This is a genomic window from Bradyrhizobium sp. USDA3516 (genome assembly GCF_057651995.1).
This window is the reverse complement of record NZ_JBYGYN010000011.1, coordinates 282023-333476: the sequence shown is the minus strand read 5'-3', so window position 1 is coordinate 333476 and position 51454 is coordinate 282023. Positions and strand designations below refer to the sequence as shown.

Annotated in this window: 43 protein-coding genes (1 of these 43 only partly in view); 16 read left to right on the top strand and 27 right to left on the bottom strand. The window is 66.2% G+C overall.

The window, feature by feature from the left end:
- Positions 1-341: 341 nt before the first annotated feature.
- Positions 342-1271 (top strand): glycine reductase, encoded by a 930-nt coding sequence (locus AC24YW_RS30755; RefSeq protein WP_487486223.1) that lies wholly within the window; start codon positions 342-344, stop codon positions 1269-1271.
- A gap of 133 nt (positions 1272-1404) precedes the next feature.
- The gene (locus tag AC24YW_RS30750; protein ID WP_487486222.1) at positions 1405-2598 is read left to right on the top strand and encodes a CaiB/BaiF CoA transferase family protein; all 1194 of its coding nucleotides are present in this window, start codon (positions 1405-1407) and stop codon (positions 2596-2598) included.
- A 111-nt stretch (positions 2599-2709) separates the two neighbouring features.
- Here the strand turns inward: AC24YW_RS30750 and AC24YW_RS30745 are convergent, their stop codons facing one another.
- Positions 2710-3474, bottom strand: coding sequence for an SOS response-associated peptidase (locus tag AC24YW_RS30745; protein WP_487486221.1), 765 nt, complete (start codon positions 3472-3474; stop codon positions 2710-2712).
- Between the two features lie 63 nt (positions 3475-3537).
- Between AC24YW_RS30745 and AC24YW_RS30740 the strand changes: the two genes are divergently transcribed.
- The 4 genes from AC24YW_RS30740 to AC24YW_RS30725 all read left to right on the top strand — a co-directional run bounded on the left by AC24YW_RS30740 (position 3538) and on the right by AC24YW_RS30725 (position 5462).
- Complete coding sequence (locus AC24YW_RS30740; RefSeq protein WP_487486220.1) at positions 3538-4047, top strand: hypothetical protein; 510 nt, start codon at positions 3538-3540, stop codon at positions 4045-4047.
- Between the two features lie 9 nt (positions 4048-4056).
- The gene (locus AC24YW_RS30735) at positions 4057-4491 is read left to right on the top strand and encodes an NUDIX hydrolase (protein WP_487486219.1); all 435 of its coding nucleotides are present in this window, start codon (positions 4057-4059) and stop codon (positions 4489-4491) included.
- A 45-nt stretch (positions 4492-4536) separates the two neighbouring features.
- Entirely contained in the window at positions 4537-4914 is a 378-nt protein-coding gene (locus tag AC24YW_RS30730) for a TIGR02301 family protein (RefSeq protein WP_487486218.1), read from the top strand.
- A gap of 281 nt (positions 4915-5195) precedes the next feature.
- On the top strand, positions 5196-5462 hold the full coding sequence (locus AC24YW_RS30725; protein WP_025034564.1) for a hypothetical protein: 267 nt from the start codon (positions 5196-5198) through the stop codon (positions 5460-5462).
- Between the two features lie 173 nt (positions 5463-5635).
- Here AC24YW_RS30725 and AC24YW_RS30720 read toward each other — a convergent pair whose 3' ends face one another.
- Positions 5636-6505 (bottom strand): sulfurtransferase, encoded by an 870-nt coding sequence (locus AC24YW_RS30720; RefSeq protein ID WP_487486217.1) that lies wholly within the window; start codon positions 6503-6505, stop codon positions 5636-5638.
- 142 nt (positions 6506-6647) lie between these two features.
- Entirely contained in the window at positions 6648-7982 is a 1335-nt protein-coding gene (locus AC24YW_RS30715) for a dihydroorotase (RefSeq protein ID WP_487486216.1), read from the bottom strand.
- 97 nt (positions 7983-8079) lie between these two features.
- Between AC24YW_RS30715 and ygfZ the strand changes: the two genes are divergently transcribed.
- From ygfZ to AC24YW_RS30685, 6 genes are all read left to right on the top strand, one after another.
- Positions 8080-8955 (top strand): CAF17-like 4Fe-4S cluster assembly/insertion protein YgfZ, encoded by an 876-nt coding sequence (gene ygfZ / locus AC24YW_RS30710; RefSeq protein WP_487486215.1) that lies wholly within the window; start codon positions 8080-8082, stop codon positions 8953-8955.
- Positions 8952-9578, top strand: a complete 627-nt coding sequence (locus AC24YW_RS30705; protein ID WP_487486214.1) for a DNA-3-methyladenine glycosylase I — start codon at positions 8952-8954, stop codon at positions 9576-9578. The genes ygfZ and AC24YW_RS30705 overlap by 4 nt, the downstream gene beginning before the upstream one ends.
- On the top strand, positions 9575-10189 hold the full coding sequence (locus AC24YW_RS30700) for a YfbR-like 5'-deoxynucleotidase (protein WP_487486213.1): 615 nt from the start codon (positions 9575-9577) through the stop codon (positions 10187-10189). Before AC24YW_RS30705 ends, AC24YW_RS30700 begins: the two co-directional genes overlap by 4 nt.
- A gap of 162 nt (positions 10190-10351) precedes the next feature.
- The gene (locus tag AC24YW_RS30695; protein WP_487486212.1) at positions 10352-10858 is read left to right on the top strand and encodes a tyrosine phosphatase family protein; all 507 of its coding nucleotides are present in this window, start codon (positions 10352-10354) and stop codon (positions 10856-10858) included.
- Positions 10859-11021: 163 nt separating this feature from the next.
- On the top strand, positions 11022-11990 hold the full coding sequence (locus tag AC24YW_RS30690; protein ID WP_487486211.1) for an NUDIX hydrolase: 969 nt from the start codon (positions 11022-11024) through the stop codon (positions 11988-11990).
- A 130-nt stretch (positions 11991-12120) separates the two neighbouring features.
- Positions 12121-14838, top strand: a complete 2718-nt coding sequence (locus AC24YW_RS30685; RefSeq protein WP_487486210.1) for a DUF2339 domain-containing protein — start codon at positions 12121-12123, stop codon at positions 14836-14838.
- A 97-nt stretch (positions 14839-14935) separates the two neighbouring features.
- On the opposite strand, the gene AC24YW_RS30680 is transcribed toward AC24YW_RS30685, so the two are convergent.
- From AC24YW_RS30680 to AC24YW_RS30655, 6 genes are all read right to left on the bottom strand, one after another.
- Positions 14936-16624: a methyl-accepting chemotaxis protein gene (locus tag AC24YW_RS30680; RefSeq protein WP_487486209.1), complete on the bottom strand. Its 1689-nt coding sequence runs from the start codon at positions 16622-16624 to the stop codon at positions 14936-14938.
- Between the two features lie 263 nt (positions 16625-16887).
- Positions 16888-18624, bottom strand: a complete 1737-nt coding sequence (locus AC24YW_RS30675) for a methyl-accepting chemotaxis protein (RefSeq protein ID WP_487486208.1) — start codon at positions 18622-18624, stop codon at positions 16888-16890.
- A 190-nt stretch (positions 18625-18814) separates the two neighbouring features.
- Complete coding sequence (locus tag AC24YW_RS30670; RefSeq protein WP_157286918.1) at positions 18815-19060, bottom strand: DUF6894 family protein; 246 nt, start codon at positions 19058-19060, stop codon at positions 18815-18817.
- 163 nt (positions 19061-19223) lie between these two features.
- Positions 19224-19811 (bottom strand): hypothetical protein, encoded by a 588-nt coding sequence (locus AC24YW_RS30665; RefSeq protein WP_275512734.1) that lies wholly within the window; start codon positions 19809-19811, stop codon positions 19224-19226.
- A gap of 114 nt (positions 19812-19925) precedes the next feature.
- Complete coding sequence (gene acuI / locus AC24YW_RS30660) at positions 19926-20912, bottom strand: acrylyl-CoA reductase (NADPH) (protein WP_487486207.1); 987 nt, start codon at positions 20910-20912, stop codon at positions 19926-19928.
- 42 nt (positions 20913-20954) lie between these two features.
- Positions 20955-22208 carry an MFS transporter gene (locus AC24YW_RS30655; RefSeq protein WP_487486206.1) on the bottom strand — a complete coding sequence of 418 codons (1254 nt, stop codon included), beginning with the start codon at positions 22206-22208 and terminating at the stop codon, positions 20955-20957.
- Between the two features lie 346 nt (positions 22209-22554).
- Here AC24YW_RS30655 and nadA point away from each other — a divergent pair, with 346 nt between their 5' ends.
- Genes nadA through nadC form a run of 3 tightly spaced genes read left to right on the top strand, consistent with a single transcriptional unit; the run spans position 22555 to position 26166 of the window.
- Positions 22555-23661 (top strand): quinolinate synthase NadA, encoded by a 1107-nt coding sequence (gene nadA, locus AC24YW_RS30650; RefSeq protein ID WP_487486205.1) that lies wholly within the window; start codon positions 22555-22557, stop codon positions 23659-23661.
- An 11-nt stretch (positions 23662-23672) separates the two neighbouring features.
- Positions 23673-25277 carry an L-aspartate oxidase gene (locus tag AC24YW_RS30645; protein WP_487486204.1) on the top strand — a complete coding sequence of 535 codons (1605 nt, stop codon included), beginning with the start codon at positions 23673-23675 and terminating at the stop codon, positions 25275-25277.
- A 10-nt stretch (positions 25278-25287) separates the two neighbouring features.
- Positions 25288-26166, top strand: coding sequence for a carboxylating nicotinate-nucleotide diphosphorylase (gene nadC / locus AC24YW_RS30640; RefSeq protein ID WP_487486203.1), 879 nt, complete (start codon positions 25288-25290; stop codon positions 26164-26166).
- A gap of 159 nt (positions 26167-26325) precedes the next feature.
- Here the strand turns inward: nadC and AC24YW_RS30635 are convergent, their stop codons facing one another.
- Both AC24YW_RS30635 and ligA read right to left on the bottom strand, forming a co-directional pair.
- A complete protein-coding gene (locus tag AC24YW_RS30635; RefSeq protein WP_487486202.1) occupies positions 26326-27774 on the bottom strand; it encodes a cell wall hydrolase in 1449 nt (482 codons plus the stop codon).
- 295 nt (positions 27775-28069) lie between these two features.
- Entirely contained in the window at positions 28070-30223 is a 2154-nt protein-coding gene (gene ligA, locus AC24YW_RS30630) for an NAD-dependent DNA ligase LigA (protein WP_487486201.1), read from the bottom strand.
- A gap of 112 nt (positions 30224-30335) precedes the next feature.
- Here ligA and AC24YW_RS30625 point away from each other — a divergent pair, with 112 nt between their 5' ends.
- On the top strand, positions 30336-30623 hold the full coding sequence (locus AC24YW_RS30625; RefSeq protein ID WP_487486200.1) for a GIY-YIG nuclease family protein: 288 nt from the start codon (positions 30336-30338) through the stop codon (positions 30621-30623).
- A 94-nt stretch (positions 30624-30717) separates the two neighbouring features.
- Here AC24YW_RS30625 and recN read toward each other — a convergent pair whose 3' ends face one another.
- From recN to AC24YW_RS30545, 16 genes are all read right to left on the bottom strand, one after another.
- Entirely contained in the window at positions 30718-32391 is a 1674-nt protein-coding gene (recN, locus tag AC24YW_RS30620; protein WP_487486199.1) for a DNA repair protein RecN, read from the bottom strand.
- A gap of 13 nt (positions 32392-32404) precedes the next feature.
- On the bottom strand, positions 32405-33295 hold the full coding sequence (locus tag AC24YW_RS30615; RefSeq protein ID WP_487486198.1) for an outer membrane protein assembly factor BamD: 891 nt from the start codon (positions 33293-33295) through the stop codon (positions 32405-32407).
- 243 nt (positions 33296-33538) lie between these two features.
- Entirely contained in the window at positions 33539-34501 is a 963-nt protein-coding gene (lpxC, locus tag AC24YW_RS30610) for a UDP-3-O-acyl-N-acetylglucosamine deacetylase (protein WP_487486197.1), read from the bottom strand.
- A gap of 364 nt (positions 34502-34865) precedes the next feature.
- Positions 34866-36653 carry a cell division protein FtsZ gene (ftsZ, locus tag AC24YW_RS30605; RefSeq protein ID WP_487486196.1) on the bottom strand — a complete coding sequence of 596 codons (1788 nt, stop codon included), beginning with the start codon at positions 36651-36653 and terminating at the stop codon, positions 34866-34868.
- A gap of 87 nt (positions 36654-36740) precedes the next feature.
- Complete coding sequence (gene ftsA / locus AC24YW_RS30600; protein WP_487486195.1) at positions 36741-38063, bottom strand: cell division protein FtsA; 1323 nt, start codon at positions 38061-38063, stop codon at positions 36741-36743.
- A complete protein-coding gene (locus AC24YW_RS30595) occupies positions 38060-39088 on the bottom strand; it encodes a cell division protein FtsQ/DivIB (protein WP_487486194.1) in 1029 nt (342 codons plus the stop codon). The genes ftsA and AC24YW_RS30595 overlap by 4 nt, the downstream gene beginning before the upstream one ends.
- Before the next feature lie 349 nt (positions 39089-39437).
- Entirely contained in the window at positions 39438-40424 is a 987-nt protein-coding gene (locus AC24YW_RS30590) for a D-alanine--D-alanine ligase family protein (protein WP_487486238.1), read from the bottom strand.
- 150 nt (positions 40425-40574) lie between these two features.
- Positions 40575-41492 carry a UDP-N-acetylmuramate dehydrogenase gene (gene murB / locus AC24YW_RS30585; protein ID WP_487486193.1) on the bottom strand — a complete coding sequence of 306 codons (918 nt, stop codon included), beginning with the start codon at positions 41490-41492 and terminating at the stop codon, positions 40575-40577.
- 5 nt (positions 41493-41497) lie between these two features.
- Positions 41498-42901 carry a UDP-N-acetylmuramate--L-alanine ligase gene (murC, locus tag AC24YW_RS30580; RefSeq protein ID WP_487486192.1) on the bottom strand — a complete coding sequence of 468 codons (1404 nt, stop codon included), beginning with the start codon at positions 42899-42901 and terminating at the stop codon, positions 41498-41500.
- 137 nt (positions 42902-43038) lie between these two features.
- Positions 43039-44139: an undecaprenyldiphospho-muramoylpentapeptide beta-N-acetylglucosaminyltransferase gene (murG, locus tag AC24YW_RS30575; RefSeq protein ID WP_487486191.1), complete on the bottom strand. Its 1101-nt coding sequence runs from the start codon at positions 44137-44139 to the stop codon at positions 43039-43041.
- A gap of 147 nt (positions 44140-44286) precedes the next feature.
- The gene (gene ftsW, locus AC24YW_RS30570) at positions 44287-45438 is read right to left on the bottom strand and encodes a putative lipid II flippase FtsW (RefSeq protein WP_487486190.1); all 1152 of its coding nucleotides are present in this window, start codon (positions 45436-45438) and stop codon (positions 44287-44289) included.
- Between the two features lie 223 nt (positions 45439-45661).
- Positions 45662-47059 (bottom strand): UDP-N-acetylmuramoyl-L-alanine--D-glutamate ligase, encoded by a 1398-nt coding sequence (gene murD / locus AC24YW_RS30565; protein WP_487486189.1) that lies wholly within the window; start codon positions 47057-47059, stop codon positions 45662-45664.
- 7 nt (positions 47060-47066) lie between these two features.
- Positions 47067-48170 carry a phospho-N-acetylmuramoyl-pentapeptide-transferase gene (gene mraY / locus AC24YW_RS30560; RefSeq protein ID WP_225151456.1) on the bottom strand — a complete coding sequence of 368 codons (1104 nt, stop codon included), beginning with the start codon at positions 48168-48170 and terminating at the stop codon, positions 47067-47069.
- Between the two features lie 140 nt (positions 48171-48310).
- Positions 48311-49693, bottom strand: coding sequence for a UDP-N-acetylmuramoyl-tripeptide--D-alanyl-D-alanine ligase (locus tag AC24YW_RS30555; RefSeq protein ID WP_487486188.1), 1383 nt, complete (start codon positions 49691-49693; stop codon positions 48311-48313).
- Positions 49690-51162, bottom strand: coding sequence for a UDP-N-acetylmuramoyl-L-alanyl-D-glutamate--2,6-diaminopimelate ligase (locus tag AC24YW_RS30550; protein WP_487486187.1), 1473 nt, complete (start codon positions 51160-51162; stop codon positions 49690-49692). Before AC24YW_RS30550 ends, AC24YW_RS30555 begins: the two co-directional genes overlap by 4 nt.
- An 84-nt stretch (positions 51163-51246) precedes the next feature.
- A protein-coding gene (locus AC24YW_RS30545) for a peptidoglycan D,D-transpeptidase FtsI family protein (RefSeq protein ID WP_487486186.1) crosses the window boundary here: on the bottom strand, positions 51247-51454 show its 3' portion. Its footprint extends 1547 nt past the window's final position; only the last 208 of its 1755 coding nucleotides appear in the window; its start codon lies beyond the right edge, outside the window; the stop codon is at positions 51247-51249.

Genomic DNA, 51454 nt, shown 5'->3' with positions numbered 1-51454 from the left:
CCTCAATAAAACTCGGCTGCCCCGTCTGCTTCACTGCCATCGCTACCCTCCAAGGCTTTGCCCTAGGGAATCACAAATGGCGAATTACGCAACAGGCCCCTTGTGGGAGAAGGTGGCGCGAAGCGCCGGATGAGGGTTCTCTCCACTTGCAAGAGCGCTGGTGTAGAAACCCCTCACCCGTCTCGCCGCTTTGCGGCGAGCCACCCTCTCCCACAAGGCGAGAGGGGAAGACAGCCTACCCACACGACTGCAATTCTGTCCTGCGTGTCCCCTTGCCCCGTTGAGCAACGGCAAAACTATCTCTACTCTGGCCCCCAACCAAGAACCAGGAGACGCGCCTCATGTCCGCTCCGCGCGACGACGAATTCGGCTTTGCGCCCGATTACGACTCCCCCGTTCCCTACATGCAGCGCACCCGCGATTATTACGCTGCGATCGGCTACACCACGCCGTATCGCTGGGCGCATTACACGGAGGCACCGTTCCAGCCGCTGAAGAAGCCGCTGGCGAAATCGCGCGTCACCATCATTACGACGGCGGCCCCCTACGATCCCGCCAAGGGTGATCAGGGGCCCGGCGCGGCCTACAACGGCAGCGCAAAATTCTATCAGGTCTATGACGGCGACACGTCGAAAGAGCACGATCTGCGCATCTCGCACATCGGCTACGACCGCAAGCACACCTCGGCCACCGACAGCGGCACCTGGTTTCCGCTGCCGCAGCTATTGAAGGCAAGCGCCGCCGGCCGCATCGGCGAAGTGAGCCAGCGCTTCTTCGGCGCGCCGACCAATCGCAGCCATCGCGTCACGCTCGACACCGACGCGCCGGAGATCCTGGCACGCTGCCTCGCAGACAAGGTCGATGTCGCGGTGCTGGTGCCGAACTGCCCGGTCTGCCACCAGACCACCGCGCTGGTGGCGCGGCACCTGGAGCGGAACGGCATTGCCACCGTCATCATGGGCTGCGCCAAGGACATCATCGAGCACGCGGCCGTGCCGCGCTTCCTGTTCTCTGACTTCCCGCTCGGCAATTCCGCCGGCAAGCCGCACGACATCGCCTCGCAGGCGCAGACGCTCGAGCTCGCGCTGAAGCTGCTGGAGACCGCGAGCGGTCCGCAGACCACGATGCAGTCGCCGCTGCGCTGGAGCGAGGACGCCTCCTGGAAGCTCGATTACAACAACGTCGCGCAGCTCTCGCCCGAAGAGCTGGCCCGACGCCGCGCCGAGTTCGACAAGCAGAAGGAGATCGCGCGCGGCAACCGCGCCGCCTGACGTGCGATGAGATCCGGATGGATCTCATCGCACTTCAGATTGTTTCTTGCGCATGATCTTTCCGGAAAGCCGCTTCGCACTTTTCCGGATCATGCTTGACGTCCTCCAACAACAATAAGCGAGGGAGAGCGAGGTGACGCGACCGTTCGAGGGCGTGAAGATCCTGGATTTCACGCAAGTGCTGGCCGGCCCCTATGCGAGCTACCAGCTCGCGCTGCTCGGCGCGGACGTCATCAAGGTCGAGCGGCGGGAGGGCGAGGACATGCGCCGCACGCCGCTCAGCCGCGAATGGGCCGAGCGCGGTCTGGCGCCTGCATTCCAGGCGGTCAACGGCAACAAGCGCAGCCTGACGCTCGATCTGCAGAAGCCGGAGGCGATCGCGATCGTGAAGAAGCTCGCAGGCCGCGTCGACGTGGTCATGGAAAACTTTCGCCCCGGCGTGATGGACAAGCTCGGCATCGGCTATGAGGTGCTGTCCGCCATCAACCCGAAGCTTATCTATTGCGCGGTGTCGGGATTCGGCCAGACCGGCCCGGACCGCCTGCGCCCCGGCTATGACGGCAAGATGCAGGCGCTCTCGGGCATCATGGCGATCACCGGCCACCCCGAGACGGGGCCGACGCGTGCGGGCTTTGCCGTGTGCGATGTGCTCTCGGGCGCCACCGCTGCTTTTGGTGTATCGAGCGCGCTGTATCAACGCGACCGCACCGGCAAGGGACAGCTCATCGACGTCTCCATGTTGGAGGCGACGCTGGCGTTTCTCTCGGGCCAGATCGCAGATTGGTCGGTCGCCGGACATCGGCAGCAGCTGTCGGGCAATCAGGCGGTGAGCCGGCGGACCACGGCGAATTTGTTCAAGTGCGGCGACGGCCACATCCTGCTCGCCGTCAACAACGAGAAGCAGTACCGCGCATTGATGGCGGCGCTCGGCCGCGAGGACACGCTGAGCGACCCGCGCTTTGCCGACTGGTTCGCCCGCAATGAGAACGAGGGCGCGCTGCGCGCCATCATCGAGCAGGCGCTGGCGAAACGGCCGGCGCGCGAATGGGAGACGATTTTGGAGGACGCCGGCGCGCCCTGCGCCAGCATCTGGAAGGTCGAGGAGGTGATCGACCATCCCCAAATCAAGGCGCGCGGTGCGATCCAGCAGCTGGACACCGAATACGGCCGCCTGCGCTTTGCCGGCAGCGGCTTCAAGCTCGCCCATGGCGGCGGCCGGCTCGATCGCATGGCGCCGGAGCTCGGCGCGGATACGGATGCGGTGCTGGGCGAATTGGGATTCGATGCGGCGGAGATCGCGGGTTTGAGGGCCAGGGACGTCGTTTAGAATTCCGCTGCCGTAGGGTGGGCAAAGCGAAGCGTGCCCACCACCGGGTGTTGAAGAGAGAGATCGTCGGCACGGCGCGTTGCGCCTTTGCCCACCCTACGGCACTGCCGCCTAGAACAACGACCCCTGCCCGTCATCTGATGACGCTGCCGCAGTCTTCCGCACCGCTTTTTTCGGCTTCGCCGCCTCGGCTTCCGCCTCGATCTGATCCGCGCTGATCGGCAGCACGAGCTGCTCGTCGTCATTGGCGACGCGATTGACGCGGGTGGAGACCGGGTGCCAGGCAAATTCGCCGGCGCGCGGGGGCCTCATCAAGGGCAGGATCGCGTCGATCTCGTCGCCTTTGCTGTCGAGCCAGCGCTCGAAGTCGCGCGGGCTGATGGTGACGGGCACGCGGTCATGCAGCGCGGCGAGGTCCTCGCCCGCCGCAGCGGTGACGATCGCGACCGTGTCGAGTTCCTCGCCGTTCGGCCCGACCCAGGTCTCGAACAAAGCGGCAAAGCCGAGCGGCTCGCCGTCGGCCCGGTGGATGAAAAAGGGCTGCTTGCGGCCGGCTTCCGTCTTCCACTCGAAGTAACCATCGGCCGGGATCAGGCCGCGCCGGCGGCGAATCGCGTTCTTGAACGCAGGCTTCTCCAGCACCGTCTCGGAACGGGCGTTGATCAGGAGTGTGAACCCGCGGGGATCCTTGACCCAGCTCGGCAGCAGGCCCCAGCGCATCAGGCGGAAATGGCGCGCGCCGTTGTCGAGCAGCACCACCGGAATCGGTTGCGTCGGGGCGACATTGTACCGAGGCGGGAAATTCGGCTGCTCGACGTACCCGAACAGTTGCCGCAAAGCCGCGGGGGCCGAAGTTATGACGAAGCGTCCACACATCCTTGGAGGCCTATATAGGGTCCGTTCAGGTCCTTTTAACCCCGAACGTTAACACTGCGGCAGATGAGCTCAACGGCCACCCAACCCGCGCGGACGCATGTACAGACGGGCCCCGAGGCGGCCGCCTGGGCCGAACGGCTGCGCGTGGCCAACATCAATCCGCGAACCGGGCTTGCCACCGACTATCTCAACCATTTCAATGAAGCCGTGATGCTGCTCGAAATGGTGCCTGATATGCCGGAATGCGCCGAGGACTTCCTGACCTGGACGCCGCTGTCCTATGCCGAGCATTTCACGGCGTCGAATTTCAAGGCACGGGATTTGGCCATCGAGGCCTATGAGAAAGCCGATCCCAACGTGCGTGCCCAATTCGACCACTTGACGGACACCATGACCTCGATCCTGACCGCGGTCGGCTCGGCCATGCGTGAGGTCGAGAAGGACTCGACCCGCGTCCGCCTCGCCGAGCAGGCCGCCCTCTGGGTCAAGCCGCTGATCGCGGCCTGCGGCGGCATCATCAATGGCGGGGCGGAAGCCGACGTCGACACCATCATGGCGAACTCGACCCGATAGGTGACGCGATTGGCCGCAATCGTTCAGCCCGCCCATCCCCAGCTTGCGGTCAGCGCGGCGATCTTCCGCGACGGCAAGGTGCTGCTGGTGCGCCGCGCCCGCTCGCCCGCCAAGGGCTTCTATTCGCTGCCGGGCGGCCGGGTCGAGTTCGGCGAATCGCTGCATCAGGCCCTGAGCCGCGAGGTCGACGAGGAAACCGGCCTTCGGATCGAGATCATTGGCCTCGCCGGCTGGCGCGAGGTGCTGCCGGCCGCGGCCGGTGCCGGCCATTATCTGATCATGTCCTTTGCCGCGCGCTGGACCGCCCGGGAGCCGGCGCTGAACGACGAGCTCGACGATTACCGCTGGATCGCCCCTGGCGCCCTGGCAAGCCTCGCCGACCTCAAGCTGACCGGTGGGCTGGAGGACGTCATCCTGTCCGCTCATCGGCTGCTTGGGACCTGACGGCCCGCCTTGCGCCAGCCGTCCCGAGGGGGCATACAGCCGCCGATGTCGACGCGATTTCTGGCCATTTTTGCCCTGATTCTCGCCTGCGCCTCCTTGCCTGCGAGGGCCCAGGACGGGGCGGCGCCGTTTGACGGCGAACTGCAGCGGCTGGCCGAGATCCTCGGCGGGCTGCACTATCTGCGCGGCATCTGCGGGGCCAACGAGGGCAACAAATGGCGCAACGAGATGCAGGCGCTGATCGATGCCGAGACACCCTCCGGCGAGCGCCGCACCCGCATGATCGCCGGCTTCAACCGCGGCTATAATGGTTTTCAGCAGACCTATCGCAGCTGCACGCCGGCCGCGATGGTGGCGATCCGCCGCTACATCGAGGAAGGCTCGAAGATCTCGCGCGATCTCACGGCGCGCTACGCGAACTGAGTTCTCTCAACTTGTCATTCCGGGGCGCGACGAAGTCGCGAGCCCGGAATCATTCATCCACCGTCTCTGCGGCCTGATGGATTCCGGGTTCGCGCCTGTCGGCGCGCCCCGGAATGACGAGAGAGAGGATCGACGCGACGGCCCCATCGGGAAACCTGTCACCGACTTTGTTCACAGCCGTTAACCGTTCTTAAAGATGTGGCCTAGCGGTCGTTAACGCCCGTGCTACACCTCTCGCACAGCGCATCGCCGTGGACGCGCCCCAGCCCTGACCGAGTTGCATGAGCCAGCCGATTTCCTACGCCCCCGCCCGCGCGCCGCTGCCCGATCACGAGCAGAAACAGGCCGCACTGAGCTATCTCAACGAGGCCTGGGCCGAGGCGCGTCATGACGGCGTCGATGGCGATTGCCTGGCGCAGGCCAGCCTGTTTGCCGCCCTCGCGGAGCTCGTCGGGACCTATGGCGAGGACGCGGTGGCGAAGTTCGTCGAGGGCTTTCCCGGCCGCATTCGCAACGGCGAATTCTCGGTCGGGATCTCCAGGCAGTAAGTCGTCCCGAAAATGACCCCGCCACGGGGGCGGGGCCAGTTGACGGATGAATGACTCTGCGAAAGACGTCGCGAAGTCTGCCGCTCTTATCGCACGGAAGCCGTTGCCGGCGGACAAGCATTAGTCTTGCGATGACCGGGAGATGTTCCTGACAGAGCCGGGAATGCGCGCCCTCAGTCAGTCTCGATCGGCAGCGAGGGATCCCTCGCCCATTCGCCCATCGAAGCGTCGTAGAGCGTCAGCTTGCCGTAGCCGAGCTGCGTCAGCAGCAGGAGGTCGATCGTCGCCGAGATGCCGCCGCCGCAATAAAGAATTACATTCTTGTCGCGCGTGACGCCCTGGGCAGCGAACTTCGCTTCTGCATCCGCAAGATTCGCCAGCGTCTTGTCGGCATTCACGAGCGTGGCTGCGGGAACGTTGACGCTGCCGGGAACGCGGCCGGGCCGGCCATAGCGGCTCGGCTCGAGGCCGCGATGAAACTGCGGCCCGAGCGCGTTGACGATGACGGTTGCGCCATCACCGATCTTCGCAAGCACGGCCTCCTTGTCGACGAAGCAGCCTGCGCGCGGTGCCGCCTTGAAGGCCGTCACCGGATAGCCCTTCGGTGCGCCAGTCTCGACCGGCCGCCCCTCCTGCTGCCATTTGTCGAACCCGCCGTCGAGCACGTGGGCATCGACGCCGAGCGCGCGCAGCATCCACCAGAACCGTGTCGCCCACATCATGGTGCCGATGCTGTAGAGCACGATAGTCTTGCCCGCATCGAGGCCGTGGCGGCCGAAGGCGACCTCCAGCTGGGCCACGTCAGGCATCATGAAGAAGTGTTGCGAGGAGGTGTCGGAGAACTCGCCTTGCAGATCGAGGAAATCGGCGCCGGGGATGTGGCCGGCGGCGAACGTCTTGTCACCGGGCACCGCGCGATAGGGCACGGCGCCGCCTTCCGGCGCGGGCTCGAGATAGGTCGTGCAGTCGTAGAGGCGGAGATTGGGATCGCCGAGGCGAGCGGTGAGTTGCTCGGTGGTGATGAGGGCGGCGGGTTGGGACATCAGGCTGCACTCTCGTTCGAGAGGAAGTGTAGACCTCTCCTCTCGTCATTGCGAGCGAAGCGAAGCAATCCAGGCTGCCATCACGGAACGATTCTGGATTGCGTCGTCGCTTCGCTCCTCGCAATGACGAGGTTGCCGCCTCCTACGCCTTCAGCGTCTCCAGAAACCGCACAGGCTCGCCTTGCCCGGCCGTCACCAACTCGCCCTGCCACATCACGCGGCGGCCGCGGATGAAGGTGCCGACCGGCCAGCCGGTGACGCGAACGCCGTCATAGGGCGTCCAGCCGGCCTTGGAGGCCACCCATTTGTTGGTAATGGTCTCACTGCGCTTGAGATCGACGATGGTGAAGTCGGCGTCGTAGCCGGCGGCGATGCGGCCCTTGCAGGCCATGTTGTAGAGGCGCGCAGGGCCGGCACTGGTGAGGTCGACGAAGCGCGCCAGCGAGAGCCGACCCGCATTGACGTGATCGAGCATAACAGGCACCAGCGTCTGCACACCCGTCATGCCCGAAGGCGAAGCCGGATAGGTCTTCTGCTTCTCTTCCAGAGTATGCGGGGCGTGGTCGGAGCCGAGCACGTCGATGATGCCCTGCTCGATGCCGCGCCAGATGCCAGCACGATGATCGGCGCCGCGCACCGGCGGGTTCATCTGCGCCAGCGTGCCGAGCCGCTCGTAGCATTCCGGCGCGACCAGGGTGAGATGATGCGGCGTCGCCTCGCAGGAGGCGACATCCTTGTGGTCGCGCAGGAACTCGATCTCTTCCTTGGTCGAGATGTGCAGCACGTGGATGCGCTTGCCGGTCTCGTGCGCGAGCTTGACCAGGCGCTGCGTCGCCATCAGCGCCGCGGTCTCGTCGCGCCAGACCGGATGCGAGCGTGCATCGCCCTCGATGCGCAGCGATTTGCGCTCGTTGAGGCGGTATTCGTCCTCGGCGTGGAAGGCGGCCCGGCGGCGGATCACCTGGAAGATGCGGCGCAGGCTCTCGTCGTCCTCGACCAAGAGCGCACCGGTCGAGGAGCCGATGAACACCTTCACGCCGGCGCAGCCGGGCGCACGCTCCAGCACAGGCAGGTCCTGGACGTTCTCCCGGGTGCCGCCGATGAAGAACGCGAAATCGCAATGCATGCGGTGATGGGCCCGCTTCACCTTGTCGGTGAATTCGGCCTCCGTCACGGTCAGCGGCGAGGTGTTGGGCATCTCGAACACGGCGGTGACGCCGCCCATCACGGCGCTGCGCGAGCCGGTCTCGAGGTCTTCCTTGTGCGTCAGCCCGGGCTCGCGGAAATGCACCTGCGTGTCCATCACGCCGGGCAGGATGTGCAGGCCCTTGCAGTCGATCACCTCGGCGGCCGAGCCCTGCGACAGCGGACCGAGCTCGGCGATGCGACCGCCATTGATGCCGATATCGCGCACGCCCTCGCCGTCCTGGTTGACGACGGTGCCACCCTTCAGGATCACATCGAAACGCTGGGTCATGGGGCCTCTCTCATCCTCAAGGCGCAGGGCTCGAGGTCTTGTCGTTTGTGCGTTGCGGGCTTACGTTCCGGAGCAACATGTCGCAAGAGATTTTCGCATGAAATCGGCGTTTCTTCCGGACCGGGGCGTGATCAAGGTCGCGGGTGAGGATGCGCGCAACTTCCTCAACGGCCTCGTCACCACCGACGTGGACAGGCTGAAACCCGGGCTGGGGCGATTCGGCGCATTGCTGACGCCGCAGGGCAAGATCATCGTGGATTTCCTGATCACGGAAGCGTCCGCGGGTCACGGCGGCGGGTTCCTGATCGACTGCCCCAAGGTCCTGGCGGACACCCTCGCCACCAAGCTGAAATTCTACAAGCTGCGCGCTAAGGTCACCGTGGACAACCTCGACCTCGGCGTGCTGGCGGCCTGGGGCGGCGAGCCGGCGGCCCAGCCCGACCTTGCCTTTGCCGATCCGCGGGCTGAGGGGCTCGGCACCCGCATCCTGATCCCGGAGGATCTCAAGCAGAAGCTGTCCGATCTCATCGGCGCCGAGCTGGTCGATGCGGCCAGCTATGAGGCGCACCGCATCGCGCTCGGCGTGCCGCGCGGCGGGCTCGATTTCATGTACAGCGATGCGTTCCCGCATGAGACCAACATGGATCGCCTCGCCGGCGTCGATTTCGACAAGGGCTGCTATGTCGGCCAGGAGGTCGTCTCGCGCATGCAGCATCGCGGCACCGCGCGCACGCGCACCGTGAAGGTGCTGCTCGAGGACGCCTCGCCCGAGCCGGGCACGACCATCCTCGCCGGCGACAAGCCGGTCGGCACCATCGGCTCGACGGCCGGCGGCAAGGGCATCGCGCTGGTGCGCATCGACCGTGTCGCAGATGCGCTCGATGCCGGCCAGCCGCTCACCGCCGGAGGGCTGGCTTTGACGCTCGCTGAACCCGACGTCGTTCGCATTCCAGCCAAGCAGCCGATCGCATGAGCCGCGCGGCCCGCTTGCATCCCGATGGTCTGACCCGCTGCCCCTGGCCGGGCGAAGATCCGCTTTATGTCGCCTATCACGACACCGAATGGGGCGTGCCGGAATACGATGACCGCGCGCTGTACGAGAAGCTGATCCTCGACGGCTTCCAGGCCGGCCTGTCCTGGATCACGATCCTGCGCAAGCGCGACAATTTCCGCAAAGCCTTCGACGATTTCCAGCCGGAGAAGATCGCGCGCTACACGCCCAAGAAGGTTCACGCGCTGATGAACGATGCGGGCATCGTGCGCAACAAGGCCAAGATCGAAGGCGCGATCCTGAGCGCGAAATCGTATCTCGACATCATGGAGAAGGGCCCGGGCTTCTCGAAGCTACTGTGGGACTTCATGGACGGACGGCCAAAGGTCAACCAGTTCAAGACCACGGGAAGCGTGCCGGCCTCGACGCCGCTCTCCATGCAGATATCCAAGGAGCTGTCCTCGCGCGGCTTCAAATTCGTCGGCCCGACGATCGTCTATGCCTTCATGCAGGCGACCGGCATGGTCAACGACCACCTGGTCGACTGCCATTGTCATGCGACCTGCAGCAAGATCCGGCGCAAGCCGCGCCTCAAGGCCAAATGACGGCGAAGAAGGTAGCGCGCAACGAAGAGGTCCGCGCCTGGCAGCGCATGCTGTCGGGCCGGCGGCTCGACCTGCTCGATCCTTCCCCGCTCGACATCGAAATCGGCGACATCGCGCACGGGCTGGCGCGGGTGGCGCGCTGGAACGGGCAGACCCTCGGCGCGCACATCTTTTCGGTCGCACAGCATACGCTGCTGGTAGAGACCGTGCTGCGTCATGAGATGCCCCGCGTCGATCAGCGCGTCCGGCTCGCGGCCCTCCTGCACGATGCGCCGGAATATGTGATCGGCGACATGATCTCGCCGTTCAAGGCCGTACTCGACGGTCACTACAAGGCCGTCGAGAAGCGGCTGCTCGGCGCCATCCATATCCGCTTCGGCTTGCCGCCGGTCTTGCCCGATGACGTCACGCAGGCCATCAAGGCCGCCGATCGCGGCGCGGCCTATCTCGAGGCAACCGAGCTCGCCGGCTTCAGCGCGAGCGAAGCGCGGCGCCTGTTCGGCAAGGATCCGGATCTCTCCGACAGCGTCCGACGCGACTATCTGACGCCCTGGACCGCGGCGCGGGCCGAGAAGCAGTTTCTGGAGCGGTTTGGCGCCGTGTTTGCGTGAGTCTTGTAAGGTGGGCAAAGGCGCTCTTGCGCCGTGCCTACCATCACTTCGCGTTTGCGACAAAGGTGGTGGGCACGCTTCCGCCTTCGCTCGTCGAGCTACGGCGGACATGTCGCTTTGCCCACCCTACGGCCGCGGCTATAATCAAGAAAAAGGTTCGCCATGATCCACGTCTGTTCCCTCGCCGCGCTTCCCGAAACCGTCCGCCTCACCAAGGCCAGTCACGTGCTGACCGTGATGGCCAATGTCGAGCAGGTAGCGCGTCCGGTCTCGGTGCTCCCGGCCAATCATCTCAAGGTGTCGATGGACGACATCACCGAGGAAATGGACGGCTTCGTCGCGCCGTCGGAAACGCATATCGAGCAGGTGCTCAACTTCGTGCGCGGCTGGGACCGCAACGCCCCGCTGGTGGTGCATTGCTATGCCGGCATCAGCCGCTCCACCGCGAGCGCGTTCGCGGCCGTTTGCGCGCTCAATCCGAACCGCGACGAGATCGAGATCGCACGGAAGATCCGCGCGGCCTCGCCGATCGCCTCGCCGAACCGGCGCATCGTCAGCCTCGCCGATCATGCACTCGGACGCAACGGGCGCATGCTGCGCGCGCTCGACGAGATGGGCCCCGGCGCGATGATGGTGGAAGGCCGCCCCTTCGCGATCGAGCTCGAATGAAAGCTGGTCACCACAATGGAGGTGCGCCCCCTCTCCCGCGTGCGGGAGAGGGTTGGGGAGAAGGTATCTCCGCAATGGGATCCCCCAAGAGGCGAGAGCCCTCACCCGCGCCTTCGGCGCGACCTCTCCCGCAAGCGGGAGAGGTGAACGACACGGCAGCCGCATGAGCGACACGCAGCTGACGCCGATCGAGATTGGCCTCACCGCCGCCATCGTCGCGATCGAGAACCACGAGCCGCTGATCCTGACCGCACCCGGTGCTGACGGGCTTGCCGGGCTGCCGTTCGGTCCGTTCGACGCGGTGAGCCATCGCACGTTCGAGATCGGCCTGCGCGCCTGGGTCGAGCAACAAGCGGGGCTGCGGCTCGGCTATGTCGAGCAGCTCTACACGTTCGGGGACCGCGGCCGTCATGCCGAGGCCGGCGACACCGGCGCCCACATCGTGTCGATCGGCTATCTCGCGCTGACGCGCCCCGCGGGCGGCGAGCTCTCCGCAAACGCGGCCAGCTTCGCGCCCTGGTACCGCTTCTTCCCCTGGGAAGACTGGCGCGAGCAGCCGCCGGCGATCATCGCCCGCGACATCATCCCCGCACTGACCGAATGGGCCGAGGAGGAGACGCCGGAGACGATCCGCGCACTGCCGCGGAAGGATCGCGTACGGTTCTATTTCGGTCTCGACGGCGCACCTTGGGACGAGGAGCGCGTGCTCGATCGCTACGAGTTGCTCTACGAGGCAGGGCTGATCGAGGAGGCCCGCCGCGATGGCCGTCCTGCGGCATTGGCGCGCAAGACGCCTCCCCCGCTCGGGACCTCGATGCGGTTCGACCATCGCCGGATTCTCGCCACGGCGATCGCGCGGCTGCGCGCAAAGCTGAAGTATCGTCCTGTCGTCTTTGAACTTTTGCCGGCCGAGTTCACACTCACAGAACTGCAGCACACGGTGGAGGCGATCTCGGGCCGGCACCTCCACAAGCAAAATTTCCGCCGCCTGGTCGAAATGGAGGCCCTGGTCGAACCGACCGGGGTGATGTCGACACAGACGGGCGGACGGCCGGCAGCGCTCTACCGCTTCCGCCGCGAGGTGCTCCAGGAGCGGCCCGCGCCGGGCTTGCGCGTACGCTCCCGGCGCTAGAGCATGATCCGGACCCGAAGGGCCGCGTTAGCGCAAAGTGCGTAGCGGTCTTCCGGTAAGATCATGCTCGAGAAATTAAGATCCTGATATTTTGGGACCGGCCCCTGCCCGCCGGTTGCCTGGAGGCTTCATGTTCGACGGCCCTTTTGACGCCTTTGCGCTGATCATTGCCATCATCGCCTTCCTGATCGCGATCAAGGCGTCCAGCCAGGCGACCGAGTTGCGCCGCAAGCTGAATGCGCTCGAAGAGAAGCTTTACGCGCTGCGGCCAGTGCAGCCGCCGCCTATGCCCGCCTATGTGCAGGCCGAAGTACCCGCAACGCCCGCAGCCGAGCCGCCGCCGCTTGCGCCGGAAGCCGAAGCTGCGCCGCCTCCGCTCGTGACCGAAGAGGTTGCGCCGCCGCTCGAAGCCAGCAACGAGGCTACCGCACCTCCGCCACCGCCTCCGCTGCCCAATCCTGCCCCCGAGCCCGGCTTCGAGGAGCAGCTCGGTACCCGTTGGGTGGTTTGGATCGGCGGGCTGGCGCTCGCGCTCGGCGGCTTCTTCATGGTGCGCTATTCGATCGAGGCCGGCCTGCTCGGCCCCGGCGTGCGCGTGTTCCTCGGCGGCCTGTTCGCCGCTGCCCTGCTGGGCGCCGGCGAATGGACGCGGCGCAAGGAGAGCATTTCGAGCATCGCGGCGCTGCCGATCGCCAACATCCCCGCGATCCTCACCGCAGCCGGCACGGCGGTCGCGTTCGCGACCATCTACGCGGCCTACGCGCTCTACGGCTTCCTCGTGCCTGCGACGGCTTTCGTGCTGCTCGGCATCGTTGCGATGGGCACGCTGGCCGCAGCGCTGCTGCACGGGCCCGCGCTCGCCGGGCTCGGCGTCGTCGGCGCCTTCGTGACGCCGATCCTCGTCTCCTCGGGCAAGCCGGATTATTGGGCGCTCTACATCTATCTTGCCGTCGTGACGGCCGCGAGTTTCGGTCTTGCCCGCATCAGGCTATGGCGCTGGCTTGCGGTCACGACCATTGCCTTCGCGGTGCTCTGGATCTTCCCGGGTCTCGATACCGAACAGGTGCAGGTCGCGCCGCACGCCTTCCATGCCATCGCAGGCTTCGTGCTCGCTGCACTGCTCGTCGTCTGCGGCTTCATGTTCGGGCCAGCAAGCGAGGACGGCGAGATCGAGCCGATCTCGTCGGGCGCGCTCGGCGCCTATTTGTTCGGCGCGATGCTGGTCGTGCTGTCGAGCGCGCATGCGGATCTCGCGCTGATGGCGTTCACACTCCTGGTCGGCGGCACGCTGTTCGTCGCCTGGCGCGCACCGGCGGCGACCGGCGCGCTGGGCGCGGCCGCGGCGACCGTTTTCATCGTGTTTGCCGAATGGGCGGTGCGCGCCAACCCAGACATGCTGGTGCTGCCGGGCGGCCCGATGCCGGGCGTCGGCCCTGTCGCGACCGACAGCGCGGTGACGCTGCATCTGGTGACGGCCGCGATCTTCGCCGCCGGCTTCGGCGTCACGGGCTTTTTCGCGCAGGGCCGCTCGAACTCGGCGATCATTCCCGTGGTGTGGTCGGCGGCGGGCGTCGCGACGCCCATCGCCATCCTGGTTGCGCTCTATGCGCGCATTGCCCATCTCGACCGCTCGATCCCGTTCGCGATCCTCGCCGTGCTGCTCGCTGCGGCCTTTGGCGCTGCGACCGAAGCGCTGATGCGCCGCGAAGAGCGCCCCGGCGTTGCAACCTCGGTCGCGCTGTTCGCGACCGGTACGCTCGGCGCGCTGGCGCTGGCGCTGACCTTCGCCCTGGAGAAGGGCTGGCTCACTATCGCGTTCGCGCTGATGTCGCTCGGCACCGCCTGGATCTCGTTGCAACGGCCGATTCCGGTGCTGCGCCGGCTGGCTGCCATTTTCGCTGCGATCGTCACCGCGCGCATCGTCTATGATCCGCGCATTGTCGGCGACGCCGTCGGCACGACGCCGATCTTCAATTGGCTGTTGTGGGGCTATGGCCTGCCGGCCGCCTCGTTCTGGGGCGCGAGCATCTTCCTGCGCCGCCGCGCCGACGACGCGCCGCTGCGCGTGGTCGAGACCGCGGCGATCCTGTTCACCGCGCTGCTCGCCTTCATGGAGATCCGGCACTTTGCGACCGGCGGCCGCATGACCTCGCCGCCCTCGCTGCTCGAGTTCGCGCTGCAAGTCTGTGTCATGCTCGCCATGGCAATCGGCCTGGAGCGCCTGCGGCTGCGCAGCCACAGCATCGTGCACAATGTCGGCGCGGTCGTGCTGACGGCGATCGCCGGCTTTATCAGCGTGTTCGGCCTCCTGATTCTGGAGAACCCGCTTCTGCTGTCCGGTGTCAATGTCGGCGGCCTCGTGTTCAACCTGCTGCTGCTCGGCTATGCGCTGCCGGCCGTGCTGATGCTGCTGCTCTCCTACGCAGTGGCGGGACACCGCAGTGTCGCATATGCAAACACGATTGCGGGCGGCGCGCTGGTGTTCGCGCTGACCTATGTGACGCTGGAGATCCGCCGCTTCTATCACGGCCCGGTCCTGCTCTACGGCGGCACCACGAGTGCCGAGCAATACACCTATTCGATCGGCTGGCTCGCCTTCGGCGTCGCGCTGCTCGGCATCGGCATCCTGGTCAATTCGGAGCGGGCGCGGCTGGCCTCCGCCGCCGTGATCGCGCTGACGATCTTCAAGGCCTTCGCGGTCGACGTGTGGACGCTGACGGGCGTCTACCGCGCACTCTCGTTCATGTGCCTCGGCGTCGTGCTGGTCGCGATCGGCTGGCTCTACCAGCGTATCCTGTTCCGGCGGCAGATCGCACCGCCGCCGGCCGCGCCACAGACGGGCACGTAAAGCTCGAGAGCGTGATGAGATCAGATGTGATTGCTACAGCGGAGGTGCACTCCCTCTCCCGCTTGCGGGAGAGGGAACAACGATCGAGCGGATACCTCTACGCCGCGCGGACCGATTCCAGGAACTGCGCGACCTCGACCTTCAGGCGGGTGCTGTCGGTTGCCAGCGACTTCGCCGCCGACAGCACTTCGCTCGAGGCCGAGCCGGTCTCGATCGCGCCGCGCTGCACATTGGTGATGTTGGACGAGACCTCCTGCGTACCGAGCGAGGCCTGCTGAACGTTGCGCGAGATCTCCTGCGTGGCCGCGCCCTGCTCCTCGACGGCGGCGGCGATCGCGGCGGACACCTCCGACAGCCGCTCGATGGTGCCGCCGATCTCCTGGATGGCGCTGACGGATTCTTGCGTCGCCGCCTGGATGCCCGAGACCTGCGCCCCGATCTCGCCGGTCGCTTTCGCGGTCTGCTCGGCCAGTGCCTTGACCTCGGAGGCGACGACGGCAAAACCGCGGCCGGCTTCGCCAGCGCGCGCCGCCTCGATGGTCGCGTTCAGCGCGAGCAGGTTGGTCTGGCCCGCGATGGTGTTGATGAGCTCGACGACGTCGCCGATTCGGGCGGCCGCCTGCGACAGCGCGTTGACGCGCTCGTTGGTCCGCGCCGCCTGCTCGACCGCTTCCGCCGCCATCCGTGCCGAATCCTGCACGCGGCGGCTGATTTCGGTGATGGAGGACGACAGCTCCTCGGAAGCAGAGGCCACCGCCTGGACGTTGGTGGAAGCTTCTTCCGACGCCGCCGCAACGACGGTTGCGAGCTCCTGGCCGCGCTGCGCTGTGCCGCTCAGCGTTGCCGCGGACGCCTCGAGCTCGGTCGAGGCCGATGACACGGTCTCGACGACCTCGCCGATCATGACCTCGAAATTGCGGGTGATGGCATCGACGCGGCGGCCGCGCTCGATCTTGGCCTCGGCCTCGCGCGCCGCCGCTTCGTCGGCGGCCTTCTTGGCGATCAGCGCCTCCTTGAAGATCTGGAGCGCATCCGCCATCGAGCCGATCTCGGTCTTCTCGCCGCGATGCGGCACCTCGGCCGAAAGGTCGCCTTCGCCGAGCGACTGCATCGGACGGATGATCGAGGCAATGCCGCGAGAAACGTCGCGCACGAGGTAATAGGCGGCGACGATCGCGATCACGACAGCCGCGACGATGACGCCGACCAGCACGCGGAAGATCAACGCATAGCTGTCAGCGGCCTGCTTCGTCTCCAGCTCGGCGCCGCTGTTGTTGAGTTCGATGCCCTTCTGAAGCAGCGGATCGGCCGCCTGGGCCATCTTTGCCACCTTGGTCTGCAACATCTCGTTGGCGTCGGTCGGGAAGCGCCCAACGCTCTTGCGCGACAGCGCCATGACGTCCTGCACACCATTCAGGTACTCGGCCCACGCCTTGGACCATTGCTGGTAGAGCGCGCGCTCCTCGGCCGCATTGATGAGCGGTTCGTAGACCTTACGGGTCTTCTCGATGCGCTCGCGCAAATTGACGAGGCGCTTTTCGGCGGCCTCCTTGCCTTCGGCGGTGTCCTGCATCAGGTGCAGGCGCAGCGCGACGCGAAGCTCGTTGATGTCGGCGCGCATCGAGCCGAGGGCTCGCACGCTCGGCAACCAGCTCTCCGCGATCTCGACGGTGTGGGCGTTGATGTTCTGCATCGTGCCGATCGCCATCACGCCGACACCGGCGAGCGAGAGCACGAGGACCGACAGCACGGTCAGCAGCTTGAAGACGATCGACAACTTCGACATCACGACAATCCCGATGATTACCCGGCAACGCGCACATCACCTGCGCCGCAGGCGTCACGACGGACGACCCGGGCGAAGGTCAGTTCAACAATGCTGGCTGGTTCTTTTCCCGAAGGATTGCGCGCATAATCGCAAACAGGCGTTAACAGGAGGCTACGTAAAAATACGGCTCGTGCGCAGCGATCGTGGTTTTTCTGCAACTCTCTGTTGCAGCCGCACCGGTATCTCCCGTTACGATGCGGACGCTCGCGAAAAGGCACGTGTCAGGCCGCGCGCACGGTATCGAGGAACTTTCCGACTTCGAGCTTCAGCCGATTGCTGTCGCCGGACAGCGATTGCGCGGCCCCCAACACCTGCGAGGATGCCGAACCGGTCTCGCTCGCGCCGCGCTGCACGTCGGTGATGTTGGACGACACCTGATGGGTGCCCGTCGCCGCCTGCTGCACGTTGCGGGAGATCTCCTGCGTTGCGGCCCCCTGCTCTTCCACTGCGGCTGCGATGGTCGAGGAGATCTCCGACAGCTTCTCGATGGTGCGGCTGATGTCCTTGATCGCGCCGACCGAATGCTCGGTGGCGGCCTGGATGCTGGCGATCTGCTGGCCGATCTCGCCGGTCGCCTTCGCGGTCTGCTCGGCGAGCGCCTTGACTTCGGAGGCGACGACGGCAAAGCCGCGGCCCGCCTCGCCGGCGCGCGCGGCCTCGATGGTCGCATTGAGCGCCAAAAGATTGGTCTGGCCGGCAATGGTGTTGATCAACTCGACCACGTCGCCGATCCGCGCCGCCGCCGCGGAAAGCTCGCCGACACGATCGGTCGTGGTGCGGGCCTGGTTGACGGCATCGCCGGCGACGCGGGCGGATTCCTGCACCTGCCGGCTGATCTCGGTGATCGACGACGACAGCTCTTCGGTCGCCGACGCGACCGACTGCACGTTGGTGGACGCTTCTTCGGAAGCGGCAGCAACCATGGTGGTGAGCTCCTGGCCGCGCGCCGCGGTCGCGGTCAGCGTCGAGGCGGAAGCTTCCAGCTCGGTCGCGGCCGAGGACACGGTATCGACGATCTCACCGATCGCGGCTTCGAAGCTGTCAGCCAGCTTGTGCATCTCGGCCTTGCGCTGCGCAGCCGCAATCTGGTCCTGCCTGATCTTGGCTTCGGCGTCCTCGCGCGCCTTCTGCTCCGACACGACCTTGAACTTTTCAACGGCCGCCGCGACGCCGCCGACCTCGTCCTTGCGGCCGAGACCGGGCAGAACCACGGAGAAATCGCCGCCGGCGAGCTTGTCCATGGCGACCGTGAGCGCACGAATCGGCCGCGCGATGGTCAGGAACGACATCAGCCAGGAGCCGACGAGGACGAGCATGGCGAGTGCGGCGACCAGGATCGCAAGCTGCTCGCTCGATCTCATTTGTGCCGCGGCCGCGGCATTCTTCTCCTCGGATTTGTGCCTTGCGTAGTCGGCGATCTGGCCGATCAGCACGTCGAGCTCGCCGGCAATCGGTAGGGTCACCTCGCGTGCGATGCGAACGACGTCTTCATTGAGCTTCGCAGCGCGGGCCGCTCCGTCTGCACCGCTGGCGGCCAGGGCTTCGCCGCGCACGCCGGCGATCTGCTGCGCGGCCTTTTCGTAATTCGCAGCCAGCGATCTCAGTTTCTCCATCCGAGCGCGGTTCTCCGCCTCGTGAGAAAGCTTCAGCATTTCATCGACCAGCGCATTCGTCGATTTTTGCTGGTCGCCCAGGTTCTGGACGGCCTTCTGAATGTCAGCCGGGCTATTGGCAAGACGAAGGTCTCGTACCGCGAGCTGCATGCCGCGAACCGCGGCCTCGGCCTTGACCGCGTCGCGCGCGATCTGCTGCTGCGCAAGCGCGCTCTGGCTGCTCTCGCGAATGCCCGCATTGCCGAGCATCTGGCTTGCAATCATGGCCCCAACCAGGAGCACACCGAGCGCCGACGCAATCGCCAGCTTGGTCCCGATCCTCAGATTCTGAACAAGGCTCAACATGGGCATGCTTCCCCCGAAGGAACGCGCAGCCGAGTCATGGTCGGCTTCGCCATTGCCCAAAAAATGAGCTTCTCACATTCCGATTTGGTTAACGAAATCCCTCGCAGAAATACTGACTTTGCACGCTAAATGATTGAGCGCGAAAGGAAATGATCCCGTCATAGTTGTAAATTTCAGCTTCAAGTCGGTGCTAGGACGCTTTACATCCGATGGCCTCGCCGACGAGGCTGATTCGAAAGACCGGCTGCTTGTCCTCGTCGAGCAGCTCCATGCACCACTCGGCATTCGGCTTCAGGCTGCGCGCGATACCGCTGAGCAGATTGGCGCACACCTCGGTCATCTCGGTCCAGGCGGCTGCGCGATCCTCGAACTCGTAGGGCAGGTCGGCGGCGCCGGAATAACGGCCGGTGCTGATGCGGAAGAAATAGAGCGACATCGTTGAACCCTTGCGTGGGACCGCCCCCCGGCCGCGCCCAAACTGGGGCCGGAACAGCTACCAAGGCATGAAAGCCGCCGTCCGTATGACTACGGCGCGGCCGGCTTGGTGTTCGATGATGTCTTCGACGATCAATGGCGCGGGGTGTCCCGCGCAGGCGAGCTCACTGCGTGGAGCGGCGCAGCTCCAGCGGGGCTTCGTTCTTCGCCGGCTCGGACTTCACCGGCTCGAGCCGGCTGCCCTCGACACGCGGCGTCTCGACGCGCGCGGCAACCTCGGTGTTCGATGCGGCAACCGTGCCGGTGTGCTCCGGCTTGTGCAGCGAGCGCGGCCGCGCCGCAGCGCGCGCCATCAGCATCTGATTGCCGCCCTGGTGACGGAAGTCGCAATAGGCGAAGCCCATGCCCGACACCGAGCCGCGGAAGCTGCGATCGTCGGTTTTTTCGAGATTGAAGCAGGGCTCGAACGGGATGCCTTTGATCGAGGCGCAGACGTTCTGGCCGCGGATCTGGAGCGTATTGCCGGGCAGGCGGAGATGACGGACCGGGCCTGCGCCCGAGAACTGCACCGCACCGGCGGCGCCGAGATCGTCGAGGATGCGGCCTGCACCGCGGGTGCCGTCGAAACAGGTGAAGGCGAACACCTTGCCGGCCACGAATCGGCGCGCCTCGTCGGCGTTCATGCTTCCCGCGATGGCCGGCGCAAACGTCGCTGCCGCCGTGACAGCCCCCAACACAATACGCGCAAGCATGCTCTACTCCGAACCACCCCCCGCAGCGGGCGATGCCTTTATCTCTTTACCCGCTGCTTACCATACCAACCATGGCGACATTGAAGCAGCTTGGTTGGTAAAGTCTGAACGCCGTTAGACAATTTTTACCACGACGCGGCCGCGAACCTGGCCCGCCAAGATTTTCGCGCCCCAGCCCGGCACCTCGTCGAGCGAGATTTCCTCAGTGATTTCAGCCAGTTTTGTCCGATCTAAATCGGAGGCCAAGCGCTGCCAGGCGGCTTTCCTGGGCTCGATCGGGCACATCACCGAATCGATGCCGAGAAGGCACACTCCGCGCAAAATAAACGGCGCCACCGAGGACGGCAGGTCCATGCCGGCGGCCAGGCCGCAGGCCGCGATCGCGCCGCCATATTTCGTCATCGAGAGCAGGTTGGCGAGGGTGGTCGAGCCGACGCTGTCGACGCCGCCGGCCCAGCGCTCCTTGGCGAGGGGCTTTGCCGGCGCCGACAATTCGTTGCGGTCGATGATCTCGGCAGCCCCCAGCTGCTTGAGGTAGTCGGCCTCCGAGGTCCGGCCGGTCGAAGCGATGACGTGGTAGCCGAGCTTCGAGAGCACGGCGATCGCGACCGAGCCGACGCCGCCGGCAGCGCCCGTCACCACGACCGGGCCGCTCTTCGGCGAGATGCCATGCTTCTCCAGCGCCAGCACCGAGAGCATCGCCGTGAAGCCGGCGGTGCCGATCGCCATGGCGTCGCGCGCCGATAGCCCTTGCGGAAGAGCGACCAGCCAGTCGCCCTTCACCCGCGCCTTTTCGGCATAGGCGCCGAGATGGGTCTCGCCCATGCCCCAGCCGGTGCAGACCACCTTGTCGCCCGCCTTCCACTGCGGATGCGAGGACGCTTCGACCGTGCCGGCGAAATCGATGCCGGCAATCATCGGGAAGCGGCGCACCACCGGCGCCTTGCCGGTGAGCGCGAGGCCGTCCTTGTAGTTCAGCGTCGACCATTCGACTCGAACGGTGACGTCGCCCTCCATCAGCTCGGCTTCGTCGAACTGCGCGAGCTGCGCGGTGGTGCCCTTGTCCGCCTTGTCGATCCTGACAGCCTTGAATGTGGCCACGACTGAACTCCCTGACTTTGTTTGTCGGGGATGTTTAGCCGATCAGGCAGGCTGCGCAACCGCCCGCTGGACTGGTTTCTCGACGATCGGAAGATTGATCAGCGCCGAGAGCACGCCGAACAGGATGGAGAGCCACCAGATCGGCGTGTAGGACCCGAACTTCTCGAACACGATGCCGCCGAGCCAGACGCCGAGGAAGCCGCCGACCTGATGGCTGACGAAGGCAAAGCCGTAGAGCGTCGCCAGCCAGCGCGTTCCAAACATCAGCGCCACCAGCGCCGAGGTCGGCGGCACCGTCGATAGCCAGGTCAGGCCGGAGATCGCACCGAACGCGATCGCCGAGAACGGCGTGATCGGGAACATAATGAAGGCGAGCGTCGCCAGCGCCCGCGTGAAATAGATGGCCGAGAGGATGTAGCGCTTGGGCAGAAAGTTCTGGAGGTAGCCGACGCTGAGCGAGCCGATGATGTTGAACAGGCCGATCGCCGCGATGACCCAGCCGCCGGTTTGCGCCGAGATGCCGCGATCGACCAGGAACGCCGGCAGATGCACGGTGATGAAGGCGAGCTGGAAGCCGCAGGTGAAGAAGCCGAGCACCAGGAGCACGTAGGAGCGATGACCGAAGGCTTCGGCAAGCGCCTTGGTGATGGTCTGGTCATCCGCTGGCGTTGCGTTATCCGCGCTTGTCACCGGCGGCGTCGAGAGCGCCAGCGCCAATGGGATGATCAGCAGCATCAGGAAACCGAACACGGAGAGTGCCTGCTGCCAGCCGAAATTGTCGATCAAGGCGACGCCGATCGGTGCGAACAGGAACTGCCCGAACGAGCCCGCCGCGGTGCCGGCACCGAGCGCAAGCCCGCGCTTCTCGGCCGGCAAGAGCTTGCTGAACGCCGACAGAACCAGATTGAACGAGCAGCCGGCGAGGCCGAAGCCGATCATGACGCCGGCGCCGATGTCGAGCGACAGCGGGGTCGAGGAATAGCGCATCAAGAACAGGCCGCCGGCATAGAGCAGCGCGCCGACGCACATCACCCGGAACAGGCCGAAGCGATCCGCAACTGCACCGGCGAACGGCTGACCGAGTCCCCACAACAGATTCTGCACGGCGATGGCGAGGCCGAACACGTCGCGGCCCCAGCTGAATTCGTTGCTCATCGGCTGCACGAAGAAGCCGAGCGCCGAGCGCGGACCGAAGCCGAGCATGCCGATGGCACAACCGCACAGGATGACCACGGCCGGAGTACGCCAGTTGGACGCACGCGAGGCCGGTGCGAGCTCGCCGATCTGTGTCGACATGGTTGTCCTCGTCTGTCGTTGGCGGATCCGCAAATCAGCAGCCGCGGGATGGCCCGTTTAATGCATCTGCATGAAAATCCCAAGTCAAAAACGGTTGCATTCCACGAGGAGCTGACGCGGGAGCATTGCGTTTCAATCTGGCCTCGTCTCGCAGGTGCGCAGTGACGGGAATGTGTGCGGCAGCCCCTAGCGGCATGCGACGACACGTGCTATGTTTGATTTACTCAGATTGAGTATATGTGGGAGCAATGACGTTGCCCGGCCTCCTCGGCCGGATTTCTCGGGCTCTATATATCCTCAAATTGAGCATAAAGGCCACACTTGATGGCACACTTGGGAGGCTTCCATGCCGATCACTGCACTTTACGGTCCCGACGACTTTGCCAACCGGCCGCAAGGCCAGCCCACCGTCTCCCCGCGCGCCGCGCCGGTCGCCCCGGGACCGACATGGCCGATGCCGTCCCTGGAATGGACGCCGACGGTCGAACGGGCCACCGCGCCGCTCTATGACCGCGTCAAGCACGTGATCCCCTCGATCGAATGGCCGCTGATGGCGCCGACGATTCACGCGATCAACGAGCTGAAGCGTGCGCGGGGCGCGGTCATCCTCGCCCACAATTACCAGGCTCCGGAGATCTTCCATTGCGTCGCCGATATCGGCGGCGACTCGCTCCAGCTCGCGGTCGAAGCCACCAAGGTGAAGGCCGGCATCATCGTCCAATGCGGCGTGCACTTCATGGCGGAGACCTCGAAGCTGCTCAATCCGGACAAGACCGTCCTGATCCCGGATTCGCGTGCGGGCTGCTCGCTTGCCGCCAGCATCACCGGCGCGGACGTGCGACTGCTGCGGGAGAAATTCCCCGGCGTGCCTGTTGTCGCCTATGTAAACACCTCGGCGGAGGTGAAAGCCGAGGTCGACATCTGCTGCACGTCCTCGAACGCGGTACAGGTGGTCGAGAGCCTGAACGCCCCGACCGTGATCTTCCTGCCCGACCGATACCTCGCCACTTACGTGGCATCGAAGACCGACGTGAAGATCATCGCCTGGAAGGGTGCCTGCGAGGTGCATGAGCGCTTCACGGGCGAGGAGCTGCGGAGCTTTCGCGAAGCGGATCCCTCCGTGCAGATCATCGCGCATCCGGAATGCCCGCCGGACGTGCTGGCGGAAGCCGACTTCACCGGTTCGACCGCGCACATGATCAACTGGGTGCGCGCAAAGCGGCCGCGGCGGCTGGTCATGATCACGGAATGCTCGATGGCCGACAATGTCCGAGCCGAGCTGCCCGACGTGAAGATGCTCCGCCCCTGCAATCTCTGCCCGCACATGAAGCGCATCACGCTCGCCAACATCCTGGAAAGCCTGCTGACGCTTCGCGAGGAGGTGACGATCGACCCCGCGCTCGCGGACCGCGCGCGGCGCTCGGTCCAGCGCATGATCAATCTGAGCAATTGAGGGCGAGCAACATGCAACACGACATCCACGACCCCGCCCGCACCGGCGACGTCGTCATCGTCGGCGGCGGCCTTGCCGGACTGTTCTGCGCGCTGAAGCTCGCGCCGCGGCCGGTGACCTTGATCTCGGCGGCCCCGCTCGGGCACGGCGCCTCCTCGGCATGGGCGCAAGGCGGCATCGCGGCGGCGGTAGCTGAAGGCGATACGCCGGAGGCACACGCTGCCGACACCGTCGCGGTCGGCGGCGGCCTCGTCGATGCAGCCGTTGCGCTCGGGATTGCGCGCGAGGCGGCGCCGCGCATCCACGATCTTCTCGCCCATGGCGTTCCGTTCGACCGCGATCTCGACGGCAGGCTTGCCGTCGGACGCGAAGCTGCGCATTCGGCACGACGCATCGTGCATGTGCGCGGCGACGGCGCCGGCGCCGCGATCATCGCGGCCCTGAGCGAGGCCGTGCGCCGCACGCCCTCGATCCGCCTGATTGAAGGCTTCGTCGCCGAAGCACTGCTGACCGAGGACGGCGCGGTCACCGGGCTTCAATTGCGCGAGGCCGGCAATCCCGCGGCACGGCCGCTCGTGCTCGCCTCGCGCGCAATCGTGCTAGCGACAGGCGGGCTCGGCCATCTCTACGCCGTCACCACCAACCCGCCGGAAGCCAGCGGCTCGGGCCTTGCGATCGCAGCCCGCGCCGGCGCCGTGATCGCCGATCCCGAATTCGTGCAGTTCCACCCCACGGCCATCATGGTGGGCCGCGACCCGGCGCCGCTCGCCACCGAAGCGCTGCGCGGCGAAGGAGCAACGCTGATCAATGGCAACGGCGAGCGCTTCATGAGCGCCCGCCACCCGCTCGCCGAGCTCGCGCCCCGCGACATCGTGGCCCGCGGCGTGTTCGCCGAAATCGCGGCCGGGCGCGGCGCCTTCCTCGATGCACGCCAGGCGCTGGGCGCACGCTTCGCGACGAGGTTTCCGACCGTGCATGCGAGCTGCATCGCCGCCGGCATCGATCCCGCGACGCAACCGATTCCGATCGCGCCGGCCGCGCATTACCACATGGGCGGCATCGCGGTGGACGCGCGCGGCCGCAGCTCGATCGACGGGCTCTGGGCCGCCGGCGAAGTCTCCTCCACCGGCGCGCACGGCGCCAACCGGCTCGCCTCGAATTCCCTGCTCGAAGCCGTCGTCTATGCCGCCCGCATTGCCGACGACATCGCCGGCCGCACCGTGCCCCCGCCGGCCCGCCTTCCCGACTCTTTGGTGACACCGCGCGCCGGCACGCCGGATGCTGCGGAGGTGAAGCGGCTGCGCGCGATGATGAGCGCACATGTCGGCGTGATCCGCGACGGCGGCGGGCTTGCGCAAGCCGTGCGCCATTTCGCCAGACTAGAGCGCGAGGCCGGAGACGCCGTTCTCGGCAACATGGCGATGGCGGCCCTGCTGGTCGCCGCTGCGGCCTGGACGCGGCGCGAGAGCCGCGGGGCGCATTGCCGCTCCGATCATCCGGCCGAGCACCCAGCGCTGGCGCAGAGAACCATGACCACGCTCGCCGCGGCGCGCGAGGTCGCCGGAAGCCTCGAGGAACGCCCGCGGCCCCGCATCGCGCAATCCATGATCGCCTGAAGGAGGCCCCATGATCACCCCGACATCACTGCTCTATCCCGATGCCTTCCTTTCGCCGCTGGCGATCGAGGCCGCCGTTGAGCGCGCACTCGACGAGGATCTCGGCCGCGCCGGCGACATCACCTCGCTCGCGACGATCCCGGAGGCGACGCGCGCGCAAGCTCTTCTGGTCGCGCGCCAGTCCGGCGTGATTGCCGGATTGCCGCTGGCGCTCGCGACCTTGCAGAAGTTGTCGCCCGACATCGAGGTGCGCGCACATGTCCGCGACGCCGCGCGGGTTGCGCGCGGCCAGCACGTGCTGACGATCTCTGGTCCCGCGCGCGCCGTTCTCACGGCCGAGCGGACCGCGCTGAACTTCGTCGGCCGGCTGTCCGGCATTGCCACGCTCACGGCGGACTATGTCGCGCGCAGCGAAGGCACCAGGATGCGGATCTGCTGCACGCGCAAGACCACGCCGGGACTGCGGGCGCTGGAGAAATACGCGGTGCGCTGCGGCGGCGGCTTCAACCATCGCTTCGGGCTCGACGATGCCATCCTGATCAAGGACAACCACATCGCGGTCGCCGGCGGCATCCGCCCGGTGCTGGAGCGCGCCCGCGCCCATGCCGGCCATCTCGTCAAGATCGAGATCGAGGTCGACACGCTGGCGCAGTTGCGCGAGGTGCTCGACAGCGGAATGGCCGATGCGGTGCTGCTGGACAACATGGACCTTGCGACGCTGCGCGAAGCGGTGAGGCTCAACGCGGGCCGCCTCGCGCTGGAGGCGTCCGGCGGCGTCACGCTGGACTCGATCGCCGCCATCGCGGCCACTGGCGTCGACTATGCGTCGGCCGGTGCCCTGACGCATTCGGCACCGAATTTCGACTGTGCACTGGATATCGAGGCGTGATGAATTCTTCTCCCTCTCCCCGCTTGGGGGGAGAGGGTTGGGGTGAGGGGGAGTCTCCGCAAAGACGGTGAAAATTGGACTCGCGGAGAGTCCCCCTCACCCGAATTCGAGCTTCGCTCGAATTCGACCTCTCCCCGCAAGCGGGGAGAGGTAAGAAAACTACCGGCGCTCGCCCAACTCCGCGGAACTCTTGGCTTCCTGCGCGAGCGCGGCCGACAGCGCAGCGGTCTGCGCCGGCGTGCCCCAACTCGGCAACTCGCTGCCGTCGCCCCAATTGCGCGGCCGATAGAAAGTGTGCACGCCGGTCTTGTACATCTTCTTCATCTCGGCGACCCAGGACGGCCGCACCCAGTAGGCGTGATAGTGCGTGGATTTGCCGACCTCGGGCAGCCAGATCTGGCCGTCCAGCATTGCCTTGGCGATCTTCTTGGCGCGCTCCCACATCTCGGGCTCGCGGATCACGTCGGCATTATTGTCGCAGGCGAATGTGAACTGGCAGGCCAGGTGACGGTGCTTGTTCTGGTAGACCGCGCCGCACACGGTGTCGGGATATTTGCCGGAGAAGACGCGGTTCATCACCACTTGCGCCACCGCAATCTGGCCGCGCACGGCTTCGCCGCGGGCCTCGAAATAGACGGCTTCGGCAAGACACTTCTCGGACTTGGCGCGCGACTTGTCGTCGAGCGCGAGCCGTTCCGCCGGCGACTTGGCGCGTTGGTTGTCGGCGTTGACCTCGCCCTTCGGCGCGACGCTCTCGCCGCTCTCGATGTCGTTGGCGATCTCCGCCGTCGGCGGGGTCAGCGAGGCCGTCACCTTCATGTCGGGGTCGGGCATTACGATCAGCGGCGCGGCGCCCGGCTGCCAGCTCTCGATGGTCTCGAGATTGCCGCCCAGAGAGGAGCTGCCGAAGAACAGGCTCGATGTCTTGACGCTGAAAGGATCGCGCGCGGGAGCGGCCGGCGCCGTGGCGCGCTTCAGCGCTTCCAGCGGCTGCACCGCGAGCGCGCGCGCGGTCTCGCTCGCCTGCGGCGGATTGGAATATTGCGGCAGCGGCGGCGCGCGCATCGCCTCCTGCAGCTCGGGATCGAGCGGGGCCGCGGATTCCGGCGACATCGCCGGCGGTAATGCGGCAGTCTTGGCGCCGAACACCGAGCTGTTCGAGGTCGCGGGATCTTCTTTGGCCGGTGCTGCAGCCGGCGTGACGGTTTCGGGAGCCTGCTGCGGCGCGACGATTGAAAGACGATCGCCCTTCAAGGCGCGATCGACCGTGGGAAAGTCGGATGCGTGATAGCGCGGCGGCGCCTGAAGCGCCGGATTGCGGCGGATCGCGCCGGTGACGTCGCGGCCGTCGAGGCTCGCGAGCCGAACCATCGCGCTCTGCGGAACCGACGTGCCGATGGGGCGGGAAAAACTGTAGGTGGCGAGCTGGATCGAGGACGCAGCGGAGAACACCTGCTTCTGCCACCGCTCGGCGACGCCGGGTTGGCGCGCCAGCAGCGAGGCAATGTCCTGATAGCCGGTCTCTCTCGGCATCAATGCGAAGATGCAGAGACCGATGCCGAAGGACGCGAACCGCGCGCCCTTCGGATGGTTACGCAACACAGACATCGATACGCTCACGCTACGCTTACGCTCGTCCGATCGAACTCAGTACATCCGTGCAATTCGATCCTTATCGTGAGTATCTAATTTAGGTTGCCGGGGCGTTAATCGGCGTTGCGCAGGCGGCACACTCAAGCGAATGCAGGTGTTTTCACGGGGCGACGTGGCGCATTGGTAAATGCGGCCTCACGTGAAGCGGTAAACATCGGGTCAACGCGAATAGTGAAGGAACTCTTGCGTCCGCGTATCATTACGGGACGCTTGTTGCGGGAGCTTGGGCGATGAGGCGCCAGTGCGCCCCTCACTCCGCGATCAGCTTCAGCCACTCGTCTTCGGTCAGCACCTTGACGCCGTGCTTGTTGGCATCCGCAAGCTTCGAGCCGGCACCGGGACCCGCGACCACGAGATCGGTCTTTTTCGACACCGAGCCCGACACCTTGGCCCCGAGCCGCTCGGCCGTCGCCTTGGCTTCATCCCGCGTCATCTTTTCCAGCGAGCCCGTGAACACCACGGTCTTGCCGGCCACGGCCGAATTGCTCTTCGGCTTCTCGGCGTCGACGATCTCGACCTCCCTGGTCAGCCGTTCGACGATGCCGCGATTGTGGCTCTCGCCGAAATAATCGGCGATGCTCTTGATCACTGTGTCGCCAATCTGGTCGAGCGCGTCCATGTCCGCGATCGCCTCCTCATCGCCCTTGGCAACTTTCAGGCAGGCATCGTGGAAGGCGTCCCACGAGCCGTAGCCGCGCGCCAGCGCCAGCGCCGTGGTCTCGCCGACATGGCGCATGCCGAGCGAGAAGATGAAGCGCTCCAGCGCGATTCTGCGCCGGCTCTCGATAGCGCCGAACAGGTTGCGCACCGACGTCGCGCCGTAGCCTTCGATCTCCTCGAGCTTGAGTTTGGCGTTGCGCTTCTCCAGCGTGAAGATGTCGGCGGGCTCCTTCACCCAGCCCTCGTCGAAAAAGTACTGGAGCTGCTTCTCGCCCAGGCCGTCGATGTCGAAGGCCCGCCGCGACACGAACAGCTTCAGATGCTCGATCTTCTGATAGGGACAGGCGAACTCGCCGGTGCAGCGGGCGCGCGAGCCCTCCTCGCCCGTCGCCGTCTCCTCGCGCACGACGTCGGTGTGCAGCGGACACGGGCACTTCTTCGGGAAGTGGAATTCCCTGGCGGTCTTCGGCCGCTTGTCGAGGACGACGTCGACCACCTGCGGGATGACGTCGCCGGCGCGCTGGATCACGACGGTGTCGCCGATCCTGATGTCGCGCCCCTCGCGCAGCACCTCGCCCTTGTTGCCGATGCCCTTGATGTAGTCCTCGTTGTGCAGCGTGACGTTCTGCACGATGACGCCCCCAACGCCCACCGGCTCGAGCTTGCCGACCGGCGTGAACGAGCCGGTGCGGCCGACCTGGATCTCGATGTCGCGCAGCACCGTCATGGCGCGCTCGGCCGGGAATTTGTGCGCGATGCCCCAGCGCGGCGTGCGCGAGACGAAGCCGAGCCGCTCCTGCCAGTCGATACGGTCGACCTTGTAGACGACGCCGTCGATGTCGTAGTCGAGCCGCGCGCGCTGCTCCTCGATCGCATGGTGGAAGGCGAGCAGCTCCTCGACCGAGTGACAGAGCTTGGTCAACGGATTGGTCTTGAAGCCGCAGCGCTCGAACCACCCGATCATGCCGCTCTGCGTGTCTTCCGGCATCGCGCTCATCTGCCCCCAGGCATAGGCGAAGAACCCGAGCGGACGGGAGGCGGTGATGGTCGGGTCCTTCTGGCGGAGCGAGCCGGCGGCCGAATTGCGCGGATTGGCGAAGATGGTGTCGCCTGCCGCCTTCTGCCGCTCGTTGAGCGCGAGGAACGCCTTCTTGGTCATGTAGACTTCGCCGCGCACCTCGCAGATGTCGGGGATGTTGCGGCCCTTCAGCTTCTGCGGCACGTCTTCGAGCGTGCGGATGTTGGCGGTGACGTCCTCACCGACCGCGCCGTCGCCACGCGTCGCGGCGGTGACGAGCTCGCCGCCCTCGTAGCGCAGCGACATCGAGAGGCCGTCGATCTTCGGCTCGGCGGAGAACTTGATCTTGTCGTCGTCGAGCTTCAGGAAGCGCACGATGCGGCCGACGAAGTCGCGCACGTCCTCCTCCGCAAAGGCGTTATCGAGCGACAGCATGGGCACGGCGTGCCGGACTTTCTGGAAGCGTCCTGACGGCGCAGCGCCGACCTTCTGCGAGGGAGATTCCGCGGTGACGAACGCGGGAAAACGCTTCTCGATCGCGCTGAGGCGCTGGCGCAGCGCGTCGTATTCGGCGTCGGTGACGGTGGGCGCGTCCTCCTGATAGTAGCGCTCGTTGTGCCCCTCGATCTCGAGCGCGAGCCGCATGTGCTCGACCTTGGCCTGCGCCTTGGTGAGCTCGGCGACGTCGCGTAGCGGTGCTGCTTTGGATTTTGCTGCTCTGGCCATTACACTTGAGGTTGCGTATCGTCGTTCCGGGATGGTCCGAAGGACCAGACCCGGAACCTCGAAACTCCGGGTTCGTACTTCGTGCGTCCCGGAAGGGCGGTAGGGAGGGCTCGTGGCGTATTACGCCTATATTCTAGCAAGCCGGCGCGATGGGGCAATCTACGTCGGCATGACCAACGATCTCGTGCGTCGCGTCTATGAGCACCGAATTAAGGCCGTCCGGGGCTTCACGGCCAAATACAACATCACGCAGCTAGTTTGGTTCGAGGGCTACGACGATCCAATCTCGGCAATATCACGCGAGAAAGAACTCAAGAAATGGAAGCGGGCCTGGAAGATCCAGCTGATCGAGAAGGACAATCCAAATTGGGGTGATCTGTACGAGTCGATCTGCAATTGAAAGCGTCATTCCGGGATGGTCCGAAGGACCAGACCCGGAATCTCGAGATTCCGGGTTCGATGCTTCGCATCGCCCCGGAATGACGGTGGTGGCCTCACGCCGTCGCTGCCTTCAGCAGCCGTTCCGCCGCCGCCCTCGCCTCGGCCGTGATCTCGGCGCCGGCGAGCATGCGGGCGATCTCCTCGCGGCGGTGGTCGGCGGCGAGCGCATTGACGCGGGTGGCGACGCGCTTGCCCTTGTCGAGGGCGTCCTTGGAAATGAGGAGGTGCTGGTCGGCGCGGGCGGCGACCTGCGGGGCGTGGGTCACGGCCATGACCTGGACCTTGCCGGCAAGCCGCGCCAGGCGACCTCCGATGGCATCCGCCACCGCACCGCCGACGCCGGTGTCGATCTCGTCGAAGACGAGCGTCGGCGCCGAGCCGCGGTCGGACAGCACGACCTTGAGCGCGAGCAGGAAGCGCGACAGCTCGCCGCCGGAGGCGACCCTCATGAGGGGACCCGGCTTGGTGCCCGGATTGGTCTGCACCCAGAACTCGACGCGGTCGAAACCTTGCGGCCCCGGTGCGGCCTCGTCGGTCTCGACCTGGGTCATGAACTTTGCGCGTTCGAGCTTGAGCGGGGCGAGCTCGGCGTTGACGGCCTTGTTGAGCTTCTCGGCCGATTTCTGCCGCGCCAGCGACAGCTTCTTGGCGGCCGCGGCGTAACGACTGTCCGCCTCGATCGCGGCCTGCTCCAGCTTCTTCAGGCGCGAGGCGCCGGCATCGATCAGGACGACGTCGGCGGCGTATTTGGCGGCCAGCGCGGCGAGGCCGTCAACCGGGGTCGAATATTTGCGGGACGCGGCGCGCAAGGCGAACAGCCGCTCCTCGATGCGCTCGAGCTCGGCCGGATCGAAATCGGTTGCGGCCAGCGCCGCCTGGAGGTGCTGATCGGCCTCCTCCAGCGCGTTGATCGCCGCGTCGATCGCCTTGACCGCGGGCTCGACCAGCGCCGGCGAGTTGACGCCGCGGCGCTCCAGCCGGCGCACCGCCGCCGAGAGCGCGGCAACCGGCGAATGGTTGCCGCCAACGGCTTCCTGCGCCTCGCGCAGGTCGGAGGCGATCTTCTCGCCCTGCATCATGGTGGTGCGGCGGGAGGCCAGCGCAGTTTCCTCGCCGTCCTTGGGCGCGAGCTGCTTTAGTTCGTCCGAGGCGTGGCGCAGGTAATCGGCCTCGCGCGCCGCACGCTCCATGGCGGCGCGATGCTCCTCCAGCGCGGTGTTGGCGGTGCGGCGCGCGTCCCAGAGCGCTTCGACGGCCGCGACGTCCTTCTCGAGCCCAGCAAAAGCGTCGAGCAGGCGGCGGTGGGTGGCGGCATCGACCAGCGCGCGCTCGTCGTGCTGGCCGTGGATCTCGACCAGGGCGGTGCCGACCGCCTTCAGCGTCTGCACGCTGATCGATTGGTCATTGATGAAGGCGCGGGTGCGGCCGTCGGCGAGCTGCACGCGCCGGAGAATCATCTCGCCGGTATCGTCCAGACCGTTCTCGGCCAAAATCTTGGTCGCAGGGTGATTCTTCGGGACATCGAACACGGCCGTGACCTGCCCCTGCTCCGCACCATGGCGCACGAGGCCGGCGTCGCCGCGGCCGCCGAGCGCCAGCGCAAAGGCATCGAGCAGGATGGATTTGCCCGCACCGGTCTCGCCGGTCAAAACCGCGAGGCCGGAGGCGAATTCGATATCGAGCCGTTCGATCAGGACGATGTCACGGATCGACAGACGCGCCAGCATGGAACCAAATTTCCTAGCCGAGACCCATCTTCTTGAAGGTCCGGCTGATCCAGGACCCCTGATTCTCGCTCGGCTCGAGACCGCCGGATTTTACAAGATTATAGGCGTCCTTGTACCAGCGGCTGTCAGGAAAATTGTGCCCAAGCACCGCCGCCGCGGTCTGCGCTTCGCCGACGATGCCGATCGCCAGATAGGCCTCGGTGAGCCGAAACAGTGCCTCCTCGACATGGCGGGTGGTCTGGTACTGCGTGACGACGGTCTTGTAACGATTGATGGCGGCCGTGTAGTCGCGCTTCTGGGCGTAGTAGCGGCCGACGTTCATTTCCTTGCCGGCGAGCTGGTCGCGCGCGCCCTCGATCTTGGCCTTGGCCGAGGTCGCATATTCCGAGTTCGGATATTTGCGGACCACCTCTTCCAGCGCGGCGATCGCCTTTTCGGTGCGGGTCTGGTCGCGGCTGATGTCCGGGATCTGGTCGTAATGGGAGGCGGCGATCAGGTATTGCGCATAGGCCGCGTCCGGGCTGCCGGGATGCAGCGTGACGTACCGGGTGGCGGCGCCGATGCAGCCGTCATAATCGCCGCTCTGATAGGACGCATAGGCCGACATCAGCAGCGATTTGCGGGCCCAGTCGGAATAAGGATGCTGGCGGTCGACCTCTTCGAACTTCTTGTTCGCCGCCTTCATGTCCTTCTTCTCGTTCATGAGGTACAGGCCCTCATTGTAGATCTTGTCGGCGGGCTCCTCGACGAAGGTGTCGTCCTTGGCGGTGAACTTGTCCCAGAGCGCGCCCGTGCCGCATCCGGCGAGCGGCAGTGCGAGCATGATGAAGGTGACGGCCTGAAGCAGCCCACGGGCTCGCGACGAGACCGAGAAGTATCCGCGCGTCATACGCTGTGCCGACATGAGTTTAAGCCCTGACGCCCTGTGATGCGGTGTCCGCCAGCCCACGAACCCCTCATGGGCGCGAAATGTAACCGTGGTGCCTGCCACGCGACCACGCCGATGTATCCGAAAACGATTGTTAACGAACCGGATAGGGAGGCATTTCGCCCGGATTAAGGCGAACCTGCCGCAATGCTAGCCGATCATGGTTACCAGGAGTTTCCCGGGGGGCCACCAACCGCGTTCCGAAGGCGGCAGGCCGCGTCAGGACACATCCGGTCCGAAGGCCGCAGCGACCCGGCCGCCGACGATGCCACGACCGACCTCGCCCACGGCACGCGTGGTGCGGCGGGCAGCCTCGCCCTCGACCACCCGCCAGGCGGTCCGGTCGGCGAGCAGCGCCGTCAGGACGGCGTGGTTGAGCTTGTGGCCGCCACGCACCGAGCGGTAGACGCCAAGCAGCGGCAGGCCGGCCAGCGAGAGGTCGCCGATCACGTCCAGCACCTTGTGACGGGCGCATTCATCGGCGTAGCGCAGGCCCTCGGTGTTGAGCAGCCGCTCGTCGTCGAACACGACGGTGTTGTCGAAGGAGGCGCCGAGGGCATAGCCGGCGCTCCAGAGCCGCGCGACGTCGCACATCAGGCCGAAGGTCCGGGCCCGGCCGACTTCACGGCGGAAACCTTCCGGATTGAGGTCGAAGGCGTAAGCCTGCTGGCCAATGACGGGATTGGTGAAATCGATCTCGACCTCGACGCGGAACCCGTTGGTGTGGGGCCTGATCTCGCCGAAGGAGTCGCCGATCTTGACCGAGATCGGCTTCAGAACCTGGATGAAGCGGCGCTGCGCCGGCTGGGTGACGATACCAGCCTGGTCGATCGCCGCGATGAAGGCGGCGGCGCTGCCGTCCATGATCGGAACTTCTGGACCGTCGATCTCGATGGTGGCGTTGTCGACGCCCATTCCCCGCAGTGCAGCAAGCACATGCTCGGCGGTGGACACCAGCGGACCGTTGCGGTCGCCGAGGACGGTGGCAAAGTCAGTCGCAATCACCTGCTCGGCGCTGGCCTGAACTTCGCGGTCACTTCCCTCAAGTCCGGTCCGGACAAAAATAAAACCCGCGTCGACAGGCGCAGGCCCAAGCGTGAGAGTGACGGGAAGACCGGAATGAACGCCCACGCCTGCCACAGAGGCTTGCGCACGAAGCGTTGTTTGCCGGCTAAATTTCATCAGGAACCCGCCCCACTAAGACCCACTGCGACTTATACGAGACCCGCCCGGCCGGCCAAAGCCGACGCTACCGAATCTCCGTATCCCCAAGTCACGGCAAACCATAGTTGCAGCCTCAAACAGCGCCAACTCACGCTTTTTTACCGATTGTTACCCCAAACCCGCCGTATTCGCGCCAAGGCTTAACCAAATTGCGCAAGGTTTCGGGCCTGTTATCGGCAGTTTTACAGAACCACCGAATACGTAATTAATGATTTAAAATCAGTTGTTTGGCTGCGCAATCCGGGCATGTCCGGAGCAAAAGGAAAGGTCCCGGCAAGCTTCTCGCCGGGACCTTTTTTCGTCTGCCTTATTGTAACAATTCTCAGGTCGCCTGCCGCCGCAGGAAGGCCGGGATATCAAGATGGTCGTCACCCTGTGGCGTCGGCGCAACAGGCGCGGGCCGGCCATGGACGTCCAGACCCTGCGGCGCGGGACGGCGGGCATACTCGGATACCGGCTCATTGGACGCGATCTGCTGCGCCACGGTCTTCTGCGGCCGGCGCTCAGGCAGCGGCGGCATGGCGGGACCGGCGGTGCGGGCCGCGACCGGCGGCTCGCTTTCCTCGTCGCGACGGCCGAGGCCGACATTGGCGAGGCGCTGCAGCAGCGACAAGCGGGTCTTCTGCGGGGTCTCCTCCTCGGCCTCGCCGCGGGCCTGCCGAATCTCGGCCTGCGCCGGCATCGGCAGCTCCTCGATTCGCGGCATGCGCGGCGCGCGGGCCGGACGCTCGGCCTGCGGCGGGATGAAGGTGTCCGGCGTCATCGGCTCCTGCACCGCGACCGGGGCCATGTCGGCCTCCGGGAACAGGGTCGGCTTCTGCGCGATCGGGCGCACGGTGACATCGCCATAGGTCTGCGGCGCCGGCGGCTGCGGCACCTCGGAAACGGCAGCGGCGATCGCGGCGAGCGCAGCACGCTCGACGTTCGGACGGGGCGCGGCGGCAGTCGGAGCCGGCGCGGCGGCCGGGGTCTGGGCTTCCAGCTTCTGGGCGCGCTCGGCCAGACGCTGGTTGTCGGCACGCAGCCGGGCGGTCAGGTCGGCGAGACGGCTCTCGGCGGCGGCCGCCGGGGCGGCAGCCTGCTGCATCTGCGGTGCCGGATTGGCGACGGGCGCAGAGGTGGCCTGGCTGTTGCGGGCGATCGCGGCCTGCTCGATGCCGGTGGCGACCACCGAGACGCGGATCAGGCCGTCGAGCGCTTCGTCGAAGGTGGCGCCGACGATGATGTTGGCGTCCTGGTCGACTTCCTCGCGGATGCGGGTCGCGGCCTCGTCGACCTCGAACAACGTGAGGTCCTTGCCGCCGGTGATGGAGATGAGGAGGCCCTTGGCGCCCTTCATCGACGAGTCGTCGATCAGCGGGTTGGCGATCGCGGCTTCCGCGGCGGTCAGCGCCCGCTTGTCGCCGGAGGCTTCGCCGGTGCCCATCATCGCCTTGCCCATCTCGCGCATGACGGCGCGGACGTCGGCGAAGTCGAGGTTGATCAGGCCTTCCTTGACCATCAGGTCGGTGATGCAGGCAACGCCCGAATAGAGCACCTGGTCGGCCATCGCGAAGGCGTCGGCGAAGGTGGTCTTCTCGTTGGCGACCCGGAACAGATTCTGGTTCGGGATGATCAGGAGCGTATCCACGACCTTGTGCAGCTCGGCGATGCCGGCTTCGGCCGTACGCATGCGGCGCTGGCCCTCGAAGTGGAACGGCTTGGTCACCACACCGACGGTGAGGATGCCCATGTCGCGCGCGGTCTTGGCGATGACGGGAGCTGCACCCGTGCCGGTGCCGCCGCCCATGCCGGCGGTGACGAACACCATGTTGGCGCCCGACAGGTGGTCGCGCAGCTCGTCGATCACCTCTTCCGCCGCCGCGGCGCCGACGTTCGGCTGCGAGCCGGCGCCGAGGCCCTGCGTGACGGCGGTGCCCATCTGCACGATGCGCTGCGCCTTCGACATCGTCAGCGCCTGCGCGTCGGTGTTGGCGACCACGAAGTCGACGCCCTGCAGGCCCGCCGTGATCATGTTATTGACGGCGTTCCCGCCGGCGCCGCCGACGCCGAACACGGTGATCCGGGGCTTCAGTTCGTGAATATCAGGAACATTGATGCTGATGGTCATGGTTGCCTCTCGATCACGCGCGCGTGGGTTCGCCCCGGCCGGTGGCCGCGGGAGTTGGTGAAAATCGAAGATTGCGGAAAGCGGTCATCAGAAGCCCTCGCGTAGCCATCGTCCGACCTTTCCGAAATATCCGCCGGTCCCTGTCTTGATCTGCTGCCGCGTATGCCGCGGTTCGACATGTTCGAGGTGAACATATTGCGGGTAGACCAGAAGTCCGGCCGGCACCGCGAACGCGGCGTTCTTCGCCTCAACGGGAAGCCGGCCGAAGCCGAGCGGACGACCGACCCGCACGGGCCGGCCGAGAATCCGGGTGCCGAGATCGACGAGACCGGTCAGCTGCGAGGCGCCGCCCGAGAGCACGACGCGGCCGTTCGGCTCTGCGGCGAAGGGCGAATCCTTCAGCTTGTCCCGAACCATTTCGAAGACTTCCTCGGCACGGTGCTTGACGATGTTCGCGATGGTGGCGCGGGAGACGATCTGCGGCAGATCCTGCTCGTCACCGGCTGTCGGCACAGACATCAGCTCACGCGAGTCCGATCCGCCGGTGATGACGGTGCCGTATAAGGTCTTGATTCGCTCGGCATCGGCAATGGTCGCCGAGAGTCCGCGCGCAAGATCCATCGTGATGTGTTGCCCGCCGACCGCAAAACCCGCCGCGTGCACGAAGCGGCCGCCCGAATAAACGGCAATCGTGGTGGTGCCGGCGCCCATCTCGACGACAGCGGCGCCGAGATCGGCCTCGTCATCGGTCAGCACCGAGAGGCCCGCCACATAGGGGCTCGCTGCCATGGCTTCGACATTGATGTGGCAGCGCTCCACCGCCAGCATCAGGTTCCGCGCCACGGTGGCGTCGCAGGTGACGACGTTCATGTCGACGCCGAACTGATGCGCAACCATCCCGCGGGGATCGCGGATGCCCTTGACGCCGTCGAGCGTGTATCCGACCGGCAGCGCGTGCAGCACGGTGCGGCCTTCGCCGGTGGCGTGGCGCATGCCGGTGGAAGTGACGCGGCTGACATCGGCCGGCGTCACGGCGCCGCCACGAATGTCGGCGGCAGCCTCGACCAGCTGGCCGGCGAGCCGGCCGCCCGACACCGACAACAGCACGGACTCGACCCGCACCTTGGCCATCTTTTCGGCAACCCCGACGGCCTGGCGCACCGCCTGCTCGCATTCGCCGAGATCGATCACCGCGCCGGCCTTCATGCCGCGCGCCTGGATCTGGCTGTAGCCGATCAACTCCACCGCATGAGTGCGGCCACGCAGCGCATCGCTCGGCGGCGACGGCTTCAGCCGCGCGATCATGCAGGCGATCTTGCTGGTGCCGATGTCGAGGCAGGCGACGATGCCGCCGCGCTTGTGCGGCATCGGGCGCGTCTTCGGCGTCTGGGTACGATCGAGACCGGTCATGCGGAATCCCCGGCCTTCTTTTTCTTCTTGTCCTTGAACAGCTCCTCGCGCGCCTTGGCGGCGTCCTCGGAGAGCTGCACCACCAGCCGGTCCGGCAGGCGCATGTCGACGGCGACGATATCGCGCGAGAACAGCCTGTCCTCCTTGTCGAGCTTCGACAGCATCGCAAGCGCGTTGCCGACGTCCTGCTCGGGCAGGCGGATGTCGAGACCGTCCTTGAGCCGCAGGTTCCAGCGCCGCTCGCCGACGTAGATCGCGGCCTTCGTCACCGAATTAACCTGCGGGTAGCGCGCCAGCAGCGCCAGGAAATCGCGCGCCTGGGTCTCGGCGCCCTTGCCGACCACGAGCGGCAGCGACAGGAAGCGGCGCGAGACATAGGGCTCGAGCACGGCGCCGTCGTCGGCGATGACGGAGAGCCGGCCGGCCTCCTGCCACAGCGCGAACGCCTTGCGCTCGGTGAGCTCGATCATGAGCTGGCCCGGATAGAGCTTCAGCACGGTCGCATCCGCGATCCAGGGATTAGCTTTGAGCTTGTCGCGCACCGCCTCCGCATCGAGGAACAGCAGCGAGGAGCGGCCGCTGACGCCGCCGATCGCGAGGATCTCGTCCTGGGTCAGCTGCTTGCGGCCGTTGATCACGACGGAGGTGATGCGGAAGCCGGCGGAATTGGCCAGCGCATTGCGGGCATCGCTGACCGCGGTGACGAAATCCTGGAGATGGCCGCCCTTGACGATGCCGAAGCCGCAGCTGCCGATCAACAGCAGCACGGTCATGCTGAGGCCGACCCGGCGCGGCAGATAGCGCTCGACCAGCGCGACCACGCGCGGCGGCGGCTCGCGCTCGACGAGGGCCTTGGACTGGGCTTTGGCTTTGGCCTTGTCCCTGGCGGCAGCGCGCGCCGCTTGGTGCCTGTCTTGCACCCACTCGCGCAGAAGCACGACCGCTCCGATAGCGGCCGCCTTCAGGTCAGCTTGGGGCCTCAGCGATCTGAAAAGCGACCGGGTGAGGCGTCCTGCACCATCCATTGCACGAGCTCGTCAACAGTTTGCCGCGACATCGCGCGGATCCTGGCGAACATGACGTCTCGGACCTGCCGGGCCGGGTGCTGGTCTTCAGCAGAAGAAAACCTCTCCCCTTCAAAGCGTTCGCTGGAGGTGACATCACCCGCGACAGCTCACGCGCCGGCAGCCAAAGCGCCATATGCGCCGCCAGCGTTAACCTTCGGACGTCCTGGTAAACAAAAGGTAAAGTTCGTTAACGACCTGCGCATTTTGCCTCGCGATGTCTGGCATTTGCGCCGCGATGTCCGGCATTTTACCGGTTTTGGCCGTCAAACCGGCCGGTTTCGCCGCCCCGGCCGTTAACCAGTCCTGACTATTTCCGCACGCGCTGGCAGGCGAGCTCGACCAGGCCGCGCAGGAAGTCGACGAACTCGATGCCTTCGGCTTTCAACGCCTTGGGGTAGAGCGAGGACTTGGTCAGCCCGGGCAGCGTGTTGGTCTCGAGATAGACGAGGCCCTTGTCCGAGACGATGAAGTCAGAGCGGGAATAGCCGGTGCAGGACATTGCGCGGTGGGCCAGCATCGCCTGAGCCTTGAGCGCGGCGGTGATCTCGGGTGCGAAGCGGCCGGGGCAGATCTCCTGGGTCGACTTCAAAAGATATTTCGCCGCGTAGTCGAAATTGCCCTCGCCCGGGATGATCTCGATCGGTGGCAGCGAGATGATCGAGCCGTCGGTGCGCTCCAGCACGCCGCAGGTCGCCTCCACGCCGGCGATGTAGGGCTCGATGACATACTCCTCATGTTTCGCCGCGTTGCGGACGGCGACGAGGTCCTGCTTGGCGTTAACGAAGATCAGGCCGTAGCTCGACCCGTCGCGCGCGGGCTTTGCGATCAACCGGCCGTATTCTGCGAAGGCCTCGTCGATATCATCGAGCGAAAGATTCGTCGGCGGCGTCACGCCGCCGAGCGCGGCGAAGTGCTTGGCTGCGATCTTGTCGAAGGCCAGATGCGAGGACGCCGAGCCGGAGCCGGTGAAGGGCACGCCGCGCGCCTCGCACATCACCTGCAATTCGCCGTTCTCGGCACGGCCGCCATGCAGGCCGAGCACGAGCACGCGATCCTCCGCCTTGGCCCGATCGAGCGCCTGCTCCAAGGGGACGCCCCGCGTACCGGGCTTGAACTCGTCCTCGAACGGACGTGCATGCTCGAGCAATTGCTTCGATTGCACGACGTGGACCTTGTCCTCGACGTCCCACCACCAGAGGTCAGCCTCGGGCAGCGCCTGATACAGCGCCTGGGCTGTGGCAACCGAGACGAGACGTTCGCGGTTGGAGCCGCCGAAGAGGATGGTGATGCGCATGGTCATAGTCTCTCTCGTTCCGTCATTCCGGGTGCGCGACGAAGTCGCGAACTACAGTGCGCCATTGCGCACCTGAGAATCCATTCATCCACGAACTCCGCCGCCGATGGATTCCGGGTTCTCGCTTCGCGAGCCCCGGAATGACGGTGATCATGAAACCCCGATCCGCTTGATTTCCCAGTGTAGCTCAATTCCGGAATTCGCCTTCACGCGTTCGCGAACGGTCTCGCCGAGCGTCTCGATGTCGTGCGCGGTGGCCTCGCCCGTGTTGATCAGGAAGTTGCAATGCATCTCCGAGACCTGCGCGCCGCCGACGCGCAGGCCGCGGCAGCCGGCGGCATCGATCAGCTTCCAGGCGGAATGGCCGGGCGGATTCTTGAAGGTCGAGCCGCCGGTCTTCTCGCGGATCGGCTGCGCCGTCTCGCGATGGCTCTGCACCTCCGCCATCCGCGCGCGGATCGCCTCCGTGTCCCTGATCTCGCCGCGAAAGCGCGCGGAGGTGAAGATGATGGAGGGATCGACGCCGCTATTGCGGTAGACGAACTTCATCTCGGCGTTGGAGAAGACGTGCTTGGTGCCGTCGCGCCCGACGCCCCTCGCCTCGATCAGCACGTCCTTGGTCTCGCCGCCATTGGCGCCGGCATTCATGCGCAGCGCGCCGCCGATCGTGCCGGGAATGCCGAAGTAGAATTCGAGCCCGCCAATGTTGGCGGAGGCCGCAACCTCCGCCACGCGCTTGTCGAGCGCAGCCGTGCCGGCCGTGACGACGTCGCCGCTCGCGGTCGCCTCGCCGAAGGCGCGCGGCGCAAGCCGGATCACGATTCCGGCAATGCCGCCGTCGCGCACGATGAGGTTGGAGCCGACCCCGATGACGTAGACGGGAATGTCGGAAGCCAGATGCGCGAGGAAGTAAGCGAGATCGTCCTCGTCGGCCGGTGTGAACAGCACCTGCGCAGGCCCGCCGACGCGAAACCAGGTAAGCTCGGCCAGCGACTGGTTTGCCAGCAGCCGGCCGCGAAGCTCGGGCATCGCGGCTTTGAGCGCGGTGGTGATGTCGGGAAATCCCACCGCCTTCACCCCAATGCCTTCAACTGGTCCGGTAGTGCATAAGCCCATTGCGTGATGTTGCCGGCGCCGAGACACACGACGAGATCGCCGCTCTTGGCGATGCCATGGACGATCTTGGCTAGCTCGTCGGCGTGGGGCAGCGGGACCACCTCGCGGTGGCCATGCGCGCGCAGGCCCGCGACGAAATGATCACGGTCGATGCCCTCGATCGGCGCCTCGCCGGCGGCATAGACGTCGGCGACGACGACCGCATCGGCATCGTTGAAGCAGGTGCAGAATTCCTCGAACAGCGATTGCAGGCGGGTGTAGCGATGCGGCTGCACCACCGCGATCACCTTGCCGGTATAGGAATCGCGCGCGGCCTTCAGCACGGCAGCGATCTCCACGGGGTGATGGCCGTAATCATCGATCACGGTGACGCCGTTCCACTCGCCGGTCTTGGTGAAGCGGCGCTTGACGCCGCCGAAGCCGGCCAGCGCCCTGCGGATGGCATCGTCGGAGACGCCGAGTTCGTGCGCGACCGCAATCGCCGCCGTCGCATTGGAAGCGTTGTGCCGACCCGGCATCGGCAGCGTGAGCTCGGCGATCTCATGCGTGGTGCCGCTCTTGCGGTCGCGGATCACGACCTTGAACTTCGAGCCGCCACCGCCGGCGGTGAGATCGACCAGCCGCGCATCGGCCTGCGGATTCTCTCCATAGGTGATGATGCGGCGGTCCTCGATCTTGCCGACCAGGCTCTGCACGACGGGATGATCGATGCACATCACGGCAAAGCCGTAGAACGGCAGGTTCTCGACGAAGTGACGAAACGCGTCCTGCACGGCCTCGAAGGTCTTGAAGTGATCGAGATGCTCGGGGTCGACATTGGTGACGATGGCCACATCGGTCGGCAGCTTCAGGAAGGTGCCGTCGCTCTCGTCGGCTTCCACCACCATCCAGTCGCCGGCCCCCAGCCGCGCGTTCGAGCCGTAGGCATTGATGATGCCGCCGTTGATGACGGTCGGGTCGAGCCCGCCGGCGTCGAGCAGCGTTGCGACCATCGTCGTCGTGGTGGTCTTGCCGTGCGTGCCGGCGATGGCGACGCAGCTCTTCAGCCGCATCAGCTCGGCCAGCATCTCAGCGCGCCGCACCACGGGAATGCGACGTTCGCGCGCAGCCATCAGTTCCGGATTGTCGCGCTTGATCGCGGAAGACACGACCACGACCTCGGCGCCGTCGATATTCTCCGCCTTGTGCCCGACCGAAACCTTCGCGCCCTTCTTGCGCAGGCGGTCGAGATTGTAATTGTCGGCGGCGTCCGAGCCCTGCACCGCATAGCCGAGATTCACCAGCACCTCGGCAATGCCGCTCATGCCGATCCCGCCGATCCCGACGAAGTGGATGGGTCCGATCTCGCGCGGCAGTCTCATGCTCTATCCCGTCGTTCGGCGTCATGCCCGGGCTTGTCCTGGGCATCCACGAATCCTAACGTCCTTCTTGCAAGACGTGGATGGCCGGGACAAGCCCGGCCATGACGGCAAAAGTACGAAATTTGGTACGTTTCGCGTCAGAGACCCGCGACTTTCACCACGAGATCCGCCAGCCGTTCGGCGGCATCAAGCCTGCCTGCCCCCTTGGCGGCTTCCGCCATCGCGGCAAGGCGCGCCGGCTCGGCGGCGAAGCCAGAAATTTCGGACGCCAGCCGGTCGGGGGTGAATTCGGTCTGCGGGATGCGGATCGCGCCGTCGACCTTGACCAGCACGCCGGCATTGGCGAACTGGTCCTGGTCGATCGAGCCGGGCAGCGGCACCAGGATGGAGGGCCGGCCGATCGCGGCGAGTTCGGCCACGGTCCCCGCACCGGAGCGCGATACCACGAGATGATTGGAGGCAAGCCGCGCCGGCAGATCCGTGAAGAACGGCGCAAGCTCGGCCTTGATCTTGAGCTTGTCGTAGACGGCGCGCACGCGGCTCATGTCCTCTTCGCGCACCTGCTGGGTGAGAACGAGACGGCTCCACAGCGCAGGCTCGAGCCTTTCGATCGCGCCCGGCACAATGTCGGCCATGATGCGCGCGCCCTGGCTGCCGCCGACGACGAGCAGACGCAACGGACCGTTCGGCTCGGGCGCGGCATATTTCACCGCAGCGGCCGCGAGGATCGCCGGACGCATCGGCGTGCCGACGGTCGTCGTCTTGCCTGCCAGCGCCGGATCGCGATCGAGCACGCCGGGCAAGGACGTCGCGATGGCGCGCACGTGGCGCGACAGGAACCGGTTGGCGCGGCCGAGCACCGCATTGGCGTCATGGATGATGCCGGGCACGCCGGCGAATTTCGCCGCGACCAGCGGCGGCAGCGTCGGATAGCCGCCGAAGCCGACGACGGCGACGGGCTTCAACCGCTTGATCAGCGCGTAGGCCGACAGCGTGCCGGCGGCAAGCGTGAGGCCGGCATAGGCGAGCTGGAACGGATTACGGCCGCGCGCGGTCTCGCTTCTGACGACGTCGATCATGTCCTTGCTGAACAGCCCGCTATAGCGCAGCGCGCGCTCGTCGGTGACGAGGCGAACGCGATAGCCGCGCCGGATCAATTCGACACCGAGCGCCTCGGCCGGGAACAGATGGCCGCCGGTGCCGCCCGCGGCGAGAAGAATCAGGGGGGACGTGTCCATAATGAGGGAGTTTTACAGGGTCTTTCTCGTCATTGCGAGCCACCGGGTCCGCGCAAGGCGCGGCCCGATGACAGGCTCCGCGACGCAATCCTACCTCCGCGGAGACAGCCTGGATTGCGTCGTCGCTTCGCTCCTCGCAATGACGGCTCAGGCGTAACTGCGCATCGCCTCGGCGTGGCCGCTCGCCTCGACCTCGGTGCGCGGGCGCAGCCGCGTCAGCGCCAGCATCATGCCGACGCCATAAGCGAGCGAGACGATCGAGGAGCCGCCATAGGAGATGAAGGGCAGCGTCATGCCCTTGGCGGGGATCAGTTGCAGGTTCACCGACATGTTGATCGCCGCCTGTACGCCGAACAGGATCGCGAGCCCGGAGGCCGCAAAGCGCGAGAACATGTCCTCGTTGGCGTAGGCGCGCGACAGCGTGCGCATGACGACGAAGGCGAATAGCGCCAGCATCACAAGGCACAGGATGATGCCGAACTCTTCGGCCGCGACCGCGAAGACGAAATCGGTATGACTGTCCGGCAGGCTGCGCTTGGCAATCCCCTCGCCCGGTCCGAGCCCGAACCAGCCGCCGTTGTAGAAGGCCTCCATGGCGGTATCGACCTGGAACGTGTCGCCGGAGGCCGGGTTCATGAAGCGCTTGATGCGGCCCGCGACGTGCGGAACGAACAGATAGGCGCTGAACAGGCCGGCCGCGCCGAGACCTGCGAGGCCGAACACCCAGATCATCCGCATGCCCGCGATGAAGAACAGCGAGCCCCACACCATCAGGACCAGCATGGTCTGGCCGAAATCCGGCTCCATCACCAACAGCGCGACCAGCATCAGGAGCAGCACCACCGCCATCGAGGTCGCCGGCATTTCCGGGCGCCTGGTCGATTCCGCGAACAGCCAGGCCGCGATCACGACGAAGGACGGCTTTGCGATCTCGGAAGCCTGGATGTTGACGCCGAGCAGAGTGATCCAGCGCCGCGAGCCCTTCACCTCGGGGCCGATGGCGAGCGTGAGCACGATCAGGACGATGCTCGCCGCGAAGATGATCAGCGCCGAGCGGCGGATCGCGCGCGGCGACAGGAAGGACACCCCGAGCAGCACGATGCAGGATGGCACCAGGAACAGCACGTGGCGGCTGAAGAAATGGAAGGCATCGAGCCCGATGCGAGTCGCGACCGGCGGGCTCGCCGCTAGCGACAGGATCACCCCGGTCAGCATTAGCCCCAGGATAGCGCCCATCAGCGGCTTGTCGACGGTCCACCACCACTCGGAAAAGGGGGTGCGTTCTTCACGGGAGAGCATGGGCGGCCGCTTTCGGACGGAGGTCCGTCCATTGGTCGCCGAGGTTGGTTACCGGGGAGTTAAGGAAGTAGATGAACTTGTGAACAGTCTCGTGCCCCGGACGCAGCGCAGCGCGCCGCCTCTTCGCGGCGTGGTGCGCAGAGCCGGGGCCCAGCGGCCTCTGGGTCCCGGCTCTGCGGAGCGTCACGTCGTGCCGCACCGCGTCCGGGACAAGAGAGCGCCCTCACACCACCGGCTTCACGCCCGGCAGCGCCTGAACGAGCTCGCGGAACTTGGTGCCGCGGATCTCGAAATTGCGGTACTGGTCGAACGAGGCGCAGGCCGGCGACAGCAGCACGACGGGATCCGCGAGGCCTGATGCTTCCGCATCGCGTGCGGCGTGCTCGACCGCGACGTCGAGCGTCTGGCTGATCTCGTGCGGGACCGAACGGAGCGTGCCGGAAAATTCCAGCGCGGCCTCGCCGATCAGGTAGGCTTTTCGGATGCGCGGGAAGAAGCCGGTGAGGCTCGTAATGCCGCCCGCCTTCGGCTTGCCGCCGGCGATCCAGAAGATCTCCGAAAACGACGACAGCGCATGCGCGGTGGCATCCGCGTTGGTGCCCTTGGAATCGTTGACGAACAGCACGTTGCCGCGGCGCCCGACCTGCTCCATGCGATGCGCCAGGCCCGGAAAGCTGCGCAGGCCGTTCTGCAGCACGTCCTGGCTGATGCCCATGGCGAGCGCGGCAGCTGCCGCGCAGGCCGCGTTCTGCGCGTTGTGCTGGCCGCGTAGCGAGCCGATGCCGCCGAGCGCGGCGACCTCGCTGCGGGCGCCACCCGCGGCGCGCACGATGGTGCCGTGCTCGACGTAAATGCCCGACGCCAGCGGGTTCTTGACCGAGATGCGCACCACGTTCTTGCCGGCGCGGTCGAGCCGGTCGGCGATATCGCGGCAATAGCCGTCATCGACACCGACGATCGAGGTGCCGCCGCCTTGCACGCCGGCAACGAGGCGCTCCTTCACCGCAGCGTAGTGCTCGATGGTGCCGTGGCGGTCGATGTGGTCCTCGCTGACATTGAGCAGGATGCCGACGGAGGGATCGAGCGAGGGCGTGAGGTCGATCTGGTAGGACGACATCTCGATGACGTGGACGCGGCCCATGCGTGGCGGCTCCAGCGACAGGATCGCGGTGCCGATATTGCCGCCCATCTGGGTGTCGTAGCCGGCGACTTTCGTGAGATGCGCGATCAGCGCCGTCGTGGTCGACTTGCCGTTGGTGCCGGTGATGGCGACGAACGGGGCGTCCGGCGCGTGGCGCCGCCGCTCGCGGCAGAACAGCTCGATGTCGCCGATCACCTCGACGCCAGCCTCGCGCGCCTTCAAGACGCTCCAGTGCGGCACCGGATGGGTGAGCGGCACACCGGGCGCGAGCACGAGGGCTGCGAAATTCGCCCAGGAGACGTTGCGCAAGTCCGCAGTGATGAAGCCGGCCTGCGTGGCCTTGGCGACGTTCTCGGCATTGTCGTCGGCCGCGATCACCTCGGCCCCGCCGGCCTTCAGCGCATGGCAGGAGGCGAGCCCCGAGCCGCCGAGGCCGAACACCGCGACGGTCTTGCCGGCGAAGGACGTGACGGGGATCATCGATCGGTCACCGCAGTTTCAGCGTCGAGAGGCCGGCCAGCGCCAGCATCACCGAGATGATCCAGAACCTGATCACGATCTGCGGCTCGGTCCAGCCCTTCTGCTCGAAGTGATGGTGGATCGGCGCCATCGCGAACACGCGCTTGCCCGTGAGCTTGAAGGACACGACCTGAACGATGACCGAAACGGCCTCGAGCACGAACAATCCGCCGATCACGGCGAGCACGATCTCGTGCTTCACCGCGACCGCGATGGCGCCGAGCATGCCGCCGAGCGCGAGCGAGCCGGTGTCGCCCATGAAGATCGAGGCCGGCGGCGCGTTGAACCAGAGGAAGCCGAGGCCGGCGCCGAGCAACGCGCCGCAGAGCACCGCGAGCTCGCCGGTGCCGGCGACATATTTGATCTGGAGGTAGTCGGCGAACACCAAATTGCCGGTGAGATAGGCGATCATCGCAAAGCTCGCGGTGGCGATCATCACCGGCACGATGGCGAGGCCGTCGAGGCCGTCGGTGAGGTTCACCGCATTGCCGGCGCCGACGATGACGAAGGCGCCGAAGACGACGAAGAACCAGCCGAAATGCAGCACGGTATCCTTCAGGAAGGGAATCGTCAGCGCGGTCGAGGCGGGATCGCGGTTGAGCCGCACCAGCGCATAGCAGGCGACCAGCGCAATCACGGCCTCGATCAGCAGGCGCAACTTGCCGCCGAACCCGGTCGTGGTCTGCTTGGTCACCTTGAGGTAATCGTCATAGAAGCCGACGAAGCCGAAGCCGAGCGTCACTGCCAGCACGATCCAGACATAGGGGTTGAGCGGATTGGCCCACAGCACGGTGCCGACCGTCAGCCCGGACAGGATCATCAGCCCGCCCATGGTGGGCGTGCCCTTCTTGGAAAGATGCGATTGCGGACCGTCGGTGCGGATCGGCTGGCCCTTGCCCTGGCGGATGCGCAAATGATCGATGATCCAGGGGCCGAACAGGAACACGAACAGCGCGCCGGTCACGATGGCGCCACCGGTGCGGAAGGTGATGTAGCGGAAGACGTTCAGGAAGGTGCGAACGGCACCGAAGCCCGGAAATGTGTTGGAAAGCTCGATCAGCCAGTAAAACATTCAGTCGGTCCTATGGCGCCTTTGCACGTCCAGGTGCCTCATGCGCATTCGCAGGTCTTCGTCATGGGCCGCGCGTTACGGAAAGCGGACGGCTTCCGCCGCAAGGCGGTAGGATTCGGGAACGGCGCCTTCCAAGCAGTTTACGCCTTTGCCTGCAAGGCGGCCACCAGCCCCGGCACAAACTTGTTGACCCAGAACATCTTCTTGCTGCCCTTGACAACCACGACGTCGCCTGCCTTCAGCAGATTTGCGACCTCGGCCGGCTTCAGCGTGGCGGGATCGTCGTGCCAGCCGAGGCCCTTGCCTGGTGGCAGCGTGTCGAACAGGTGGCGCATCAGCGGCCCGACGCAATAGACGCCGTCGATGCCGTCGAGGTGGCTGGCAAGGCCGGTGTGATAGCTCGGGGCGTCCTCCCCGAGCTCGAGCATGTCGCCGAGAATCGCGATGCGGCGGCCGCCGCTCAGATTGCGCGCCTGCAGGCTTTGCAGCGCCGCCGCCACGCTGGCGGGATTGCCGTTGAAGCTGTCGTCGATCACGGTGATATCGCCGACCGCCTGCTCGACGCCGCGGCCGGTCATGATGCCGACGCGGTCGAGCTTGACCGCGAGCGTCGCGACGTCGAGATGCGCGGCATGAACGGCGGCGAGCGCGGCCAGCGCATTGTGCACCCGGTGCGGCGCGCCCGGCGTGAGGCTGAAGGCGATCTCCTTCCTGCCGATCGCGGCCACGACCTGCCAGCTCTCGCCGTGCGGCGCGTGCGCAACCTCGTGCACCTCGGCATGCTCGCCGCCGAAGCGCACGACCTTGCCCTTCCACTCGGACGCCTTGATTCCGGCGGGCAACACCAGCACGCCGTTCTCGGGCAGTCCGAGCGCGATCGACACCTTCTCGCGCCGGATGGCCTCGAGCGAGCCGAGCTTTTCCAGATGCACCGGTTGGACGTTGACGACGAGCGCAACGGTCGGCTGGGTGAGCTCGCTGAGACGGGCGATCTCGCCCTTCTGGTTCATGCCCATCTCGACGACCCAGAGGCTGGCATCCCGCCTGGCATTGCACAGCGTCAGCGGCACGCCCCAGAAATTGTTGAAGCTCGAGGGGCTCGCATAGGCGTTCGGATAGGCGGCGAGAAATTCCTTGGTGCTGGTCTTGCCGGCGCTGCCGGTGAGCCCGATCACCGGGCCATTGAAGCGCGCGCGTGCAGCGCGCGCGAGGCCCCACAGGCCGTCGATCAGCGTGTCCTTGACCACGATCTGGGGAATGCGGAGCCCTGCGATCTCGTGCGGCACGATCATCGCCACTGCGCCCGCGGCTTCCGCCTTGTCGGCGAACTCCCAGCCGTCGCGCGCGCTGGCGAAAGCCGAGATGAAGCCGCCGCTCGGCGTGCCGCTCAGCGCAACGAACAGGCTGCCCGGCTTCACCAGCCGGCTGTCCTGGGTGACGAAATCGATTCCCGTATCCGGGAACGATCCGGCGACGCCCAGCGCGCGCGCGACCTCGGCAACCGTCCATATTGGCCCGCTCATGCAACCCTCGATGCCAGTGCGGCGGCGACCGCCTCGTGATCACTGAAAGGCAGGACCTCGCCGCCGACGATCTGCCCGGTCTCGTGGCCCTTGCCGGCGATGAGCAGCGCATCGCCCTCCTGCAAGTCCTCGATCGCGGCCCGGATCGCCTCGGCGCGATCGCCGATCTCGCGGGCGCCCTTTGCGGCGGCGAGGATCGCGGCGCGGATCGCTTCCGGCTTCTCGCTGCGCGGATTGTCGTCGGTGACGATGACGGCGTCGGCATTCTCGGCCGCGATCTCGCCCATGATCGGACGCTTGCCGGCATCGCGGTCGCCGCCGGCGCCGAACACGACCACCAGCCTGCGCCTCGCATAAGGCCGCAGCGCCTGCAGCGCCTTCGCGAGCGCATCGGGCTTGTGCGCATAATCGACGAAGATCGGCGCGCCGTTGCGCTCGCCGACGCGCTCGAGCCGGCCCTTGGCGCCTTCGAGACGTTCGAGGCTCGCAAACACGCTTTCAGCATCGCTGCCGGTGCCGATGGCAAGGCCGGCCGAGACCAGCGCGTTCTCGATCTGGAATTCGCCGACCAGCGGCAGCCGGATCGCGTAGGCCCTGCCGCGATGTTCGACCGTGAGCTTTTGCGAGAAGCCTTCGACCACGGCCTCCGTGAGGCGAATGCCCTCGCCTGCACCATCGCCGTTACGGCCGACCGCCATGACGCGCAGGCCGCGCGATCTCGCCGCATCGATCGCCTCCGCCGAGCAATCATGATCGGCCGAGATCACCGCGGCGCCATCAGGCGGCACCAGCTCGCGGAACAGGCGGAGCTTGGCCGCGAGATAATGCGCAACGGTCGGATGGTAATCCATGTGATCGCGCGAGAGATTGGTGAAGCCGCCGGCCGAGATGCGCACGCCGTCCAGACGATATTGGTCGAGCCCGTGCGAGGACGCCTCGAAGGCGAGATGCGTGACGCCCTCGCGCGCGATCTCGTCTAGCTGCCGGTGCAGCGCGATCGGATCCGGCGTGGTCAGCGAGCCATAGACGGTGCGCTTTTGCGAGACGAGACCGATGGTGCCGATGCTGGCGGAGGCGTGCCCGAGCCGCTCCCAGATCTGGCGCGTGAACGCGGCGACCGAGGTCTTGCCGCTGGTTCCGGTCACCGCGGCGATCGTCGCGGGCTGCGCCGGAAAAAATCTGGCCGCGGCCAATGCCAACGCGCGGCGTGGATTGGCGACAACGATGAACGGCACCTTGCAGGCGTCCGGTGCATGGTCGCCGACGACGGCCACCGCGCCCGCCGCAATCGCAGCATCGACGAAACGGGCGCCGTCGGTCTTGCTGCCTGCGAGCGCGAAGAACAGATCGCCCGGCTTGACCATTCGGCTGTCGAGCGCAACGCCGCCCACCTCGAGCGCCGCAACAGCGGGCTCGATCGCGGCATCATTGCCCTTGACGTCCTGACCCAAGAGGTCGCGCAGCTTCATAATGTTCCAGTCGACATGCCCTGCCGAGAGCCGAATTCTGCGGGAGAAACCCGACTCAGCAGCAGCGATGGCCCACCCGGTTGATTACTGGGTTGTCCTGGATGCTGCAAGAATAAGGCGCTCCGCAGGCGGCAGGTCGAACCGCGGCTCGACCCCCAGAAGCGGCGCGATGCGCTCGATCACCTTGCCGGCGGTCGGCGCCGTGTTCCAGCCCGAGGTGATGAAACCATGCGTTTCGGGCAGTGCCTGCGGCTCGTCCAGCATGATCAGGACGTGATATTTGGGATCGTCG

Coding starts and splice junctions, on each gene's coding strand:
- AC24YW_RS30755 (WP_487486223.1), top strand. CDS start 342: ATGTCCGCTCCGCGCGACGACGAATTCGGCTTTGCGCCCGATTACGAC.
- AC24YW_RS30745 (WP_487486221.1), bottom strand. CDS start 3,474: ATGTGTGGACGCTTCGTCATAACTTCGGCCCCCGCGGCTTTGCGGCAA.
- AC24YW_RS30740 (WP_487486220.1), top strand. CDS start 3,538: ATGAGCTCAACGGCCACCCAACCCGCGCGGACGCATGTACAGACGGGC.
- AC24YW_RS30730 (WP_487486218.1), top strand. CDS start 4,537: ATGTCGACGCGATTTCTGGCCATTTTTGCCCTGATTCTCGCCTGCGCC.
- AC24YW_RS30725 (WP_025034564.1), top strand. CDS start 5,196: ATGAGCCAGCCGATTTCCTACGCCCCCGCCCGCGCGCCGCTGCCCGAT.
- AC24YW_RS30720 (WP_487486217.1), bottom strand. CDS start 6,505: ATGTCCCAACCCGCCGCCCTCATCACCACCGAGCAACTCACCGCTCGC.
- AC24YW_RS30715 (WP_487486216.1), bottom strand. CDS start 7,982: ATGACCCAGCGTTTCGATGTGATCCTGAAGGGTGGCACCGTCGTCAAC.
- ygfZ (WP_487486215.1), top strand. CDS start 8,080: ATGAAATCGGCGTTTCTTCCGGACCGGGGCGTGATCAAGGTCGCGGGT.
- AC24YW_RS30705 (WP_487486214.1), top strand. CDS start 8,952: ATGAGCCGCGCGGCCCGCTTGCATCCCGATGGTCTGACCCGCTGCCCC.
- AC24YW_RS30700 (WP_487486213.1), top strand. CDS start 9,575: ATGACGGCGAAGAAGGTAGCGCGCAACGAAGAGGTCCGCGCCTGGCAG.
- AC24YW_RS30695 (WP_487486212.1), top strand. CDS start 10,352: ATGATCCACGTCTGTTCCCTCGCCGCGCTTCCCGAAACCGTCCGCCTC.
- AC24YW_RS30690 (WP_487486211.1), top strand. CDS start 11,022: ATGAGCGACACGCAGCTGACGCCGATCGAGATTGGCCTCACCGCCGCC.
- AC24YW_RS30685 (WP_487486210.1), top strand. CDS start 12,121: ATGTTCGACGGCCCTTTTGACGCCTTTGCGCTGATCATTGCCATCATC.
- AC24YW_RS30680 (WP_487486209.1), bottom strand. CDS start 16,624: ATGTCGAAGTTGTCGATCGTCTTCAAGCTGCTGACCGTGCTGTCGGTC.
- AC24YW_RS30675 (WP_487486208.1), bottom strand. CDS start 18,624: ATGTTGAGCCTTGTTCAGAATCTGAGGATCGGGACCAAGCTGGCGATT.
- AC24YW_RS30670 (WP_157286918.1), bottom strand. CDS start 19,060: ATGTCGCTCTATTTCTTCCGCATCAGCACCGGCCGTTATTCCGGCGCC.
- AC24YW_RS30665 (WP_275512734.1), bottom strand. CDS start 19,811: ATGCTTGCGCGTATTGTGTTGGGGGCTGTCACGGCGGCAGCGACGTTT.
- AC24YW_RS30655 (WP_487486206.1), bottom strand. CDS start 22,208: ATGTCGACACAGATCGGCGAGCTCGCACCGGCCTCGCGTGCGTCCAAC.
- nadA (WP_487486205.1), top strand. CDS start 22,555: ATGCCGATCACTGCACTTTACGGTCCCGACGACTTTGCCAACCGGCCG.
- AC24YW_RS30645 (WP_487486204.1), top strand. CDS start 23,673: ATGCAACACGACATCCACGACCCCGCCCGCACCGGCGACGTCGTCATC.
- nadC (WP_487486203.1), top strand. CDS start 25,288: ATGATCACCCCGACATCACTGCTCTATCCCGATGCCTTCCTTTCGCCG.
- AC24YW_RS30635 (WP_487486202.1), bottom strand. CDS start 27,774: ATGTCTGTGTTGCGTAACCATCCGAAGGGCGCGCGGTTCGCGTCCTTC.
- ligA (WP_487486201.1), bottom strand. CDS start 30,223: ATGGCCAGAGCAGCAAAATCCAAAGCAGCACCGCTACGCGACGTCGCC.
- recN (WP_487486199.1), bottom strand. CDS start 32,391: ATGCTGGCGCGTCTGTCGATCCGTGACATCGTCCTGATCGAACGGCTC.
- AC24YW_RS30615 (WP_487486198.1), bottom strand. CDS start 33,295: ATGTCGGCACAGCGTATGACGCGCGGATACTTCTCGGTCTCGTCGCGA.
- lpxC (WP_487486197.1), bottom strand. CDS start 34,501: ATGAAATTTAGCCGGCAAACAACGCTTCGTGCGCAAGCCTCTGTGGCA.
- ftsZ (WP_487486196.1), bottom strand. CDS start 36,653: ATGACCATCAGCATCAATGTTCCTGATATTCACGAACTGAAGCCCCGG.
- ftsA (WP_487486195.1), bottom strand. CDS start 38,063: ATGACCGGTCTCGATCGTACCCAGACGCCGAAGACGCGCCCGATGCCG.
- AC24YW_RS30595 (WP_487486194.1), bottom strand. CDS start 39,088: ATGGATGGTGCAGGACGCCTCACCCGGTCGCTTTTCAGATCGCTGAGG.
- AC24YW_RS30590 (WP_487486238.1), bottom strand. CDS start 40,424: ATGCGCATCACCATCCTCTTCGGCGGCTCCAACCGCGAACGTCTCGTC.
- murC (WP_487486192.1), bottom strand. CDS start 42,901: ATGAGACTGCCGCGCGAGATCGGACCCATCCACTTCGTCGGGATCGGC.
- murG (WP_487486191.1), bottom strand. CDS start 44,139: ATGGACACGTCCCCCCTGATTCTTCTCGCCGCGGGCGGCACCGGCGGC.
- ftsW (WP_487486190.1), bottom strand. CDS start 45,438: ATGCTCTCCCGTGAAGAACGCACCCCCTTTTCCGAGTGGTGGTGGACC.
- murD (WP_487486189.1), bottom strand. CDS start 47,059: ATGATCCCCGTCACGTCCTTCGCCGGCAAGACCGTCGCGGTGTTCGGC.
- mraY (WP_225151456.1), bottom strand. CDS start 48,170: ATGTTTTACTGGCTGATCGAGCTTTCCAACACATTTCCGGGCTTCGGT.
- AC24YW_RS30555 (WP_487486188.1), bottom strand. CDS start 49,693: ATGAGCGGGCCAATATGGACGGTTGCCGAGGTCGCGCGCGCGCTGGGC.
- AC24YW_RS30550 (WP_487486187.1), bottom strand. CDS start 51,162: ATGAAGCTGCGCGACCTCTTGGGTCAGGACGTCAAGGGCAATGATGCC.